This window comes from Clostridium carboxidivorans P7, from assembly GCF_001038625.1.
Taxonomy (GTDB): Bacteria; Bacillota; Clostridia; order Clostridiales; family Clostridiaceae; genus Clostridium_AM; species Clostridium_AM carboxidivorans.
Genome location: NZ_CP011803.1, coordinates 5,361,253 through 5,418,923 on the forward strand (window position 1 = coordinate 5,361,253; position 57,671 = coordinate 5,418,923).

General features: G+C 30.6%; 48 protein-coding genes and 2 pseudogenes (2 of these 50 only partly in view). 35 read left to right on the forward strand and 15 right to left on the reverse strand.

What is annotated here, in order from left to right; genetic code table 11:
- A protein-coding gene (locus Ccar_RS24090) for a choloylglycine hydrolase family protein (protein WP_007060955.1) crosses the window boundary here: on the reverse strand, positions 1–899 show its 5' portion. The gene continues 73 nt to the left of window position 1, outside the view; only the first 899 of its 972 coding nucleotides appear in the window; it begins with the start codon at positions 897–899; its stop codon lies beyond the left edge, outside the window.
- A 298-nt stretch (positions 900–1,197) separates the two neighbouring features.
- Positions 1,198–2,364: an SH3 domain-containing protein gene (locus Ccar_RS24095; protein WP_007060954.1), complete on the reverse strand. Its 1,167-nt coding sequence runs from the start codon at positions 2,362–2,364 to the stop codon at positions 1,198–1,200.
- A 467-nt stretch (positions 2,365–2,831) separates the two neighbouring features.
- On the opposite strand from Ccar_RS24095, the gene Ccar_RS24100 reads away from it, so the two are divergent.
- From Ccar_RS24100 to Ccar_RS24110, 3 genes are all read left to right on the forward strand, one after another.
- A complete protein-coding gene (locus Ccar_RS24100) occupies positions 2,832–3,389 on the forward strand; it encodes a PadR family transcriptional regulator (RefSeq protein ID WP_007060953.1) in 558 nt (185 codons plus the stop codon).
- A gap of 68 nt (positions 3,390–3,457) precedes the next feature.
- A complete protein-coding gene (locus tag Ccar_RS24105) occupies positions 3,458–4,075 on the forward strand; it encodes a VC0807 family protein (protein WP_007060952.1) in 618 nt (205 codons plus the stop codon).
- 11 nt (positions 4,076–4,086) lie between these two features.
- Positions 4,087–5,292, forward strand: coding sequence for an alpha/beta hydrolase family protein (locus tag Ccar_RS24110; protein WP_007060951.1), 1,206 nt, complete (start codon positions 4,087–4,089; stop codon positions 5,290–5,292).
- Positions 5,293–5,471: 179 nt separating this feature from the next.
- On the opposite strand, the gene Ccar_RS24115 is transcribed toward Ccar_RS24110, so the two are convergent.
- The gene (locus tag Ccar_RS24115; protein WP_007060950.1) at positions 5,472–6,515 is read right to left on the reverse strand and encodes a GlcG/HbpS family heme-binding protein; all 1,044 of its coding nucleotides are present in this window, start codon (positions 6,513–6,515) and stop codon (positions 5,472–5,474) included.
- A 482-nt stretch (positions 6,516–6,997) separates the two neighbouring features.
- Here Ccar_RS24115 and Ccar_RS27175 point away from each other — a divergent pair, with 482 nt between their 5' ends.
- From Ccar_RS27175 to mutM, 5 genes are all read left to right on the forward strand, one after another.
- A complete protein-coding gene (locus tag Ccar_RS27175) occupies positions 6,998–7,162 on the forward strand; it encodes a hypothetical protein (RefSeq protein ID WP_007060949.1) in 165 nt (54 codons plus the stop codon).
- Between the two features lies 1 nt (position 7,163).
- Complete coding sequence (locus Ccar_RS24120; protein ID WP_007060948.1) at positions 7,164–7,736, forward strand: ATPase; 573 nt, start codon at positions 7,164–7,166, stop codon at positions 7,734–7,736.
- 256 nt (positions 7,737–7,992) lie between these two features.
- A complete protein-coding gene (locus Ccar_RS24125) occupies positions 7,993–8,718 on the forward strand; it encodes a CPBP family intramembrane glutamic endopeptidase (RefSeq protein WP_007060947.1) in 726 nt (241 codons plus the stop codon).
- Between the two features lie 116 nt (positions 8,719–8,834).
- Positions 8,835–9,809, forward strand: coding sequence for a DUF1848 domain-containing protein (locus tag Ccar_RS24130; RefSeq protein WP_007060946.1), 975 nt, complete (start codon positions 8,835–8,837; stop codon positions 9,807–9,809).
- A gap of 25 nt (positions 9,810–9,834) precedes the next feature.
- Positions 9,835–10,668: a DNA-formamidopyrimidine glycosylase gene (gene mutM, locus Ccar_RS24135; RefSeq protein ID WP_007060945.1), complete on the forward strand. Its 834-nt coding sequence runs from the start codon at positions 9,835–9,837 to the stop codon at positions 10,666–10,668.
- Positions 10,669–10,802: 134 nt separating this feature from the next.
- Here the strand turns inward: mutM and Ccar_RS24140 are convergent, their stop codons facing one another.
- The 4 genes from Ccar_RS24140 to Ccar_RS24155 all read right to left on the reverse strand — a co-directional run bounded on the left by Ccar_RS24140 (position 10,803) and on the right by Ccar_RS24155 (position 15,180).
- The gene (locus tag Ccar_RS24140) at positions 10,803–11,351 is read right to left on the reverse strand and encodes a VanZ family protein (protein WP_007060944.1); all 549 of its coding nucleotides are present in this window, start codon (positions 11,349–11,351) and stop codon (positions 10,803–10,805) included.
- 499 nt (positions 11,352–11,850) lie between these two features.
- On the reverse strand, positions 11,851–13,689 hold the full coding sequence (locus Ccar_RS26190; RefSeq protein ID WP_007065073.1) for a cell wall-binding repeat-containing protein: 1,839 nt from the start codon (positions 13,687–13,689) through the stop codon (positions 11,851–11,853).
- A 326-nt stretch (positions 13,690–14,015) separates the two neighbouring features.
- Positions 14,016–14,783 (reverse strand): EFR1 family ferrodoxin, encoded by a 768-nt coding sequence (locus Ccar_RS24150; RefSeq protein WP_007060941.1) that lies wholly within the window; start codon positions 14,781–14,783, stop codon positions 14,016–14,018.
- 109 nt (positions 14,784–14,892) lie between these two features.
- The gene (locus Ccar_RS24155) at positions 14,893–15,180 is read right to left on the reverse strand and encodes an ArsR/SmtB family transcription factor (protein WP_007060940.1); all 288 of its coding nucleotides are present in this window, start codon (positions 15,178–15,180) and stop codon (positions 14,893–14,895) included.
- A gap of 498 nt (positions 15,181–15,678) precedes the next feature.
- Between Ccar_RS24155 and Ccar_RS24160 the strand changes: the two genes are divergently transcribed.
- From Ccar_RS24160 to Ccar_RS24175, 4 genes are all read left to right on the forward strand, one after another.
- Positions 15,679–16,422 (forward strand): LytR/AlgR family response regulator transcription factor, encoded by a 744-nt coding sequence (locus Ccar_RS24160; RefSeq protein ID WP_237737370.1) that lies wholly within the window; start codon positions 15,679–15,681, stop codon positions 16,420–16,422.
- On the forward strand, positions 16,407–17,705 hold the full coding sequence (locus tag Ccar_RS24165; RefSeq protein ID WP_007060938.1) for a GHKL domain-containing protein: 1,299 nt from the start codon (positions 16,407–16,409) through the stop codon (positions 17,703–17,705). The genes Ccar_RS24160 and Ccar_RS24165 overlap by 16 nt, the downstream gene beginning before the upstream one ends.
- A gap of 440 nt (positions 17,706–18,145) precedes the next feature.
- Entirely contained in the window at positions 18,146–19,546 is a 1,401-nt protein-coding gene (locus tag Ccar_RS24170) for an MFS transporter (RefSeq protein WP_007060937.1), read from the forward strand.
- Between the two features lie 81 nt (positions 19,547–19,627).
- Entirely contained in the window at positions 19,628–20,794 is a 1,167-nt protein-coding gene (locus Ccar_RS24175; RefSeq protein WP_007060936.1) for an amidohydrolase, read from the forward strand.
- A gap of 218 nt (positions 20,795–21,012) precedes the next feature.
- On the opposite strand, the gene Ccar_RS24180 is transcribed toward Ccar_RS24175, so the two are convergent.
- Positions 21,013–22,281: a PucR family transcriptional regulator gene (locus Ccar_RS24180; RefSeq protein WP_007060935.1), complete on the reverse strand. Its 1,269-nt coding sequence runs from the start codon at positions 22,279–22,281 to the stop codon at positions 21,013–21,015.
- Positions 22,282–22,507: 226 nt separating this feature from the next.
- On the opposite strand from Ccar_RS24180, the gene Ccar_RS24185 reads away from it, so the two are divergent.
- Together Ccar_RS24185 and Ccar_RS24190 are read left to right on the forward strand one after the other, a co-directional pair.
- Positions 22,508–23,458, forward strand: a complete 951-nt coding sequence (locus tag Ccar_RS24185; RefSeq protein ID WP_007060934.1) for a flavodoxin family protein — start codon at positions 22,508–22,510, stop codon at positions 23,456–23,458.
- Between the two features lie 228 nt (positions 23,459–23,686).
- A complete protein-coding gene (locus Ccar_RS24190) occupies positions 23,687–24,406 on the forward strand; it encodes a hypothetical protein (RefSeq protein ID WP_007060933.1) in 720 nt (239 codons plus the stop codon).
- 133 nt (positions 24,407–24,539) lie between these two features.
- Here the strand turns inward: Ccar_RS24190 and Ccar_RS24195 are convergent, their stop codons facing one another.
- Positions 24,540–25,277 carry a helix-turn-helix domain-containing protein gene (locus Ccar_RS24195; protein ID WP_048030462.1) on the reverse strand — a complete coding sequence of 246 codons (738 nt, stop codon included), beginning with the start codon at positions 25,275–25,277 and terminating at the stop codon, positions 24,540–24,542.
- A 535-nt stretch (positions 25,278–25,812) separates the two neighbouring features.
- Between Ccar_RS24195 and Ccar_RS24200 the strand changes: the two genes are divergently transcribed.
- The 8 genes and pseudogenes from Ccar_RS24200 to Ccar_RS26560 all read left to right on the forward strand — a co-directional run.
- Entirely contained in the window at positions 25,813–27,933 is a 2,121-nt protein-coding gene (locus Ccar_RS24200) for a cell wall-binding repeat-containing protein (protein WP_007063614.1), read from the forward strand.
- A 51-nt stretch (positions 27,934–27,984) separates the two neighbouring features.
- The gene (locus Ccar_RS24205) at positions 27,985–28,872 is read left to right on the forward strand and encodes a leucine-rich repeat domain-containing protein (protein ID WP_007063613.1); all 888 of its coding nucleotides are present in this window, start codon (positions 27,985–27,987) and stop codon (positions 28,870–28,872) included.
- 369 nt (positions 28,873–29,241) lie between these two features.
- Entirely contained in the window at positions 29,242–30,297 is a 1,056-nt protein-coding gene (locus tag Ccar_RS27515; protein ID WP_242852181.1) for a ScoMcrA-related endonuclease, read from the forward strand.
- Between the two features lie 248 nt (positions 30,298–30,545).
- Complete coding sequence (locus Ccar_RS24220) at positions 30,546–30,821, forward strand: hypothetical protein (RefSeq protein WP_007063610.1); 276 nt, start codon at positions 30,546–30,548, stop codon at positions 30,819–30,821.
- 414 nt (positions 30,822–31,235) lie between these two features.
- The gene (locus Ccar_RS24225; protein WP_007063609.1) at positions 31,236–32,159 is read left to right on the forward strand and encodes a hypothetical protein; all 924 of its coding nucleotides are present in this window, start codon (positions 31,236–31,238) and stop codon (positions 32,157–32,159) included.
- A 34-nt stretch (positions 32,160–32,193) separates the two neighbouring features.
- Entirely contained in the window at positions 32,194–32,922 is a 729-nt protein-coding gene (locus Ccar_RS24230; RefSeq protein WP_007063608.1) for a hypothetical protein, read from the forward strand.
- 35 nt (positions 32,923–32,957) lie between these two features.
- On the forward strand, positions 32,958–33,680 hold the full coding sequence (locus tag Ccar_RS24235; protein ID WP_007063607.1) for a hypothetical protein: 723 nt from the start codon (positions 32,958–32,960) through the stop codon (positions 33,678–33,680).
- 161 nt (positions 33,681–33,841) lie between these two features.
- Positions 33,842–34,024 (forward strand): annotated as a pseudogene (locus tag Ccar_RS26560) (IS3 family transposase); the annotation flags it as partial.
- Between the two features lie 214 nt (positions 34,025–34,238).
- Here the strand turns inward: Ccar_RS26560 and Ccar_RS24240 are convergent.
- The gene (locus tag Ccar_RS24240; RefSeq protein ID WP_007063605.1) at positions 34,239–36,410 is read right to left on the reverse strand and encodes a cell wall-binding repeat-containing protein; all 2,172 of its coding nucleotides are present in this window, start codon (positions 36,408–36,410) and stop codon (positions 34,239–34,241) included.
- 626 nt (positions 36,411–37,036) lie between these two features.
- On the opposite strand from Ccar_RS24240, the gene Ccar_RS24245 reads away from it, so the two are divergent.
- From Ccar_RS24245 to Ccar_RS27745, 3 genes are all read left to right on the forward strand, one after another.
- The gene (locus Ccar_RS24245) at positions 37,037–37,843 is read left to right on the forward strand and encodes an arylamine N-acetyltransferase family protein (RefSeq protein ID WP_007063604.1); all 807 of its coding nucleotides are present in this window, start codon (positions 37,037–37,039) and stop codon (positions 37,841–37,843) included.
- Between the two features lie 114 nt (positions 37,844–37,957).
- Positions 37,958–38,437: a transposase gene (locus tag Ccar_RS24250; protein WP_007063603.1), complete on the forward strand. Its 480-nt coding sequence runs from the start codon at positions 37,958–37,960 to the stop codon at positions 38,435–38,437.
- Between the two features lie 196 nt (positions 38,438–38,633).
- Positions 38,634–39,080: a transposase gene (locus Ccar_RS27745; protein ID WP_423230854.1), complete on the forward strand. Its 447-nt coding sequence runs from the start codon at positions 38,634–38,636 to the stop codon at positions 39,078–39,080.
- Between the two features lie 107 nt (positions 39,081–39,187).
- Here Ccar_RS27745 and Ccar_RS24255 read toward each other — a convergent pair whose 3' ends face one another.
- On the reverse strand, positions 39,188–39,925 hold the full coding sequence (locus Ccar_RS24255) for a helix-turn-helix domain-containing protein (RefSeq protein WP_048030464.1): 738 nt from the start codon (positions 39,923–39,925) through the stop codon (positions 39,188–39,190).
- 349 nt (positions 39,926–40,274) lie between these two features.
- A pseudogene (locus Ccar_RS26570) lies at positions 40,275–40,382 on the reverse strand (linear amide C-N hydrolase); the annotation flags it as partial.
- A gap of 151 nt (positions 40,383–40,533) precedes the next feature.
- Between Ccar_RS26570 and Ccar_RS24260 the strand changes: the two are divergent.
- Positions 40,534–42,552 (forward strand): Na+/H+ antiporter, encoded by a 2,019-nt coding sequence (locus Ccar_RS24260; protein WP_007063957.1) that lies wholly within the window; start codon positions 40,534–40,536, stop codon positions 42,550–42,552.
- A gap of 122 nt (positions 42,553–42,674) precedes the next feature.
- Here the strand turns inward: Ccar_RS24260 and Ccar_RS24265 are convergent, their stop codons facing one another.
- Positions 42,675–42,983: a helix-turn-helix domain-containing protein gene (locus Ccar_RS24265; protein WP_007063956.1), complete on the reverse strand. Its 309-nt coding sequence runs from the start codon at positions 42,981–42,983 to the stop codon at positions 42,675–42,677.
- 456 nt (positions 42,984–43,439) lie between these two features.
- On the opposite strand from Ccar_RS24265, the gene Ccar_RS27520 reads away from it, so the two are divergent.
- The 9 genes from Ccar_RS27520 to Ccar_RS24305 all read left to right on the forward strand — a co-directional run bounded on the left by Ccar_RS27520 (position 43,440) and on the right by Ccar_RS24305 (position 56,443).
- Complete coding sequence (locus Ccar_RS27520; protein ID WP_237737368.1) at positions 43,440–43,652, forward strand: hypothetical protein; 213 nt, start codon at positions 43,440–43,442, stop codon at positions 43,650–43,652.
- Between the two features lie 269 nt (positions 43,653–43,921).
- Positions 43,922–44,902, forward strand: a complete 981-nt coding sequence (locus tag Ccar_RS24275) for a hypothetical protein (RefSeq protein WP_007063954.1) — start codon at positions 43,922–43,924, stop codon at positions 44,900–44,902.
- On the forward strand, positions 44,889–46,889 hold the full coding sequence (locus Ccar_RS24280) for a RecQ family ATP-dependent DNA helicase (protein ID WP_007063953.1): 2,001 nt from the start codon (positions 44,889–44,891) through the stop codon (positions 46,887–46,889). The genes Ccar_RS24275 and Ccar_RS24280 overlap by 14 nt, the downstream gene beginning before the upstream one ends.
- 515 nt (positions 46,890–47,404) lie before the next feature.
- Positions 47,405–49,294, forward strand: coding sequence for a leucine-rich repeat domain-containing protein (locus tag Ccar_RS24285; RefSeq protein WP_048030466.1), 1,890 nt, complete (start codon positions 47,405–47,407; stop codon positions 49,292–49,294).
- Between the two features lie 277 nt (positions 49,295–49,571).
- Entirely contained in the window at positions 49,572–50,147 is a 576-nt protein-coding gene (locus Ccar_RS24290) for a restriction endonuclease subunit S (protein WP_007061580.1), read from the forward strand.
- Positions 50,144–53,353 carry a type I restriction endonuclease subunit R gene (locus Ccar_RS24295; protein WP_007061579.1) on the forward strand — a complete coding sequence of 1,070 codons (3,210 nt, stop codon included), beginning with the start codon at positions 50,144–50,146 and terminating at the stop codon, positions 53,351–53,353. The genes Ccar_RS24290 and Ccar_RS24295 overlap by 4 nt, the downstream gene beginning before the upstream one ends.
- Before the next feature lie 40 nt (positions 53,354–53,393).
- Positions 53,394–53,534: a hypothetical protein gene (locus tag Ccar_RS26940; RefSeq protein WP_007065068.1), complete on the forward strand. Its 141-nt coding sequence runs from the start codon at positions 53,394–53,396 to the stop codon at positions 53,532–53,534.
- A gap of 77 nt (positions 53,535–53,611) precedes the next feature.
- Positions 53,612–54,820: a restriction endonuclease subunit S gene (locus tag Ccar_RS24300; protein ID WP_007061578.1), complete on the forward strand. Its 1,209-nt coding sequence runs from the start codon at positions 53,612–53,614 to the stop codon at positions 54,818–54,820.
- Positions 54,821–54,853: 33 nt separating this feature from the next.
- Positions 54,854–56,443 (forward strand): type I restriction-modification system subunit M, encoded by a 1,590-nt coding sequence (locus tag Ccar_RS24305; RefSeq protein WP_007065067.1) that lies wholly within the window; start codon positions 54,854–54,856, stop codon positions 56,441–56,443.
- Between the two features lie 80 nt (positions 56,444–56,523).
- Here the strand turns inward: Ccar_RS24305 and Ccar_RS24310 are convergent, their stop codons facing one another.
- A complete protein-coding gene (locus tag Ccar_RS24310; protein ID WP_007065066.1) occupies positions 56,524–57,150 on the reverse strand; it encodes a hypothetical protein in 627 nt (208 codons plus the stop codon).
- 2 nt (positions 57,151–57,152) lie between these two features.
- Positions 57,153–57,671, reverse strand: the 3' portion of a protein-coding gene (locus Ccar_RS24315) for an ImmA/IrrE family metallo-endopeptidase (RefSeq protein ID WP_007061574.1). It continues 273 nt past the right edge of the window; the window shows 519 of its 792 coding nt (coding positions 274–792); the start codon falls outside the window, past its right edge; the stop codon is at positions 57,153–57,155.

The window sequence follows — 57,671 nt, forward strand, 5'->3', positions numbered from 1 at the left end:
CTTATGATTTGATCATTCTCATAAGTTTTAAAATAATATTCACATGTATTAGTGTTTATAAAAGCAATATATTTCGTATAATCAGCGGTTCCTTTAGCAGTTAAAACAATACCCTTAGGAATAAAAACGCTGTTCATAATATGAAAGCATGTCATAAGTGCTTCGGACCGGTTTTTCGGAACTGTTACATGTGTTTTTAGAAATGCTGTGCGAACGAAACGCTCAGGAGATGTGAACCCTCCTGGTAGATGTATGGTTCCTGCACCCTGACCAAAAGGGGTTAAGGATACATTTTCCCAATAAACTTTCTTTTGTTGATTAATTGATACATTCATATAATTTCTTAGATTGGTCATATGCCAGTTAAAATCAGGACTATTCGTCATGACACCTATGGGATTATCAATTATTTCAAGACCTGTCTTAGTTTGTTCAATAACAACACATTTGCCACTTTTATCAGTAGCAATCCAATGTAAAGGAGCAGCTGTTTTGGTAACTGGATCTTGTATACCTACGATACGGATATTTTCTAATAAAGACTTTAAATCATCCACGGAAGCACAACGTCCTAAAATATAATGTAGAAAATCTAGTGAAGCAATCTGCTCTTTATCTTTTATGGGTAAATCATAATAAGCATAACCTGCAAAGTATAAGACTGCAGCAGCAAATCCTCGTTCATTTACACCATCGAAAAAACCTAACATGCCATCGGTTTCTTGACCGATACAGATAAAGCTATAGTTATCAATGTATTTTTTCATTGTTATAAGGCTATGCCATTTGTAATTTTTGGGTATTACATAAACTCCAGGTTCAATAGGACGGGAAAAGTCCATAGTTCTTCCAAAAAAATTCTCACCTTGCATAGATTGTAATGTGATAGCGGTACACATACCATAACCTCCAATGTTATAAATGTCATAATTATAATGTATGCTTCCATAGTAAATACGGTGCAGTTTCCTCAATAGAGGTATAATCTCCACCTTGTCCAGCAGTATTTACTAGCACATCTAGCAGCCAGAAAATGACTTTTTATCGTCAACTATTTTCTGGTACTACCCCATGGGGCGTTACATAAACTAGAAGTTTATGTTTGCTAATATCTACTATATAGAAGTAATATGTAGAAGTTTATTGCTAAGAGAAATTATAAAAATGGTTTAGTCAAAATGACTAAACCATTTTATTTTAGTATATATAGCTTAAATAGCTTCTAGAAGCATAACCTTGAACTCCATTTATGCTTATTTTAATCCAATTTCCATCCTTTGAATAATCAAGTACCTCTGCATATTGATTTTGACCTAATATTCCAACTATTGATGCACTTGTTGAAGGATTACTTCTTATATTTAACTGATAAACATTTTTAATAGCAACATATTTACCACTTGGTATTGAAGTTAATAAATCTCCCCATACCCAGCCAGATTGTCCATTATATTTTACTAGATACCAACCATTAGAATAGTTATTTAAATATAGAACAGTTCCTTTTGGTATAGTACCAAGTAAAGCTGCACCATCTGAAGGATTTGCATTAAAATAAGCTGAATTAGTAACCTTTGTTACTTGAGCAAACATACCAGTAGTAACAGAAGGTTGTGTAGGCGTTGTAGATGGTACTGCAATATTATCTACAATATTAACGTATCTTCCAGGAACATATCCATTATTAATATCGTCTAATGTTACAAAGTATCTTTTAGTACCTTGAATTCCACCAAAGACTTGGTCCCATGTTGATTCAAAGGTGTAGGCACCATTAACACCATTTAGTGTACCCCACTTGTCAAATATAAGAACATGATCACCAGGTCTATCTAAAATATCCATATGCTTAATATCACTTAAGTTTATCTTAGTAAAGTATTTATCAAACATAGTTCTAGTTGAAAGTTTTCCATCATGTATATCAAAGACAGCTTGTACAAATCCTGAACAATCAATACCTGCAGTAGTAGGAACATAGCTATTTCCTGCTGTAGTATTAACATTTCCAGCAAAAGCACCTTGATTAATAGCGTCTAAAAAGTTGTTCCATGGAGTCCCAAGTGAATTTGAATTTAAACCGTCTTGTCCGCCCCAATCATAGGGGATACCACTAACCTGAGCTGTAGTAAGATTAGCAAATTGATTAGGCTGAGTAACACTACTTGTATAAGCTGAACCTATATTTCCGTTCTTATCTTTTGAATAGGTCCATGTTAAATTGATCATATTTAAAGCTCTTTGCTCAGCTTGACTTGTTGTAATTGGCGTCTGAACAGTATCAGCACTTACATTTAAAACAGGTGTAACAACAGCAGTTATTCCAAATAGAATACCAAATAATGCAGTACTAAATTTTTTCATATTTAATTTCTCCTTTTATATTTAATAATATTTTATATGTGATTATGAGAAAATTACTTGCTTTCTGCAGAGATTGAAAACACTTAGATATTATTAAAATTAATTTAATAGACATCATCCTATTAGCTGTATTTGTAAAACTAAAGTTAAGATGACTTCGAGTTGATATAAAGATTAATTAGCGACTTTGTAAGGATTATTATAAGGGGCAAAAGATACTCTATCAATAATCAATTTGTGGTAATACATATAAAAATAACAAGGTGAGTTTTTGGGTTCGCCTAGTACCCCCAAAAGTTAGCCTTTCTATAAAATATAAGCAAATTCCATCTGAGTCTAAGAATCACTCGATGTTAGTGATTTCTATGGATTCCTATATAAACTAAAAAAGTGTTGACATTATATATCAGTTTGATATATAATCAAATCATAACATATCAGAATGATATATAAGGAAGTGAATTAAATTGGCAAAAGTAAATAAAACAAAATATGCTCTTTTAGGAGTTCTTAGTTTTGAGGCTGGTTCAGGATATGATATTAAAAAATTTTGTGATTCATCTATAGGACATTTTTGGAATGAAAATTATGGACATATATATCCTATGCTTAAGAAGATGGAAGAAGAAGAACTAATAACAAAGGAAGTTGAGCAAACAGAAGGAAGACCAGCAAAGAATGTATATTCAATTACGGAAAAAGGAAAAAAAGAATTAAATGAATGGCTATTGCTCCCTGTAGAGCAAGAACCTATTAGATCTGAATTCTTACTTAAAATGTTTTGCTCAAAAGATTTACCTATGGAAAATGTAATTGAAAAACTTGAAAAGCTAAAAAAAGATTGTGAGAATGAGCTTGAAGAATATGTAAGAATTAAAAATATGTTAATGAATTCAAAGGAAATGGGCAAAAAAATATTAGCTTTGGTAATTAGTACTGTTACATTCGGAATATATAATACAGAATCCAAAATAAAATGGTGTGAAGATACAATAGAAAATTTAAAGAAAATAGAAGCTTTATAAAAATTTTATTAGTCCCGAAATTTATGCTAAAAATGCAAATATGAGTTGGTAGTAGAGGAGAACAAAACATGGAAAATAAGTCTTTAAGTAAGCCTTCAGTATTAAAGAATATACTTAATAGGGATTTTGTTATAAGTGCAATCATTCCAATTATAATATTTTCAGTCTTTGACAAACTTAACATGACAGTTAATGGAATAATAATTTCAGGTATGTGGAGCATAGGCGTAGTTATAGCTAATTATATTAAAGAACATGAGCTTAATGTGCTTGCAGCAATGTCAGGAGTTTTTTCTGCTATTGCATTAGTAGCAACCATTATTTCCAAAAATCCTACCTTTTATTTAATATCACCTATAATTCAGGATATTTTAATTGCCTTAATTATGTTTTGGTCATTATCTTGGAAAAGATCTTTTATTCAAATAATAGTGGAGCAAAGCTATTTAAAGAATGCTTCTGAAGAAATTAAGAAGAAACCTCATTATAAAGACACATTTAGAATCCTTACTATTTGCTGGATTGCTTTAAATATAAGCCAAGCAGCTTTGAGAACTGTACTTTTACACACAGTATCTATGAGTTCGTATTATGCCATAAGTACTCTTTATGTAAATATATCTAGTCCATTACTTATAATATTTTGTATTACATTTCCAAGATGGTACTGGAAAAATAGAAATTAGGGGGAACAGTCATGAAAGAATTTTTTAAAGACAGTCAATTTTCATTTCAAACCTTAAGACTTTTAGGAGAAACTGCCTGGGGAGCAGCTGACATAGGAGAAGTGTTAGAGACCATAGAAAGAATAAAGGATGGGGACCTTGAAAGCTGGTGCATAGAGTGGACAAAGACCGCAGAAAGAATGGATAAGTTTGCACAAGAGTGTTATTTAGATGGAAATTTAATTAGTGCAGCAGAAGGATATTTACGTGCATCTAATTACTATAGAACAGCAGAATTTTATTTGCATGAAAATTTAGAGGACAAGAGAATTCTAGAACTTTATGATAAGAGTCTAGAATGTTTCTCTTTTGTTATGAAGTTAAATAATCCTGTTATTGAAGGTATAAGAATACCCTATGAAGGAACTAGTATTCCAGCACATTTTTATAAAGTAGATGGAAACGTACCTAGACCAACAATAATTGCTATTACTGGATTTGATGGTACAAAGGAAGAAATGTATGGCTTAGGTATGGCTGCAGTAAAAAGAGGAATAAACTGTATTGCAATTGAAGGACCTGGACAAGGAGAAGTAGTACGTAAGCAAAATCTTTTTTTTAGACCAGATTATGAAAAAGTTATAACACCAGTTGTAGATTACCTTATTTCAAGAAAAGAAGTAGATTCAAAAAATATTATACTTTTAGGTGAAAGCTTTGGAGGGTATTTAGTAGAAAGAGCAGCAGCTTTTGAACACAGAATAGCTGCATGCATTGCGAATACTGGAGTTTTTGATTTTACAGCTTCAAAAACATCACCTGATTTACCAAAAGAAGAATTAATTAAAGAAATTACTAAAAATATAGATGAAGTTAACATGGAACTTAGAAAAAGCATGGAAATTAGTAATGAAATGAGATGGGCGTTTAGCCATGGAATGTATGTTTTTGGTGTGAAGACTCCTGCTGAATGGCTACTAAAAGCACAGGAATATTGTATAGATGGAGTATATGATAAAATTAAATGTCCTACTTTAATTATAGATTGTGAAAATGAGGATTTACTTAAAGGACAGCCAAAAAAAATCTATGATTTACTCACATGTCCAAAAGAGTTTATGATGTTTAAGGCAGAAGAAGGTGCAGGTGCACACTGTGAGGTTGGAGGAAAATTAATATCCAATCAACGTATTTTCAATTGGATTCAAAAGATTATAATAGCAAACACAAATTCCTAGTTTCTGTAACGACCCTAGGGGTGGTTGCGAAACCTGAAAGGTTGAGGTTGCTACTATATAAACACCCAAATCAGAAACTTGGCTTATACTAGGGATTGATATAACCATATCAATCCCGGGTATAAGTCAAGTTTTCAGTTGTGGGTACTTATAAGTGAAACAGCCTCATGATTTTTACTCTATTTCTTTAATTCTGCATTGTATACATCCATAGCAGCTTGAGCTACTGCCATATCTTGATCAACAGAACCACCACTTACACCAACACCACCTATAATTTTTCCGTTGTATGGAAGTGGATAGCCGCCTCCGAAAGTAATTGTTTTAGAAACACTTTGAATACCAAATAGAGGTGCTCCTGGTTGAGAAAGCTTTGCAACTTCATCTGTTGGAAGCTTAATAGCAGCTGCTGTATATGCCTTGTTCAATGAAATTTCTTTACTTATAAGTAAAGCTTCTTCCATTCTTTGTTCTAAAATTAGGTTACCACCTTTATCTACTGCAGAGAACCACATTGGAACGCCTATTTCTACAGCCTTTTTCTCAGATGCTATAGCCATTTTTCTTGCTAATTCAAGATTAATTCCATAATCATTTATTGAAGTACCAGTTATATTTTTTGCAGCATCTGATTGTGTTACTACAGCGCCACTTTTTAAACCTTCAGCAATTTCTTTATATTTGTTTAAACCAGCTTCAGCTACCTGCATATCCTGTTCAACAGAACCTCCGCTTACGCCAATTGAACCAATAGTTTCACCATTTAGTAATAGAGGGAAGCCTCCACCAAAAATAATTACTTTGCTATTATTCTGTATACCATATAATGATCCACCTGGTTGAGCGAGAGCTGTGAGTTTGCTAGTTGGCATTTTTAACGCAACAGCAGTGTATGCTTTGCTTTGTGATATATTTTCGCTAGCTAAGATTGCTCCTGCCATTCTATTAACAGAAAGCAAATTAGCATCAGCATCGTCAATGGTGATATACATAGGAACCTTTATTTCCTTTGCTTTTTTCTCAGCTGCGGCAGTAATTTCTTTTGCAATGGCTAGATTTACAATAGATCTTCCTACTTTAACGTTGGTGTTTTTTGCTTCAATTACTGGAGGTTCTGCAGCAGTTTTGTTTTCCTTCTTTTCAGAACCTTGGCAACCAGAAAAAGCTAATACGGATACAATTGATAACGCTAGTGTTACAAATAATTTTTTAGTTCTTATCATTAATAAAACCCCTTCCATATTATATGTAATTTATTTATTTGACCTGTGTTTTAATTTTTCCTAAAAGTAGAGAATAATGTATTTTGTAATTTAGTTCTAAAGGGTGTTTATGAATTAGTAAAATAGAAGAAGCAAATTTAAGGAATTCCTAATCTTATATTTAATAATTTAATAAATAGAAATGAATACGTTTTCGAAAACTTGAGTTTATTTTATCCTATACTAGCATTACATGTCAATATAAATTTTTGTAATTTTCTGAAAATTACAATTCAACCATTAATATTAATTTATTTATTTAAATTCCTTATAATACACTACTTGGTTATTAATGAAACTAAATAATAGGTCATTATAGGTATATAGGCAATCAAGTTTGCGGTTTTTTTGTTTTAAGAAGTTATTTTTGAAACTGCTTAAATAGGATATAATATAAACAAGGAAAAAGTGAAATATTTTTATTGATTTGGAGGTATGTTAAAGTGGAAAATTATAATGAAAAATTATATGATATATTTTTGAATTATTCTTATAGTGATTTAATGGATTTATTTAGGAAAGCTAAAACTAAAGAAGAACAGGATTTTTATGTTATGCTTTCTAATTTAGTACTTAAAAGAGAAGCACAAAAGGTTATAGGTAAGTAACATGGCAACATATACAATATTTGCAGGAGTTAATGGAGCAGGTAAAACATCAATTTATAAGACAACTTATTATGAGCAAAACAAAGATGAAAAAAGAATAAACACTGATGAAATGGTAGCTAGAATAGGTTCTTGGAAAGATAGTAATTTACAAATGAAATGTGCTAGAGAAGCAGTTAAACTTATAAAAACGTATATTTCTGAAGAAATATCTTTTAACCAAGAAACTACATTAAGTGGCAAGAGCATTATTAATAATATAAAAATAGCCAAACAAAAAGGGTTTTTTATTACTACCAACTATATAGGCGTTGAAAATGCTGAAATTGCAAAGAAAAGGGTAGATCTAAGAGTAAGTAAAGGTGGACATGGAATACCACATAGAGATATAGAAAGAAGATATACTGAATCATTAGATAATTTATATAAGATTATTCCACTATGTGATGAGATTAATATTTATGATAATACTAATATATTTAAGTTAATTGTGTGGATAAGAAATGGTAGAGTAATTTGGAATGATGAAAAGTTACCAGATTGGATAAAAAGGATAATAGAATTAAAATTATAATAGAAATCTATCTGACTCATACATTATTATGTTAAATGGATTTATACATTCATTTATGCTAATTGGTATCTTAGTATTTATTTTGAGACTAACGCAAATAAAAAATAAATTGTTAAGTTGAATCCCTTATAAATCAAGCTTTTTAAATAAGCCCACTGATAGCTTTTTATCGGTGGGCTTGTTAATTTACTCTGGGAATGTGGGCCGATAGGTGCTACTATATTATGGTAATGAAAAATTTAAGGAGTAATGACGTATGAATGTAGATAAAGAAATCAGAAGCACAAGGAAACTTATATTTCTTCATTTGTTTCCTGGAATTGCGTTAAGCATTATGTATATATTTTTTTCGAAGGTTGGAATTTTAGCAGGGTATCCCAGGGTAGTTATATTAGGCTTTTCTATGATTTTCTCAACAATTCCTATAGAACTTGGATATCTATTTTATATAGCAAAGAAGGAAGAAGGAACTTTTAATATATTTAAAATACTAGGTTTAAAGGGTAAGTTGAAGGTTAAAGCATGTATACTTTACTCTCTTTCATTGATTATAGTAGGAGTGATACTTTTAATTGCCTTAAAGCCACTTTCAAATTACTTATTAAAAACTGTATTTAGTTGGATTCCAAGTTGGTATAATTTTGTCCAAGATATGAATCTGTTTAGCAAAAATTATATCATCATAGCAATTTTAGTAAGCTTCTTCATTATGACACTTATAGCACCAATTATTGAGGAGCTTTACTTCAGAGGATTTTTACTAGCTCGAATGAAGTGGATGGGAAAATATAGTGTTCTATTTAATGTAATATTATTTTCGGTTTACCATTTTTATACGCCTTGGCTTATTATTACAAAGATTGCTACAATGTTACCATTATACTATTTTGTATATAAAAAAGACTCTCTAAAATTAGGAATATTAGTGCATTGCTTAGCTCAATTTGCAGATGTGGTGTCATATATGACACTATTAATATAATAGAAATCAGGTTTCGCAGGCATTGCAGTGGCTAACCTGAAGAAAAGGTAAGTATTGCTGATACTTTTTTCATGTGTTATACTCGCTGTAGAAAAATGCGTGAAAGGAGGAACTTCATGATTATTAATACTGGAGGACGAACAGATATTGTACAATACTATACAAAATGGTTACTAAAGCGTTTTGAAGAAGGATACGTATATTCCCGCAATCCGTTGTTTCCAAGCAAAGTAACGAGATATGAATTGACACCGGATAAAGTGGACTGTGTAGTGTTCTGCTCCAAAAATTATAAGCCTATTCTTTCTTATATTAGGCATATAAATGATCGGTTCCATACGTATTTTTATTATACTATTACAGCTTATGGTAAGGATGTGGAACCTGGAGTTCCGTCAATTGAAGAGAGTATGGATACGTTAATTGAACTGTCACAGCTTGTGGGAAAACAAAAGGTCGCTTGGCGATATGATCCGATACTGCTCACAGAGAAATATACCATTCAAACCCATCTTGAAACCTTTGAAAACATGGCAAAGAGATTGTCTCCATATGTTGAACGGTGCATTTTCAGCTTTGTGGAGATGTATAAAAAGCTGGAATACAATATGCCGGAGCTGGTTTCGCTGACCGATAAAGATAAGCAACAACTGGCGAAGGGGTTAGGAAAAATTGCAGCAAAGTATGGTTTGTATATTCAGACATGTGGTACAAATGGAGATTTTCAGCAATATGGTATCCATCCATCTGGCTGTATGACACTGAAGATTTTGGGAGAGGCTAGCAGCATTGTATTCCGGGAATTGAAGCATAAAGGAATGCGTCAAGGATGCCATTGTATCGAAAGTCGGGACATTGGTGCTTATGATACCTGTATGAATGGCTGCAAATATTGCTATGCTAATAAACGTCCGGAAAAGGCTTTTGAAAATTTCCAATATCATGACCCGGAGTCACCTTTATTGCTGGGGTATTTGAAAGATACTGATATGGTGAAAAGCGGATTGCAGAAAAGTTTTTTGGTGAAAGATGTTGTGTGTGGACAGCTGGAATTCGAGATGGAGGAAAAGAATGAAACCGATTATCAATAAAATAGAATAAGGAGGGAACTAAAAAATGCCTGAATTGCCAGAGGTGGAAACGGTAAAACGTGTGCTTGAACCACAAATTAAGGGACAAAAGATAAAGTATGTTGATATTAGTAATAAGCAAGTTATAGCTTATCCAGATGCAGAGGCTTTCTGTGATAATGTAATAGGTCAAACCATTGTAGGTATTGGACGTAGAGGAAAATTTTTGAACATTTTGTTTGAAAGCGGTGACCGAATGGTTTTGCATTTGAGGATGACAGGGTGTTTACTTATCACTCCTTCTGAATATGAAAAAGCGAAGCATACCCATGTTGTATTCTCTCTCAAAAACGGAAATGAACTCCGGTATATTGATACTAGGAGGTTTGGCCGTTTTTGGTTTTTGAAAAAGGATGAGGAGGATACCTTTACTGGCATTAATAAACTGGGGCTGGAGCCATTTGACAAGAATCTGACCGGGGAATACCTTCATAACTGTTTGTTGAAGAAGAAAAAGCCTATCAAAGAATGTTTGCTTGAACAGAGTATGGTGGCTGGAATCGGGAATATCTATGGAGACGAAATCCTATTTGCAGCAGGCTTATGTCCTAGCCGTCCTGCAAATAGCCTTACATGTGAGGAATACGACAGACTTGCAAAACAGATATCAGTAACATTAGCATATTTCATTGAAAAGAATGCCATATCTCCAGAGGACTATCTTGCTGGAAAAGGTTTGAAGTATAGAAATACGCCATATCTTAAAGTCTATGGGCATGAAAAAGAGAAATGCCCAGTATGTAGACATGATTTAAAAAAAATTATGCTTGCAGGCAGAAGCAGTGTGTTTTGTCCAAATTGTCAGAGAGAAACGCCATAATGACAGTACTTGGTGATATGCAATTTTTTAAGGGAACTTGCTAAAAGTTCCTTTAATGCACATTTTAAGAATATTGTGCTTTAAATTTACTGTAGATTATACTTAATTACTACATTCTTTTGTGTATGGCATCTTCATAATCTCAATCTCACCATGAATAATAAATATAATAAAACAGGTAATCCTATTGCAGATATTATTGTGATTACAACACGTACTTTTTTCTCACCTTTTAATAGCAACAATAAAAACTTATACCCTAAAATACCAACTAATCCACCTAAACAATTCAAAATTATGTCATCAATGTCCGCTGTTCCTAAAGCCAAAAGCCCCTGAATGACTTCAACAAATAAACTCACTATGAATATAAACAACAGATTGGGGATTATTCTTTTATCTTTTTTGAATAATGTCAAATATATACCAAGTGGAATAAAAATAATGATATTGCCAACCAGGTTACTAAAAGCAAATCTTCTTAAATTTATAGTGCTTCCAGATATATATTCCGATATACTATGAAAAGGAATGAGATTGATTGACCTATGTAAAGTCCTTTGACTATTAAACACCTCAAAAAGCGGAACTCTTGATAATAACAATAATTTAATTAAAAAAAGTATGTAAAAAATGAAAACTCCATATAAAAAGACCGTTCCAATTCTCTCTTGCTTATTCATCAAAATACCTCCATTTCACATTTCGATCACTGCTTATTATTTGATGTTAAGTTTGTAAATAATCGGTAGTCCATCTTTCTTTACAATTGTTCATTTATTTGATTATACAATATATAAGTAAATAATTTTAAATTTTTTCCATCCAATAATAGAAAATATCTATTTAGAGCAAAGGGAGGATTTAAATTATATTGCGCAAACCATAGATGCTTGTCTAAAAGATAGTTTTTCTAGAGAGCATCTAATATTTAAGTGGGTAACAGAAAAAAGAACAGAGGACAATAAAATAACTATTCATAATGAGCAAATAAAAATTATAAGAAAAACCTGTTTTATTTGGCGAGAAGAAGAAATATTTAGTAAGTCAACAAAAGAAATATTAGATGAGATATTTAGCTAATAACCTACAATTTTAGCAATAAAAACTGTTCCAGTTTTTGTAAGGGGGCTGACCCCTTACAAAGATTGGAAGTGAAGCGAGCAATCTTAATTGAAATTATTAATTGGATAATTTTTGATTATCAGTACCATCTATTCTTATTTTATATGGATACAAATATTCATGAGCATGTACAAGATAATATATCCATCCATTAGAAATTTTTAGATATCTTCCTTCAAATTGTGTTATTTCTGTATCTCCACTTCCGTCAATTTTAACTCTACGTAAAAAATTGCTGTCTTTGGTAATATAATAAATCCAATCATTAAATATATCAAATGCATTATAAGTAGTGTCTGCTATTTTAGTTTTCAAAGTTCCATCCATGTTCATTTTATTCAAATGAAATGTATTATGGTCATCAGTTGAAGTAGTATAGTATATATGATTTTTATATACTTTCAAGTCTACTGCAAACTCTGGTTCGTCAGAAGATATTTGAACAATATCAGTTCCATCATCTTTCATTTTATATATTTTCACTCCATCATTATTTAATATGTAATAGAAATAATGGTCAACCACATCACAACTAATTACTGCTCCCTTCACTGGAATATTAGCCTTATTATTGCCATCACTGTCTATAGTAGTAAAACCACTATCTGAATAACAGTAAATTTTGTTATCTATTACTTTAAACCACTTACAATTTTCATCATTTAATTTTTTTTCACCTGTACCATCATTTTTTATCTTGTACAAATTAGTCTCGTAAGTAACATCATCTTCACTTGCCATAAAATAAATCCAATCTCCTACTACAGTAATTTGAGATGCCCATTTATCACTTAGCTGCTGTATTGAATTCCCATCTACCTTACATTTAGAAAGTTTAGTACTTTTATACTTATCAGAAGAATAATAAACCCATTCACCCTGTCTTACACTTAAAACGTCCTTGGGCAAACCAATAATTTCGTTAACATTTGGATAAATGACTTTATTAACTAATTTATCAGAAACAGCACCTTGCCCTCCCAATATTTTAATATTATTTTCTGAAGGTAATTTATCAAATGCAAATTTTTTTGTCGCCTCCCCTATATAATCGCTTATAAGTAAAACACAAGTAGAATTTTTAGCTGCCAAAGCTGAGCCTGCTAAAGCATCTGGAAAATTTTCTCCACTAGATAAATAAATAGTATTAAAATTCAAGTCGCTTGCAAATCTCTTTGCTACAGCAGTATTTGTGTCATATCTGCTGTCACCATATAATCTTTCAGCCTTTGGTAACTTACTTAAAGTTTCATCACTTACTACATCATTTCCACCAACTACATAACTGTTAGTTATATTTTTATCTTTTATATAATTGGCAGCACTATCTGGTAATTTCCCTCCTGATGTAAGTATTATAGGCATAGACTTTTGTGCTGCAATTGGAGCTATAGACATTGCATCCGGAAAATTTTCACCAGATGCAACAGCTATTTCTTTAACATTATTACCTAATTGCTCTGCAATCTTAACTGATGTTTCATATCTATCTTGTCCATATAATCTAGTAGTTTTAATGTCTGCTCCATTTAATGTGTCTTCTGCGTTTTTTGATATTACTCCTTTTCCACCTATAATAAATACTTGCTTTACATTTAATCTCTTTAATTCAGTTTTTACTCGGTTATCCAAACCTTTTCCTGGGTTAAGCAGTATGGGTGCATTATATTTTTTTGCAAGAGGAGCTGCACTTAAGGCATCCGGGAAGTTTTCTCCATTAGCTAAAATTGCATATTCTGATCCATCATTCCAACCGCTTTTAGATACTTCTATGGCGGTATCACATCTGTCCTTACCCCATATACGTTGAGGTTCACCATCTGCCATAACTTTTGTTGTTATAGAAAATATTATACCTACAGTAATTACTATACTCAGTGCTCTCTTTACAAACATATTTTTATCTCCAATACACATATTTTTACAGTTATATTATCCCAACTAATCATAAAACAGTCAATAGAAACAAAAACTGTTCCAGTTTTTGTAAGGGGCCTGACCCCTTACAAAGATTGGAAGTGAAACGAGCAATCTTTGTTGCTAATTTATTTCAGATGAGCCAGAAATAGTTGGAGCAATAGGAGCTGCGTTATTTGGACTTGAGGAGCTAGGATAAATGTATTGAAAAGAAAAGGCAAGTATAAAACTTGTCTTTTCTGAGCGGTTCATTAGTGGGGCACGCCCTTTATTATTTTCTAAGGAATTATTAATAAGTATGGAAGTTAGCTATTAGAATCTATAATTTCTTTTAGAGTTACATTTTCATTTTTAAATCGAGCATTTGGATTTTTCTCTCTCTTAAGTTTTATAGCCTTCTTGGGACAGAGATTTATACAGGCAAGGCAAAACTCACAAGTATCGCCATAAACAGGTTTACTATTTTTTAGGTCTTTGTCTATAGAAAGATTATCTCGAGGACATACTTTGATACAGGTTCCACAGCCATTGCATTTATCATTGATAGAGAAGTTTTTTACTGAATTAAAGCTTGAAATTACCTTTGCTAGATGATCAATTCCGTTGGACATAAAGGAGTCTAGTAATGTACCTTTATCAATATATTTTTTACTTTTAGAAACATCTATCAATAATCTATTTAAGTTTTCTTCTATATTTTTTGATTTTAATTTCTGTTGTTCAATATCAAATATTGGTAAGTAATTATCAATCATAAGCAAGCTGTTTGCGTAGTGTATGGTTACATTATTCTTTTTCGCATAATCTGCAAACCAACCAGCACCGTTCGCTACTTTATTACCATATGTCAAAATAGCAAAGATATAAGGACTTTTTAGGGTTACCTTCTCAATAAATTCGCGTACAATACCTGGCGCAGTGAATCCATAACAAGGGAATATTATACCTATTTTTTCATCTTCATAACTAAGCTTATTGCTTTTCAGAACTTTTGGTATGGAGTAAAGTTCACCTTCAAATCTTTTAGCAACATACAAACTATTTCCAGTAGCGGTAAAATAAAAAATTTTCATAATAACCTCCTTGGTGATTAATTAGATTAAAAGTTTTATATTTAAAGTTTTACACTTTGAAAACTATCGAATTGTTAAACGCAAATTTAATACCTATATTCCATATTTATTATAATTTAAAGAATTCGCTGAGTTCTTTAGCTAATTCTTCATTTACTCTGCAAATTAAAAACTTGCCTTTTTTTTCAGTAGTTATCAATCCAGCATTTGCTAATTCTTTAATATGGTGAGAAATAGTAGGAGCACCTATATTTAAAGATTGAATAATATCCATAATAAAGCATTCGCTATCATTAGAATAACTAGATTCATATGCCTTGGCTATTTTTGAATATAATTCTAATCTGTTTGGATTAGATAGTGCTTTAAATATTTTTGACATTTTTTGTGTATCCATAAACAATCTCCAATCTCATCATATTCAAATTTCGATAACTATCGAATTAAGGTTAACAGATAAATTAGTCTCTGTCAACATATAAGATGTTTAACTTCAATAAGTAATATGAAAATATATAAAAATAAGTGATATAATATTTTGTTAAAAAATGATTTTAATGACTTTTGTAGAATTATCAATTGAGGAATGTGGTTGTTATTGGAATATTATTTTATTATATTTACATAGTCGATTTTATATATAATATTTAGTTGATTTTAAAGGTCACGCTTCGCCTCCACCATACATAAACTATAATATTGATACAATAGAAAGTCCTTGAATTGAAGGGCTTTTAATGTTTTTTGCAGGAAATTTGATAGGAAATCTTAGAGCTTAGACTTGTAGTTTTTTTTATCAATAATGAATTAATAGGCATATTTATGGTAGAATATAGATTAATAAAAATAACGTATAGGTCTATAGGCTAGGCTTATGTTGTAAAAATGTGTAGAGGTGATTTTTTTGAATATAATTATATGCGAAGATAGGCAAGAAAATATAAAAGAAATTTCACGAATAACAAAATCCTTTTTTGAAGATAAAGGCTTGGAGTGCAACATTAAAGCATTTAAAAATTATGAAGAAACAATAAGTTATATTAAATCTCTAAATTCATATGAAGATTGTCTCTATATTTTGGATATAGATTTAAAACAAGATAAAAATGGATTGTTGCTAGGTAGAGAGATAAGAAATATTGATGAATATAAAGGAGAAATGATATATGTTACTGCTCATGTTCATCAAATGCAAAGCGTATTTAAATATAAGCTTAAAATACTGGATTTTATAGATAAAGGGTATAATATGGAAAATTCCCTTAAGGAAGCGCTTGATGTATATGCTAAGATTTATAAGGAAAAGATCCAAAGCAAATCTTTAATATTTAAAGTTGGTGGAAATGTATTTATGATAAAGCCTTCCGATATTATCTGTTTAGAAACTGATAAGAGTAAAAAGAAAATTATTATTTATACAGTTAAAGAACAAGTATGTATAAATTTGACTTTAAAAGAAATTCAAGAAAAGCTTTCAAATGAATTTATACAAATTCATAGAAGTATAATTGTAAACAAAGGCCATATCAAAAAAATTGAAAGCATTGATGACAATTTATATGTAGTTCTAACTGGTGATATAAGAGAGTGTGTCTCCAAGAGAAGAGAAAAGGAGATAAGGGAATGCATTACACAATAGCAACTACACTAGTACAGACTTATCTCATATATACCTTTTATGATAAAAAAATAAAGATTAATTTTAAGGGAATTTGCGCAGTAATATTAGTTATGGCTATTAAGCCTATTGTTATGGTATTTTTAAGAGATAACTTTTTATCCTTTATATTTGTATGGTTTTGTAATTATATTATAACCTATTTTTTTGTTGGTAAAAATTTCAAACAGAATTTAGAACTTTCCTTTTTTGTTGAACTAATTACTCTAATGGCTTACTACATGAGTGGAGGCATAGTGCTTATTCTAGGCTATACCATAAATATAAAAGATATATTCAACTTTAACATATTGTTTTATAACGTCAATTTTTACTTTATATTAATTTATCTAACTATCATGATAGCTTTCGGATTATTTAGAAGATATATTCCTTTAAGTTTTTCTGAAGAGGATGTAAAGAACAGAAACTTTAACGGCATATATATAATCATGGCTATTAATATACTGATAAAAATAATAAATGACTTAAATGTGAACTATGGAATTAAATTAATCTCCTTTGTTTCCATAAACTTCTTTATTATAATTTTTTATATTATAAATGATGAATTAAACATTAAAAAAGTAAAAGATGAATTGGAATTGAATGAAAAGGAGAAGAGAATTAAAGAACTAACTCTCTACATAGGAACTATAGAAAAATTAGTGGAAAAGTATAGGGAATTTAAGCATGATTATAAAAACATAGTGTTAGGTATTGGAGCAGAGGGCTTAAATGAGAATAATTTATTAGACAGACTAAATAGAGAAGTTGTAGGAGATAAGAGCTATGATGCATTTTTAAATTTAAAGGATGTAAATTATATTCCTCTAAAGTCTATGCTCTCATACTATATTATGTTAAGTATTAAAAAAGACATAGATGTAAGCTTAATAGTTATAGGCGAGGTAAAAGAATCCCATATATCTGAACTGGAATTTTCTAGGATTATAGGAATTATACTAGAAAATGCTTTAGAGGAAGCTTCGGCAAATGATGACAAGAGAGTTGAGATTTATGTAGAGGTAATTAATTATGACTTAAATATCACAGTGGCAAATACTTTTAAGGGTGGAAAAGTAAACTTAATTGAAATTTATGAGAGAGGATATTCTAGTAAGGGAGAGGATAGAGGATTAGGCCTTTATATACTCAAGGGGATAGTTGATAAAAATCCTAATATGACCTTAAATACATTTATAAGGGAAGGAATGTTTGTTCAAGATTTATGCATTTTCTCTCCTAAGAAAAAGGTTAAATAAAAACAAAATAACATATAATTGAATAAGCTTGGGGTTAAATGATTAAATGACATTTAACCCCAAGCTTATTTTAGTTGAACAAATCAAGAATGTAGCTAGTCTTTGCTCCCGCTCTCACAGAGTCTGTATGGGAGTATTAGAACGAGTAGTTACCGAATAAGTTTTTATATTTAGAATAAAAAATAACCTCTAAACGTAACAAAAAACTGAACTCAAGGAACAAGCAGAAACGTTGGAGGAAATAGTATTTTAACTTTTTGCTAATGGGTATATTATGAAATTGTTCACAAGAATATAAATAAAGATTAATTAAAATGCTAGTACTAGTGAATGAATTTTTATGTGAGAACTATATTGAATTATCCGTTCAATGACTCTAAGTAATATGGATGCCTATGAAATTTAGCAAGTTAAAAAATAAGTTTTAGGAGGGAAAAAACATGACAAACTACAAAGGTAATGATCGTTTATTATTTGGAATGATTCTTGGTGTAGCAACCTATTGGTTATTCGGAAGTGCTATAACTGCAGGTGTACCACCACTTACCCATGATTTAGGGATTTCAAGTTCTGTCGTTAGTACTGCAGTCAGCATTACAGCATTAATTTGTGGTGTTAGCATTGTAACAGCAGGAGGAATTGCTGATAAAGTAGGAAGAGTTAAGATTACTCAAGTTGGATTTATATTAAGTATAATTGGTTCAATATTTTGTGCAGTAGCACAAGGGCAGGCACTTCTTATTATAGGTCGTGTTATTCAAGGCTTATCAGGTGCATTAATTATGCCAGCTACTTTAGCTCTAATAAATGCTTACTATCCAGGTGAAGCTCGTCCCCGTGCTCTAAGCTTTTGGTCTTTAGCTTCTTGGGGTGGAAGCAGTGTTGCTAACTTCTTTGGTGGAGCAGTAGTATCAGCCTTAAGCTGGCGTTGGTTATTCTGGCTTACTGTTCCAGTAGCATTGATGGGGATGTTTTTAATTAAAGGCACTCCAGAAAGTAAAATTAATAGCGGAGAAAAACAAAACATTGATTATTTTGGAATTACTACTTTAGTATTAGCATTACTTTCATTAAATTTGGTTGTTACTCGCGGTAGACAGTTTGGATGGACTAGTCCTATTATTCTTTCGTTGATAGCTGCCTTTGTAATTTTGTTTGCTGCCTTCCTATTTATAGAACGTAGACAAAAAGCTCCATTAGTTGATTTAACCCTATTTAGCAGCAGAGGTTATAATGCGGCTGTAATCTCAAACTTTTTACTTAATATGTGTGCTGGATGTTTATTTATCCTAATGCCTTATGTTCAAACAGGACGTGGATTGACTTCATTCCAAAGTGGGTTGTTAACAATTGGTTATTTAGTTGCAATAGTGTCAACAATTCGTGTAGGTGAAAAAGTGATGCTTAAGACAGGAGCACGTTTACCAATGGCCATAGGAACTTTTATAGCTGCATTTGGGATCTTACTAATGTCACTAACTTTCTTGCCAAATTCACTATACTTTGCATCTACTTTTGTTGGTCTTGCTATTATGGGAGTTGGCTTCGGATTTTATGCTACTCCATCCACGAACACTGCAGTTGGAAATGTTCCTCAGGAAAAAGCTGGTTCTGCATCAGGTATTTATAAAATGGCAAGTTCATTAGGTGGAAGTTTTGGGGTTGCAATTTCTGGAGCAGTATCAACTGCCATTCTTATGAATAATAAATCAGCTCAGCATTTAGCCGCTGGATGGGGATTAGGGGTTAGTGTAATTGCAGGAACTATATCACTAATTGCTGTATTAATGTTAGTACCTAACACAAAGAAAAAAGAGAATATGAAAAAGAAGATTGCTTAGTATTCTGTTTTAAGTATAGAACCATATTTTTTCTAGTTATTTAAATCTGCCAAAATATGAAATAGGAAGGAGTTTTTTTAAATGTCAAATATATTAGATAAGGCTAAGTCTATTGAAGAGTACGTAATAAATTTCAGAAGGGATTTACATGAAAATCCTGAGCTTAGTGGAGAAGAATTTAAAACTCAAGAAAAGATTATGAGGGAATTGGATAAATTGGGGATACCATACAAAAAGGCTGGAAATACATCTTTAATAGCTACATTAAAAGGTGGAAAGCCTGGAAAAACTGTAGCTTTAAGAGGAGACATAGATGCGATCCCTGTAAAAGAAGAATCAGGTGTTGAATTTACATCTAAAAACCCAGGGGTTATGCATGCTTGTGGTCACGATGCTCATGCCTCTATGCTTCTTGGTGCTGCTAAAATACTATCTGAGATGAAAGATGAGATACCTGGTGAAGTTAGATTCTTCTTCCAAGAAGGGGAGGAAACATTCTCTGGTGCCAAAAAGATAATAGAAGCAGGTGGAATGGATGGAGTTGATGCTTGTCTAGGAATGCATGGAATGCCAGGCTTAGAGACAGGATATGTAGATTTGACTCCAGGATATAGAATGGCAGGTTGTGATACTATTTATGTTAAGTTTGAAGGAGTATCAGGTCACGGGTCAGTTCCACATCTTGCAAAGGATACTATTCACCCTGCATGTATTTTTGTTACAGATCTTCAGGGAATAGTTACCAAGAATATTGATGCTCAGGAGCCAATAGTGATTTCTGTAGGAAAGTTCACTGGAGGTACAAAGGCAAACGTAGTTTCCAAGTATACAGAGCTTGACATTTCCATGAGATACTTTAATCCAAAGATTAGAGAAATAGCTCATGAAGCAATAAAGAGACATGCAAAGGCCATTGCAGATGCATATGAACTTAAGGTTGATGTAATCATAGAGGAAAGCGCACTTAGTCTTTATAATGATGATGAGTTATCAGTACTTGCTGATAAAAGTTGTACAAAAGTCTTTGGAGAAGGTAAAAATATAGCTTTGCCTAAATTAATGGGATCAGAGGATATGCCTTATTATTTTCAGCATGCTAAAGGAGTTTATGCAATGCTTGGCTATAGAAATGAAGAAAAGGAAACTATATACTTCCCGCACCATGAGAAATTTAAGATTGATGAAGATTACCTAAAGTATGGTACAGCATTACATGTACAATTTGCTTTGGATTTTTTAAATCAATAATGACCTATTAATCGTGGTTTAGAGTAAGCTGAATATGATGTTATAATGTTGATACAATAGAAAGTCCTTGATTTCAAGGGCTTTTAAACAAAAACTGTTCCAGTTTTTGTAAGGGGTCTGACCCCTTACAAAGATTGAAGGTGAAACGAGCAATCTTTGTTGCTACTTCGCCTCCACCATGAAATCCACGACAGTCTGTAGGTGATTTAAATATGCACTTACAGGCTGTTGTGGATTTTTGTTAATGTATTATAATTTAAAATTTTAAGTGAAAGTTCTAATTTGAATATATCATAATTGTTACCTAACGATGTATTAAGTACACTTTGGATTTTATTAAAACGGTAAAAGAATGTACTTCTATGTATATTTAGTTGGATAGATGTATCATTTGCATTTCTATTATTTTCTATATAGGTTTTTAGAGTTTTAAATAAATCTGTTTTATTTTGATCATCAAATTTAATGAGTTTTTTAATCCAAGGATGAACTAAAGTTAATAAATTTATTTTATAAAAATCATTGGTTGTACCCATAGACATATTAAATAAATAGTACTCTATATAATCTTCAAAATAATTTATAGTATTATCTATTTTCATACATGATGATAACTCTAAAGCGTATATAGATTGATAAAAAAAATCTTGTATATCTAATAAATTTTCGAAAACCATACTAATACCACAACGCAAATTGTTTAATTTCAAAAATTCTAAAAGAGTTTGTTTAAGAGAATCATTAATAACATCTTTATGTTCATTACTTATAAGGAAAATAATCCTATCTTTATAATATGTTGAAATACAATTTCCTAATATAGTTTTAATTTTCTTTATTAATTCCTTTAATCCGAAATTATGTCTATAATCCTTATATTTTTGTTTAAAGGGTATTGAAAGTATAATGAAGTTTTCATATAAATTAAAATTTATATATTGTAATCGTTCTGTTATGTATTCAACATTATCTATTCTATTTATTAATAAATCTGTTAAATAATATTCTTCATCCAATCCAGAATTACTAATAAACAAATTTTCTTTCTGAAGTTGAATGGAAAGTACCTTAGATAGTACATTTGTCAATTCTAAATCTTCTGCATTGAATTTCCTTTTGCTTTGTAAAACAGATATGTATCCAACGGTAATATTATTAATTCTGATAGAACAAAAAATTAAAATCTCATCAGAATTATGAAAAAATGCATTATCTGAATTATAGATGTTATCAATACATTTATTTTTTTGCATTAATTGAACAATATCTAGCAAAAGGTAACTTTCTCCGTTATGAGTTTCTATACTTGAATTATCAAGTTTGGCCAGGTTTGAACGGGCTATAATGCGATAACTGGTATCTAAAATAAAAATAGGATTACCTAAAAAATTTTCACCTATGTTAAGAATTCCGTCTATACTATTTTCAGTAAATAAACTATTGTATAGTTCGTATTTTTTTTTATATAAATCATTTTTTTTCTGCATAAGTTTCTCCTTATTTTATTACAATTAGAAAAATGTCTAACTAGTAAGCAATTTAAAGCATTATTTTAAGACTTATTTTGGATGAATTCCACTTCTTCACATGTTAATATTATAGCAAATGATTTGATTTTGTAAGTGGAAATTCATATCTTATAAAAAACAAAACATAAAATTATAAAACATTTTAAGAAAAATATTAAGATTGTTAAAAGGAGATTATTATATTATGGCTTTTACAGTATTAGGTATTACTGCAGGAAGAAAGGATTCAAATTCTGAAATTCTATTAAAGGAAGCATTATTAGCCTGTCAAGAACAAGGTGCAGAAGTTAAAATGATCAATTTAAGAGATTACAACATTATGGAATGTTCAGGATGTACAGCTTGTACACATGGTATGAGTAGTGGAAAAAATGTTGGGTGTACATTAAGCAAAAAAGATGATAAGCAGGCGATCATGGATGTTATGTTAAATGTAGATGCTATAATTGCATCAGCACCAACATATGATTTAATGCCAACAGCAACATTTTCAAAATTTATGCATAGAAATCTTGCATATGAATCAGCATTTTTAGAATCAATTGGAGCAATCGAACATAGAGATAGAGTTGCAGGGTTAATTGCAGTTGGAGGATCTACTCGTTCATGGCAATCAATGGCTTTAGAAAGTATGCAAGCTACATGTTTTACAAATGACTTTAAAGTAGTAGATATGTATTTAGCAACAAGAGTACCAGCACCAAAACAATGTTTATTACATGATGATATGATTGAACGTGCTCATAAGATGGGTGAAAATATCATGAAATCATTAAACACAAAAGTATCAGAAAGAGGCTGGCTTGGTGATGAAGGTATGGGATGGTGTCCAAATTGTCATTCAAACGCACTAATTTTAGGGGAACCACAATGGGATGGATTATATTTCCCAGTTGAATGTCAAGTTTGTGGTGCAGGTGGAAATTTAGAAAAGACAGAAGAAGGTAAGTGGAAGTTTGTAATTCAAGAAGATGGATTAAGTCGTGACCGTACAGATACTGAAGGAAGAAAAGAACATGTAAAGGAAATTATTCATACGCAAGGTGGTTTCTATACAGAAGAAAATCTAACAAGAGTTAAGGAAAAGTTTGCTAAATATAAGAATTTAAAATTCCCTACAATTGAAATAAATTAAGAATATATATGAACTTTTAATCTAAAATAATAAGTTTTTAAACCGAATCAAGTGATTCTTAGACTCAGGTGGATTTTAAAGGTCGCACCTCGCCTCCACCATTAAAACTCACGAAAATCATAAATTGGTTTTTGTGGGTTTGTTTTTATGTATAAATAATAAATTATATAATATTCATATATAGTACTTAAAATGTTATAATAATAAAATACATAAAAGGAGGAAATTATGCTTAAACATAAAAAAGAAGGTCTTGAAGTCATAAAATTTAGCCTACATATATTGGCATTTATATTATTTGCAATGGGAGCTGTTGCATTAATACTTGGAATGCTGCATTTACCAAATATTATACCAAAATTTTTCCCGGAAAGCAGACTAGGACATGCTTATTCAGTGTTATATCCTACATACTTGTGTTTAGAAATTTTAATAGTAGGAGGAATATTGATTTCCTTATTACTTGGAGTAGTTAACTTTATTTGGTGGAAGAAAGTGATCAAGTTGATACCAGGTTCTAAATTGATGTTTGCTAAGTTGGCTGTTGTGACCTTTATAGTTCCCAATATAATTATATTTCCTATGATACTTTCAAATGATGTACAGGAGCCCTTTAATAACATTAGAGCAGATATGAAAAATTATAAATCAGGTAATGTAAAGACATATTATGGACCATTAAAGCCAGCAATAAAAGAAATTATGCAGGGACCATATTATAGTGAAAAGCAGTATGATAACTACTTTACGCAAAGGTGGAAGATTAAAGAAGAAGATTCAAAAAGTCCTTCTTGGATTAGAAGTTCCTTGGGAATTGTAAATGAATTTAATCCTAAAGAAGGTGAAGAGTATAAGGTAACCTATTTACCAGAAACATTAATTATTTGTGATATACAACCTATTGATAAGGGGAATGCTAATAAGAAGTCTATGGATCTTCAAAAATAGCAAATTTGCTGCACTCATAAGTATCTCCGGGGGATGCAAACAAATTGTTAGCAACAAAAACTGTTCCAGTTTTTGTAACGACACCATGGGTGGTTGCGAAAACTGAAAGGTTGAGCTTGCTAAAAATATCGCATTATTTATACATATTTAAAATCTCCTCCAGCTTACATTCCATTTCTACCTTATACTGATTATCTTCATTACTCCAAGGTATATTTCTAGACTTTTGCAAATTTATCAAAGTCCTTAATAATTCTTTATTTATATTTTCTATTCTATCAAATTCTTTACTTATTTCTTTTTCTAAAAATCTTGAATCAACTTGGCCATTATCTACAGATCTAATAAGTTTATAAATATATTCTCTATTAGCCTTTATACTTACTTCTGGCTCAATTAATGATTTTTCAATTGATGATTCTTCAAGATTGTCTGTAACTTTTTCTGTATTATTAATATCTATCCCATATAAATTAGTAAGTTGATTCATTTTTTCTCTGTATTCAATTATACATTTTTTTACATGTTCCTGGCTCATTTTACCAAGACTTCTTATTGCATAAATATCTTCTTCACTTAATGCTAAAAGCTTATCTATACTTTTAATATTTTTATAAACTAAAGCCTTAATACTTCTAGTATCAAACTTTAATAGCTTACATAAATCATATAACTTCGTTTCTTCATTTATTTTATTTTTAGCTTTTAAAGTTTCCATCTCATTGCAGTAAGCCTCAATTTTTTTATGCTTTTTAATTATGCGACTAATTGTTGAATAATATATATTATATTCTTTAGCTAATTCTCTACATGTTTTACCTTCCTTAGCTTTATGTACAATTTCTAAATTTCGTGTATAAAGATTAGGCATATTAATCCTCCAGCTGCTTTAGTTAAATTTTTCATAGTTTTATCTATAACATCCCTATCAAAACATTTTTTTTGGTAATTTTTGATATATTCTCTATCTAAATTATATCTATGTAAAATTTACACCATTTTGCTTGTTCTTTGCAAGTCAATTTACAATTTCCATGTCTTATGCAATGTAAATCAGGATTCTTGATATATATGCCATAAATATTATGGATATGATTCCGATAATGTAAAAAAGTAGATATCATATCAGATATAGTTGAAGCTCCAAAGTAGCAAAACAAATTGTTAAAAATTTGTTAACACCCCCCAGGGGTCATTGTGAAGCCTTGGCTGAGCTTGCTATTAATTAAAAATATTTATCCTCTAAATGATGAGTTTATAGAACGTTTATTCTGCAATGTTGTTTTATTGGCAATTATGTAATTATTTAACGTTATTTGACGAATTTTGTTGTATTTTTCCTTGATTTTCTGTATCATAGAAATAACTATCAAAGGCAGTTATGATTTTAGGGGGGATTATTATTTATGAAAAAGACGCTAATGGTTTTAATGATTACAGCAGCAATTTCTATGAGTTCCACTGTTGCTTTTGCAGCAGACACATCAACTAAGGTTACACTTGATAGTAGAGCCAATTTTTCAGTAACTTTACAATCAAATTCTTTAGTGTTCAATAATGAACCGACAGACAGAGTATATGATAGTATTAGTCTTGATATATGTAATACTACAGGTACTGTGGTTCGTAGTATTACTTATAACAGAGGACAGGGTAATGGGGCTACTATGAAGATAGCAGGTATTCCCGATGGTTCTTACGCAGTTAGAATTGGTTATGTAAATAAATATTTCGGCATATATCCTGATAAGTATGCTTATACTCTTGAAGTAAAAAGTGGAGTTGGAACTTTTAAAGGAAATACTTGGTATGCTAACAACTTACTAAGGACAGCGAATGAAAGAACAGACGCTTACGCACTTTCCTCTTATATAGGTCATTCACAAGCAGCAGATGTTACACAAGCTAACCTTATAACAGCAGGTATTACCGATGATTATGCTAAGGTCAAGGCCATACATGACTGGGTTGCGAATAATATGTATTACGATTATTCTGACCGAACAACCGTTTTTGCTGATAAGGTTGCAGCTAGTGCAAAACTTTACCCCGGTGGACCTTTGAAAAGAGGTAATTGTGAAGTTTACGCAGGAGTAACTACTGAGCTTATGCGAGCTGCAGGTTTTCCATCTAAGACTGTTAGTGGAAACATAAGGGGAAATGATAATGGTCACGCATGGAATGAAACCTATGTTGATGGTAGATGGGTATTTGTGGATACTACCTTTGACAGCAATAATGTCGTAGTAGATGGAAAATTTTCAAAACAAATGAAATGTAGACAAACTTACTTTGATATACCTATGGCTGTGTGGTCCTTAACACACGAAATTGGAGGAAATGTTGTGAATACCCAAGACGCTGCAGCGTGGAATGGGAATATAAAATTTATAGACTCACACCACTATGGTAAAGTGCTTAAAGAAGTGCCGTGCACTGCTGTTAATGCTTTACTAACTGAAACCTACGGTTTTAAGGCTGAGGATTTGTATAGTGACCGTGCTTTGGCAAAACATTGGGACTTTGCCAAAGATACATTAGATGATACTAAGGGGTACGTTTATGTAAAGGTATCTGAAACAGGTGCTGCACCTGTTGATACTCCTACGCCTACTCCTGTTACTACTCCAATTAAGGCAAGCAACGCAGTGAGATTAGCAGGAGCAGATAGGTACAAGACAGCTGTGGCTATAAGCCAAAGTGGTTGGACTCAATCAGATAATGTAATACTGGTTGATGGAAACAATTATCCTGACGCATTAGTTGGAGGAAGCTATGCCTACTTAAAAAATGCACCTGTACTAATAACACAGTCAGATAAACTTAACAGTGACATTAGTGCTGAAATAGCAAGACTTGGAGCAAAGAATATTTATATACTAGGAAATACAACATCTGTATCCCAAAACATTCAAAATGAATTAAGTAAAAAATATAATGTATCAAGAATATGTGGAACAGATGTATTCGATACAGCCGTAAAAGTTGGTGAAGAACTTAGAAATACAAAGATATTTGATACAGTAGCAATATCTTCACAAAATGGATTTGCAGACGCATTAGCAATAGCACCATTCTCAGCAAGGAACACTATGCCGTTATTATTCTCAGGTAAGGATAGCCTAAGACCTGACACATTACAAGCTTTAAAAGATTGGAATATAAAGAACGTAGTAATTGTAGGCGGTACAGGAGTAGTGTCAAGTAAAGTTGAAGATAACATAAAGAGTATGGGAATTAATGTTACTCGTTTAGCTGGACAAGATAGGTATGCTACAGCTCTTGAAATAATAAAACACTTTGCACCAAGTGAAGGCTACAAGAGTATCTCAATATGTTCAGGAGAAAACTTCCCAGACGCTTTAACAGGAGCAATGTTGGCGGCTAAAAACAATACACCTTTAGTTCTTGTAAGTAAAGATAGTGTTAATGACGCTATGGCACAGTATATAAACAAGAATATATTGGAGAAGTCTTATATTTTTGGTGGGACAGGAGCTGTGTCAGATAAGATTATAGGTAAATAAAAATAAAGATGTTTAAATAATAAAACATAAAAAGTGAGGGATTACCAGAAGATGCAAAATAAATTTAAAAAGAACTATGTAAAAATTCTAGGTGTATTATTTACCTGTACGATTTTGTTATCTGCGTGTGGGAATAAGGGCGATAGCAGCGTAGAAAATTCAACCAAAGAAGTATCAAGCAGTAATCAAAAAGTCAATTCTGAGTCAACTAACTGGGATAAAATCCCTGATACAGACTTTGTTTATGAATATGACTCGAAATTACATGGTGTAGTTATTAAAGGGTATAAAGGAAGGTCTAGTAAAGTTCGTTTTCCAGATACAATTAATGGAGACCCTGTGGTGCAAATAGGTTATAATGATACGCTCAATTCAGGTGGATTAGAAGCTGTATATATTCCTAATAGTGTAACGAGCATAGGTAATGGTGCTTTCAAGGATGCCACTAAGTTGGGTAGTATAACTATACCTAAAAGTGTGACTAGAATAGGTATAGCTGCTTTCAAAGGTTGTACTGCTTTGACCAATGTGACCATTCCGGATAGCGTGACAAGCATAAACTCTCAGGCATTTGCTAATTGCGAAAAGCTGGCGAATATTAAATTTCCAGACAATATAGATAAAGTAGATATAGTTGCTGATGCTTTTGATTATACATACTGGTATAACCGTAAACCTGACGGATTTGTTTGTATCGGAAATACATTATTGGGATACAAAGGAGAAAATCCAACAAATATTACAATCCCTGACAGTGTGGCTAAAATAAGTGAGTATGCCTTTATGAGTAGTCGTAGTAGTTTGAGGAGCGTAACAATACCAAATAGCGTAACGAAAATAGATAAAAATGCGTTCCTAAATTGTAGTTTAGACGAAGCATCAAAAAATCGTATACGACAAATTAATCCTAAGGCACGATTTGATACATCAGATAACTAAGCTAGGAGTAACAGTTACACTCTTTATAAGCGATTAAAATATAGTTTGATACAGAAAGCCTCAGAGAGTTTAAAAACATCTCTGAGGGTTTTTTATGCGTTTTTAGGTGTATTTTATGCAGGATAGATTAAACCATGAAGAAACAATCCGTGAACGATTTTGTGTCGTTTAGCGAACTTTTTTATTACTTTCAGAGGATTTCTAAGAATTGATAAACAGGCCTTGGCTGATCTTGCTACTATGATATAAAAATTAAGTATGTATTTTGACTAATAAATTCATATTAATTGCTATTTCGAGTTATAAAGAAGGATTATTTGATGAGTTATAGAATATTTTATTTAATTAAAGTTAACGGAGGTGTTGAATATGATTCCGAAGAATATAAAAAAAGATGATATTATAAATGCCATTAAAGAGGTAGATTTAAATGGAGTTCCAAACAATAGGAAATCAACAAAATATAAACTTATGTATAATGATAGAGCATATCCACCTAAATATTTAATTTCTATAGCAAATAAGTACATTAATGGGCATGTCCTGAAATCTTGTGAATTTAGTGGCGGTAACGAAAGCAATGAATTTTTAAAAAATTTAGGATTTGAAATAAAAAAATATAATGATAATAGTATAGATAATAATCATATTGAATCTAATGTTTTAATAGGAACTTGCTGCATTGAATCATATAAAAGTATTAATAATACAAAACGAGAAAATTTACTTTTACAGTTAATTGAGTTATCAAATAATAAGTTAGACTTATTGCTTTTGCCAGCAGGTTTTTTTAAATTTGATTATAAACCAAATGATATTAATGATTTATTTGTAAATGAAGTTCAAGAATATCTAAGATTGCTGGATAGTAAAATGGTTATTTGCTATGGAATAGATGGTAGAGGTAATACAGATCAAATTGGAGTAGCAGTTAACAAAGATGGGTTACTTAGTGCTGGAAGGAAATTTTATCATACAGATAACTCAATACTACTTGCGGATAATTATAAATCAAAAGAAATTGGTAAACAAAGAATTTTCCCAATAGGAAATAAAAAATTTTATATTGCTATTTGCTATGATGGATTTGGAATCAGAAAGAAAAATCTTGAAAATCCAGGAGTCGATGTTATATTAAACCTAGTACATGGATTCAATCCAATTGGTGAAGGTGGTTCCGGAGATGTATATTTTGCAAAACACTCCTTTGCTGGAGCATCAAAGCAATGGGGATGTCCGACATTTGGAGCAGCTGTATTTGAAAGACGTGAAGTTTCTAAAAATTGGCCTACAGGAGTTTTATGGAACCAAGGAGAGAAAAGTACTCAAAATTGGAAGTATAATGAAAATCCAATGACTCCGATAAATGAAATAAGTTTTTCTGATAAATATGAAAAAGCCTTAATTAGAATATATTCAATATAATTATATTAATGGATATGTTCTCGCACACACCGTATGTTGAAACTGTGGTTAAATTAAGCAAGTAAAATCAACAGTTTTACGTTTTGATGTTGTATTAAAAACACATGTTTTCCGCCATGATTTTATACTTGGCGGAAGGATTATTTTTTTGCATGGTTCCTAAAAATTTAGGCTACGGAAATCTGACGGATTACAAAATTTTTGATATCAAGGTATCTTCAAAGAAGGTCGTATGGAGGTTGTAATAGATGAGAGCAGATAAATTTAAGTTTAAAGTTACAAATAAGAAGACTGGAGATAGTGCAATCATATCACTTGATGACATATATGCCTACGAGGGTGAGGTTTGTGGGGTATTAATTGGTTATGATGAATCTGAATTAGCTAAGGAATATGGTGATGATTATAAAGCGAGACCATATATTCCTAATAGTTTGGCTGGAATTGCAATAAATTATAATTCTGGATATGGGTTTAAGGGTATAAATGAAGATTTGGATTTCGAGTATGTTTTGGAGGAATAAATTAATATGGACTGGATGGATTCTGTAGCAAAACAAATTGTTAACAATTTGTTAACGACCCCCCGGGGGTCGTTGTGGGGTCTTGGCTGAACTTGCTAATAAAATATGGTATGGCTTTTTATAGAAAAGACTGTTTAATAAAAGTTAAAGGGGTATAGTTAATATTGGGGTTTTGAAGATTATATTTAAGCAAGAGCAGTAGTCAATTCTACTGCTTTTTTATATGTTTAATAGTAAAACAAATTGTTAACAATTTATTAACACCCCTCGGGGGTCGTTGTGAAGACTTAACTGAGCTTGCTATTCACTTTCTAAAATACAATGTAAAAATTGCAACTTTATGATAAAAACAAGTAGACAATAAATAAAAATTAGAATATAATGGGTATAGAAAAAGTTTGGTGGTGTTTATAATTGGAAAAAAATATTTATGAAGAAAAAGAATTTGTAAAGTCCGATATATTTAATAGATACTCTAATCATAATCAAGAGCAGATAAAATATTTAATTACCCTTTTTAAGCGAGAGGATGTTGATTTTATTATAAAGCTTAGGAAAGATAACGCTATTGCTTTTGCCATGACAAATAATGTTCAAAGAAATATATTGACTATTTGGATATATGAAAAACATTTAAGAGTTCAAGTTTTCAACATATTAGACAAAAAAATATATACAATCAATGACTTTGATGATAGTTTTGTTGAAGCAGTATTAGAAAAATTCAATTCATATTGTAAATCAAAAAAGCAAATCTCTCTATATATAAATGAAGATGTACTACAGAAAACAGAACAAATAGCCTTAAAAGAAGGTAAAAAGACAAACGATATAATTGCAGAGTTGTTAGAGAATAAAATAAAAGGAATTTATATTAACAGAAAACACAAGAGAGAATTTTTAATGTTGTTAAAACAATTAGGTATTTATAATGAAACAGCAGAAGAAATCACTATTAATGATAAATATAGAAGGTTAGTATCATTTATTTATCTTATTTCACAATATCAGGATATTTATAAAGAGCAGTACGGGCAGAAGTTTTATTTTGATAGGAACTTAAACACATTAAATGGACCAATCAATAATCAATTTAACAATGGAACAGATGCAGAGCTTATATTAAATTTAGCATTCATTATATTAAAAGATAAAGAGAGTTCAGCTGCTTTATTATTAGAATTACTACAGAATAGTATAAGCGATACAATAAAGCTTTTTATTATAATTAATGCCATAAAAATTTTAAGTGGGAGATATAAAATAGTAAAGGAGGAATTAGTAGAGTATGAAAAAATAAGGAATGACAGTATAAGCCTAGATGATTTATTAAAGTAAAATATAAATCAGTTTATTTAATGGAGGGATTGATATGGATAATCAAACTATTATTACTCAAATTATTGAGAAAGCTCAGGTGATTTTTTTAAAACCTACTTCTCAGTTTGAATATGAGCCTATAATTACAGGATGTAAAGTGAAAAATAGACAAGGAAGAACTAAAAAAATGTATGCTATAGCACCAAATACATGGAGGGCATTTGAAAGAATAGATAAAGCTTCATTGGGAGCAAGTGAGGATTTTAAAAACTATTTAGTGTTTAATAAAAAAATGATAATTTCAAAGTTGAAGGAAATTAAGAGTATAGAACAGCTCGATGATTTTGAAAATATATTATACAATGAAATAAAATCTATTTTATCAGGAAAAGTAGTACCTAAAAAGTTATCATCCTATAATAGAATTAGGAAACCTATTGACTTGTTTATTGAACATATAGTTTGCATGTGTAGTGATTTAGAAAGCTATAGATTAGAATTGATACCATTACTTTTCATACCATTGGATAGCCAGATTTTTTCATCCTCATATATTTTCAGCACCAAGCAATTGCAAGATTGCAATGTAAGAAGGAAATCTTCTTTTGGCGATTTACTAAATATTGATGATTATAGGAAGCTGCAAGATATTTTATATAATAAAGCTATAGATCATAGTAAAGTGAATAATAAGAATTTCTATAGGATTTATTATGATTTATTATGGAACAACAGATTTTGTAATAATGGGGAAAATTTATTTGAGACAAATTTAGGTTAATATTTTTAGATTTATATTGAGGGAGTGTTATAATAATGGAACTTATTGCAAAAATGTTTATGGCGAAGGCAAAGAAAGTTTTTTTCAATCCAAGTCCTTTATATAACTATGATTCAATTGCACAAGGTTGTGTTGTGAAAGATGAATATGGTGATGAATGGACAATGAGTGCAATTGATAGAAGCATTTGGAGAGGATTCCATAGAGTGAATAATAATGAAGATGGACCCAAAAAAGTTTACATTCAGTATTTTATAGAAAATAAAGTGAAAATTACTGACACGCTCAAAAAAATAAATAGCAAAGATGAACTTAATGAACTTTCTAATTATCTATATTACGAACTTAATGATTTACTAAAAGAAAATATTAAGGATGATAAGTTAGTATACAATAGAGTGAGAGTTCCTATAGATTTATTTTTAGAACATGTTGTATCGATGGCAATTGAATTGAATGATTGTAGAAAAAAACTTATACCTTTTTTATTTGTTCCCTTGGATGAACATACAATTAGAAATTGTTTCAATGAAAAACAACTAATTAAAGATAACCTTAATATTATATCAAGAATTGGAGATATTGATTTAGATAAAGAATATGATAGGATGCAGAAAATTTTATATAATAGAGCTGTAAGAATTAGCAAGGAATATGGACAAGAATATTATAGAATTTATTCAGAGTTGCTATGGCATAATAGATATAGGAATTTTGGAAGAAACTTATTTGAAACAAACTTATTAAAAAATATTTAGGAATTAAAAGTGGAATGCTCCAGTGGACAAATATTCTCGTATTTTAGGTGGACTTTAAGCAAACAAAAGCTTCCAGTTTTTGTAACGACCCCAGGGGTAGTTGCGAAACCTGAAAGGTTGAGCTTGCTAAGGGTAGTTGCGAAGCCTGAAAGGTTGAGCTTGCTACTCAGGAATCATTTTTTGGACATATGAAAGATGAGATAAATCTAAAATCCTGCACTACATTTGAATCTGTTAAGAAAATGATAGATAACTATATTACATATTATAATAATTATAGATACCAATGGAACTTAAAAAAGATGACTCCTGTACAATACAGAAATCATCTCTTAGCATCTTAATACTCTTTTTTACATTGTCCTTGACATGGGTACCAGTTTATCTTGGTGGGTACTTTTTTAAAATTTATATTTTTTCTACAGTCTAATTGATAGGGAGCAGTTAATTTTATGTTGGAACAAGCTCTTTCTAATTTATTTTTTTATATTAAATTCAAATACCTTAAACGTATCCATTGATATTGTTCTTTTAAACGTCTTTAATTTTGAATTAAACTTAACGTCCATTCAATATGGACTCGCTTCCATCTGGTACTTCTGAAGTACCCCCAATGTAATAAACTCCATTGATTGTTTTGTTTATACTTAATAAGTGGTCTTTGTATGATTTTGGTATACTTCCTCCTGAGAAGTATACTCCTATTCCATACTTAGCTGCTAATGCTGGAAGTGCTAAGTTGTTAGTTGTACTATCCTTACCACAGAATAATGCCGTTCTAACCTTGTATGACTCCCCATTGTATGCTAGCTGACCTTTAAGTGCGTAATTTATTTCTATATTAGTCCCAGATGCTCCTTTCTTAACTGTGCTAGGAATACTGAAAGTTGACAACCCAAAGTTATTTGTAAACTGAATTAATTTATGGTTTATTGCATCTACTTCAGCTTGTGTTGTATTACTACCTACAGTATCAATGGTACTTTTATACCTTAGCTCTGGACTCTCATCAAAAAATACTTGATAAAAGTCTTTTTGTTTTGAGTTCCAACTGCTCTCCAATGGCTTTAATACTGCTGATACATCCTTGAACTCCTCCACTGTAGATGTATTAGCCTTTAAAATGAATACTGGGTTAATGTATGTTTTGTCATCTCCACCAAAAGTACGTGGATTATGGAATTTAACACAAGATGCTACTGTTGCTCCTTGTGCCCAGTCATCCTCATTTACAACCATTGGTTTTGGTCCGAATAACTCTTTTGGTATTGCCTTTAACATCATTCTATTTGTCTCTATTGCATCATTACCGCTGTATCTTGTTACACTGTAGCCTGATGCTTTTAGCTGACTCTCTACTGAAGATGAAATCATTCCAGTTCCTCCTGCTAAATAAACATTCTTTATGTTTAATTTAGCTAGTTGAGTCGCTGTTTGGCTGTTTAGGCTGCCTTGTTCTGTAATTAATACAGGTGCATTTAAATATACACTTAGTGACAAACAACCTATTGCACTGGCTTTGTCATTTTCTGCAATGATGATTGCATTTTTAACAGTTGCATCTGCTGTAAATGAGTTTGTAACATCTATAGGCTTTATATGATAAGCCCCTACAGTGTTGTCTTTGTCACCAACTCTGTATGAACCAATGTTACCATTCTTAACAAACTCATCACTTAGCTTTACTGCCATATCAATTTGATTTGATGCCTCTATTCTTGTCTTATGATACTTAGCCTTTAGTGCATCTATCTTACCCTCTGGCATTACCCCTGTTCCACCTAAGACTGTTAGCTTACTTGCTTCAGTTGCGTCTAAGTATTCCTTTTGTCTTGCATTATCTCCACCAACTAAAACGATTGGTGCATTATTCTTAGCTGCTAATGAACTTCCTGCTAAGGCGTCTGGAAAATTCTCTCCTGATGCTATTACTGCATTAGGTGTAAACAAGTTGAAATACTTTGCTATTGCTAATGAAGTGTCGTATCTGTCTTGTCCATATAATCTTACTACCTTGTCTGATGAAACCCCTGCGGCAGCTATTGCTTTTTGCACTACGCCCTCTGGTACTACTGCTGGTCCACCTGCTACAAATATTTGACTTGGTTTTATAGCTTGAAGCTGGTCAATAGCTGCTTGTGGTAAAGCGCCTTGTGAACATAAGATTATAGGATAGCCTTTTATTGCTGCTATACCACTTGCTGATAGTGCATCAGGGAAATTGTCTGATGACGCAATAAACACTGGTGTGCCTGCTGCTACTCCTATTTCATTATTGATTGCCTTAAATGTTTCATCTTTATTAGCTCCTGCTAATCTCTTTATGTTGCTAAATCCCATACCTCTTATTGCATTCTCTACATTTGAAGAAACAGAAGAGGTTGTACCTAACACATAAACTGTGCCATTGGATGATAAGTGTGACTTAATATAATCTAATGCACTTTGACTATCTCTTGATGTTTGATTTACTAATAAGATTGGTGCTTTGCACTTTGATGCTAATGCACTACCAGTTAATGCCTCAGGGAAATCATTTGCTGTAGATACTACAACTGCATTTAACTGCCCACTATTGTAATCACTTGCTATTTTAACAGCTGTTTCAATTCTTGTTTGTCCGCCTAATCTGCTGGATGTGTAATTGTTTTCTTTAGCATATACATTAATACTGCCTGCCTCTAATAGAACTGCCATAGCTGTCAATATAATCAATTTCTTCTTTTGCATATAAGTGTCCCCCTCTTAATATGTGTTTGTTATAATCCTAATTATGTGCTGGTAGTAATTGTAGTACTCCCCAAAATCCTATTATCACAAATTTCTAGTGTTCATAGTAGTTAACTCCTTTCAGCTTGTTTATTTATAGTAACCTAGATAGCTAGGCTGCTGTACTTTTTAGTTTGATAATTCTGAATTTGAATCGTGAAATACACTGACACCATATTGAACTTACATATGACTTATATGGGCATTAGGTGCATATGAACTGGATGATTGTGCTTTTACACTTATCACCTTTTAATAGATTTATTTACTATATATTCCGTAATATAATAATATTTTAACTTATCTTGTTAATACCTGCAATATTTTTAGAGGACAATTGACAGAGGACAATGAAGGTAAGTTTTTTATGTGCGAAAGTTGAGTTATAACATTTGTATCAATTTTATATTAGAGTTTATTTACTTAAAACAATAGGATATAATTAAAAAGTATGAATAAAAACCATTTAAGAAACTATGTAAATAAGAATAGCAAAACAATTTGTTAACTACCCCCGAGGGTAGTTGCGAAGCCTGAAAGGTTGAGCTTGCTAATGGCTTCAACTTAATTAAATGGGGGGAATAATCGTGTCAAAGAAATTATTCAATATTAGTTCTTATTTTGAGAGAATAAAATATGAAGGTGGAAGAGATGTTTCCTATGAAACTCTTTGTAATTTACATATGGCCCACATGATGAACATACCTTTTGAAAATTTAAATGTTTATTACAAAAAGCCAGTTTTGCTCGATATGGAATCTTTATATAATAAAATTGTAGAAAATAAAAGAGGAGGATATTGTTTTGAAATGAATGGTTTTTTCTCCTTTATACTTAAGGAGCTGGGCTTTAAAGTAACAGACCTATTGGCAAGAGTGGCAGTGGATGGGAAATTTTATTCTGCAAAGACGCATCAAGTGTTAATGGTAGAAATTCATGACAAAAGATGGTTGGTGGATGTCGGTTTTGGAAGGGATGGTATCATTATACCTTTATTATTAGCAGAAGGAATAGAGCAGCAGCAGTTTGGACGTACATTTCGATTGCTTAAAGACCCTAAATTCGGCTATGTGTTGCAAAACAAGGTAGAGGATGAATATAATAATATATATGCTTTCACACTGGAGGAATGTTACCCTTTAGATTATGTTATGTCTAGCCATTTTACCTCTACTTTTCATGATTCATGGTTTACAAAAATGAGATTTTGTACAATGCCAACAAAGGAAGGAAGAATTACATTAACGGATGAGTGTTTTAAAGCAGTTGAAAATGGACAAGTTTCTGAAAGAAATATATCCAATGAGGCTGAGTTTAATGAACTGCTTAAAAAATACTTTGGGATTGATTTGGAAGTAATTAAAGAAGATGAAACTATAGATGATAGGAAATAACTGGCAATATTGGAGGTTCATCTCTCAAGTACCCCAGCAGGTTGTGCAAAAATCCAACCTTAATGTTATAATTTTGTATATCAGTACAAATTTTCCATAAAGGAGATTAATCTAATGAATTATATTTGCGGTGATGACAGAGAACAAATAAGAGTAGAGTCAATTGAAGATTATGTAGAAAAAGATAATGAAATAAGAGTAATTGATAAAATAGTTGACTATATGAATCTTAAAAGTATGGGGTTCATCACTGGAAATAACGAAGCTGTTGGAAGACCTAAATTTGATCCAAAAGATCTTTTAAAGTTATATATTTATGGTTATTTTAATGGTATAAGATCATCACGTAAATTGTCAAAGCAATGTGTTATTAATAAAGAAGTAATTTGGCTAACTAAAGGACTTCAACCTAAGTATAGAGTTATTGCTGATTTTAGAAAAAATCATGTTGAATATTTAGAAAAAGTTTTTAAGTGCTTTGTTAGCTATTGTATTGAATTAGGACTATATGGCAAGGAACTTATTGTCGTAGATGGAACAAAACTTGAAGCTTCGGCGTCAAAGAGAAAACACTACAGCAGAAACAAGTTGTGAAAAATGAAAGAAGTTGCAGAATGTTAAATCAATAGAAACACTAGCAGATAAAGGTTATTTTGATACAGAAGATTTTAAGGAATGTGAAGAAAAAGGTATTATAGTCTAGGTTTCTAGACCACGATATTCTAATAGTATTGGTGATTCAAGATATTTTAGTGATAAATTTAAATATTTAAAAGATGAAAACGCATATATCTGTTCAGATGGACAAAGACTATCATGTATATCAAAGAAGATAGATGTTAAACAGAAAAAATATTGTAATTTTGAGGTCTGTTCTAGCTGCAAAAATAAAAGTAAATGTACAACTTCATCTAAAGGTAGAACAATAACACGTACTAAAGCTGATGATATTGCTGAAATTGTTAATAGTAGAGTTAAAGAAAATCAAGCTAAATATATGCAGCGTCAAATGATAGTAGAACATCCCTTCGGAACAATAAAAAGGTCAATAAATTTTTACTACTTACTTCTGAGAGGTTTTAGAAAAGTAAGAGGTGAAGTTAGTATTGCTTTTTTTACATATAATTTAAAAAGAGTAATTAAGATTTTAGGAGTTAAAAAGTTCATAGAGAATCTTATAGCATGTATTTACTTTTTTATATTTAGAAAATATAAATTAATCACTATAGCATCTTAAAAATCAAAATTGCTATAGTGATTATATTTTTAAGAAATTGAATTTATGCACAACCTGCCAGGGGTGGTTGCGAAAACTGAAAGGTTGAGCTTGCTAAAAATAGCGCATTATTTATACATATTTAAAATCTCCTCCAGCTTACATTCCATTTCTACCTTATACTGATTATCTTCATTACTCCAAGGTATATTTCTAGACTTTTGCAAATTTATCAAAGTCCTCAATAATTCTTTATTTATATTTTCTATTCTATCAAATTCTTTACTTAATTCTTTTTCTAAAAATCTTGAATCAACTTGTCCATCATCTACAGCTCTAATAAGTTTATAAATATATTCTCTATTAGCCTTTATACTTACTTCTGGCTCAATTAATGATTTTTGAATTGATGATTCTTCAAGATTGTCTGTAACTTTTTCTATATTATTAATATCTATCCCATATAAATTAGTAAGTTGATTCATTTTTTCTCTGTATTCAATTATACATTTTTTTACATGTTCTTGGCTCATTTTACCAAGGCTTCTTATTGCATAAATATCTTCTTCACTTAATGCTAAAAGCTTATCTATACTTTTAATATTTTTATAAACTAAAGCCTTAATACTTCTAGTATCAAACTTTAATAGCTTACATAAATCATATAACTTTGTTTCTTCATTTATTTTATTTTTAGCTTTTAAAGTTTCCATCTCATTGCAGTAAGCCTCAAATTTTTTATGCTTTTTAATTATGCGACTAATTGTTGAATAATATATATTATATTCTTTAGCTAATTCTCGACATGTTTTACCTTCCTTAGCTTTATGTACAATTTCTAAATTTCGTGTATAAAGATTAGGCATATTAATCCTCCAGCTGCTTCAGTTAAATTTTCATAGTTTTATCTATAACATCCTTGTCGAAACATTTTTTAGTAATTTTTTATATATTATCTATCTAAATTACATCTATGTAAAATTTACACCATTTTGCTTGTTCTTTGCAAGTCAATTTGCAATTTCCACGTCTTATGCAATGTAAATCAGGATTCTTGATATATATGCCATAAATATTATGGGTATAATTCCAATAATGTAAAAAAATCACACATCATATCAGATATAGTTGAAATTCCAAAGTAGCAAAACAAATTATTAATAATTTGTTAACACCTCCCCAGGGGTCGCTGTGAAGCCTTGGCTGAGCTTGCTAATGTTTAGGTACAATATAAAGCTTTGGATCAATATTATAAGAAAAATCCATGGTTCTGCCAAAAAAAATTTCAAATTGTTTTGATTGTAGCGTTATTGCTGTGCACATGTTAATTCTTTGCCTCTTATAATTTATTAAATAACCAGCAAGTACATTTTTGATAAAATATACCAATTAAATAGGAAAATTAAATATTATGTTATAATTACAACATAATATTTAGATCTAATAATCAAGTTACATAAGAAGAGGGGGTAATATGTTTACATATATTTTAATACTATTAATATGTATTTTATGCTCAAATATAATAAGTAGGTTTATACCATTCTTATCAGTGCCCATCATACAAATTGCAATGGGAGCATTAATTTCAATAATATATTCTGAATTCAAAATTCAGCTTGATCCACATACATTCTTAGTAATGTTCATTGCTCCGCTTCTTTTCTGCGATGGGAAAAAAGCAGATAAAAGGTCATTATGGAAACAAAAGAAAAATATACTTTTGATGGCATTAGCTTTAGTTGCTGTAACAGTAATATTAGTTGGATTACTTATAAATCAGTTAATACCAGCTATTTCATTACCAGCAGCATTTGCACTTGCAGCAGCTTTATCACCAACGGATTATGTTGCCGTAAGTGGACTTTCAAAAAAGATTTCGCTTCCAAAGAGGATAATACATCTTATAGAAGGTGAAGGTCTTATGAATGATGCATCAGGACTTGTATGTTTTAAATTTGCATTAGCAGCAGCAGTAACTGGAACATTTTCATTGTTTAATGCAACTACTAATTTTTTAATGGTGTCTATTGGAGGAATTATTGCTGGACTAGTTTTAGAACACATTCTAATTAACTTTGAACGATGGATAAAAAATCTTGGAATGGAAGACTCTACAGTTGAAATTTTACTTCAAATTCTAACTCCATATATAATATATATTATATCGGAAGAAGTATTTAAAGTTTCAGGTATATTAGCTGTTGTTGTGGCTGGAATGGTATTTTCATTATCATCTAAAAGATTAAGAACCAAAAATGCAAAATTAAATGCAGTATCATCCAATACATGGTCTGTTATAGTATATATTCTAAATGGATTTATATTTATAATAGTTGGATTACAATTACCTAATATAATTAAAACTGCGTTTAAAGAAACTTCAATAAATAACATGATGGCTATTATAGATGTTTTATTAATAACATTGGCTTTACTTGTAATTAGATTTTTGTGGGTTATATTTATGTATAAATTTGGGGGAGAGAAATGTGATGTGAAAGAAGATAAGTTTAAGTTTCATGCTGCCCTTTTAACTTCACTTTCAGGAGTAAGAGGAGGAGTTACATTAGCTACAGTTCTTTCAATTCCTTTAATATTGGATAATGGAGAAGAGTTTCCACAAAGAACAATTATTTTATTTTTGGCTGTTGGAGTAATTTTAGCTACTCTTCTTATTGCAACTTTTATATTGCCTATATTTGCTAAAAAAGATAAAACTGAAGACATAAATTGGTCCGAAGCCTTGAATAAAGCACAAATAAAGGTTTGGATTGATACTATAAATAAATTAAAATTAGAAATTGATAACAAAAAATATATTCATTTTACCATAAATGAATATAGGTATCGTATTAATCAATTAAAACATGGAAATTCTTATTATAAGAACTGGAATAGAAGTAGCAAAGAATATAAGAAGTGGATGATCTTATGCTATAAAAAGGAAATTGAAAATACTAAAAAATTATTAAAGGAAGAAAAAATAGAGGAGTCAACTGCACATGCTTATGAAAAAGAAGTTAGAAATAAAATAAAATTAATATCATCTGTAGAAGGCTTTTCACTATTAGTAAAAGAAACATTGGAAAGAATCTCTCTATATATACTTAATATAAGGAGAATTAGGGATATATTAAGAGAAATGCAAAACAAAAAGAAAAGTAAGCAGCATTTAAGGGATATAGCACTCAAAGAACTTCATTCCACTAATGCTGAATACATAATAGAATATGCTAAATCTAATATTACATCTGAAAATGAAGAAACGCTTAAGGAAATAATTTTATATTATCAAGGGGTATATTTGATATCAAATAGGCTTAGATTAGCAAAAATAAATAAATATGAAAAGAAAAAAGCTGATATTAAGGCAATGCAATTAGAAAGGAATGTTATACAATCGTTATTTGAAAATGGAGAGATTAGTTGGAATATAGCATCTGTACTCAGAAAAAATTTAAATTATATTGAAAGTGATTTATTAAGATAAAGCTATTAAAGTAGTTACTTACTTTATAGTGATTTTATAAAATGATGTCAAAGATACTTTTATATGTGATTATAATCCTTGTACATACTAAATTAAGGTATTGCAATATAAGTTGTAATGCCTTAATCTTTTGTATAAAAGCAATTTAAGTAGTTTATACTTTTAATATTTTTATAAACTAAAGCATTAATACTTCTAGTATCAAACTTTAATAGCTTAGATAAATCATATAACTTCGTTTCTTCATTTATTTTATTTTTAGCTTTTAAAGTTTCCATCTCATTGCAATAAGCCTCAAATTCTTTATGCTTTTTAATTATGCGAGTAATTGTTGAATAATATATATTATATTCTTTAGCTAATTCTGCACATGTTTTACCTTCCTTAGCTTTATGTACAATTTCTAAATTTCGTGTATAAAGATTAGGCATATTAATCCTCCAGCTACTTCAGTTAAATTTTTCATAGTTTTATCTATAACATCCCTGTCAAAACATTTTTGGTAATTTTTAATACATTCTCTATCTAAATTATTATATCTATGTAAAATTTACACCATTTTGCTTCTTCTTTGCAAGTCAATTTACAATTTCCACGCCTTATGCAATATAAATTAGGATTCTTATATTTGCTTTTAAGATTAACTTTTAGCAAACAAAAAAACTTCCAGTTTTTGTAACGAATCTAGGGGGGGCTGCGAAAGTCCATCTGGAAGGAAAACATGGCATTCCACAAATGAAAATCTTAAAAGAAAAGTTTGGATGTGTAGCAATAGGTATAAAGTAAAAGGAGAGAAAGGCTTCCAAAATAAACATATTGATGATAGGGTTTTATACCAGACTTTTATAAATACCTTCAATGTTATTATTGAAAATAAGGATTATTTTATGGAGAAGTGGAAGGACGGACTAAAGAATGAGGATGTTTTAGTAAGGTATAAGTCAAATCAGTTTATAAAAATTATTGAAAAAGCAGAAGCAATAAAGAAATTTGATGTGAATTTATTTTTGAAGCTAATTGAGAAGCTGACTGTGTTTGAAGGAGAAAAGATTATTGTAAGCTTGCTTGATGGAACGGAGATAGAAGTTGTAATTGAATAAATTATTAATATGCCGGTTGGGGTGAAGTTCACTTTGATTTGTTCTTTTAAGTTGAATTGAATGATATGGCAGATAATGCTATAATTTGTTTCGAATAATATTAAAAATTAATACTTAGTTTTGATATTTAATTAGTAAGAATCATGGCAATGAATACGTGCCATATTGGAAGATGTTTATTAAGCTTATGAAGAAATATATAGATAAAAATATAAGTTAAAATGGAATGAAACTTATTTTACAAAATCTTTAAGAGTGGGGGAAGATATATGTATTATCCAAATAACATTGAGGATATATGCTACGATGAAAATCATATCCAACAAGTACTAGCTGAAATTAAAGCTAATTTTAATGATTACTTTGAAAAGTTTATTGAAACAGAAGCTGGTATTAAAATCACAGAGGATACTTTCAGTGAAATTACAAATGAATTAGGGGCTACTAATATTAGAATAACAAAAAGAAAAGTTGATAAATCGAAGGTTCTTAAAAGTATCATTAAAGCAAGTATTAATGCTTTTGAGAAAGATAGAGATAAGTATCTGGAGATTCTAGATGATGAATACCTAGAAGAATATGAAGATGATCCTTCAAATTTTAAAAATACTGTATTAAAGAATGAATGTCCAATTATCAGACTCACATTACAAAATAAAAAAGCAAAAGAGTTAGATAAATATAGGACTAATTTTAGATTATCTAATCCTAACGAATTGCTTGAAGTAATTAGTAATCTAACAACCTTTGCTAATGAATACTTAGATGATATATACGATGAAGAAGAATATGAGGAATTAACTTCATTAGAAGAATTAGGTTTATCGCCATTAGATGAAGAAGAATATATAGTATATGGGGTTATTGGTGGAGGAATAAAAAGTCACTTGCTCTACAAATTTAACCCATCAGTATTCCCTAATCGGGGAAGAGAGGCAATATGGGCATTTTGGTATTTAACTAATAAGAAGACATTTAACTGTGCTGAGGATTCAGAATTTCTAAATATAAACATAGATAAAAGTACAACTCAGCAGAACTTCTTTTATCCCTATGACTTATTTTCCTTTTATGCTTACAATATTTATTTACTTCTAAAAAAGGAAGCCAAAAGATGTGGTGTGTACATTGACACAAATTATCGCTATGTAATTGTTGATGATTTTTTATCATTTGTTGCACAAGAACATGGAGAAGAGATTGACTTTCTTAAAAGTCAAGTAAAGGAGGAAAGTCATGGGTATTATTAATGTAGATGGTTTATTCAATAAATATTTTCCTAATCTTGCAAATGAATTCTTATTAAAAGGGTGCTCATTAAAGGACTTTCAGAAATCTGTAGTTACTAATGTATTAGAAGGAAATAATACTTTATGCATCATGCCAACAGGTGGAGGTAAGTCATTGATATATTGGCTTTCTGGACTATCTTTACAAGGAATCACTATTGTAATCTCACCATTAATTGCCCTAATTGATGAACAAACTGAAAAGATTAGAGAACAAGGATATGAGGTTTTAACCATACATGGAGAAATAAGTGCTAATAAGCAAGTAAATATATTAAAGAAGTTCAGCAATGGGGAAGTGAATCCTGATTTTATTTTTGTTAGTCCAGAAAGAATTTCAACAGACGGATTTTTTGAGTATTGTATTAGATTAAGAAAAGATGAGATAAAATTAATAGCTATTGACGAAGTGCATTGTGTTAGTCAATGGGGATTTAGTTTTCGTCCTTTTTATAAGAGGATACCTGAGTTTTTAGATTCAGTATATAAACATTCGGAATCAGTTCCTATTACATTAGGATTAACTGCAACATTAAATTCTAAAGAAATAACAGATATATGTAATGACTTTAGAATAGACAAAGATAATGTAATAAAGGATGATGCATTGATTAGATCTGAAATAGCACTAAAGGTTTTGAAATTTGAAAATGAAAAAGAAAAAGAAGATAAGTTTTGGGAACTTTTAAATATACATAAAAATGAAAAAATCTTGGTTTATTTATATAGAAAATATCACCAAAGAGGAGTAGAAAATTTAACTAAAGATGCTCTTGAAAGAGGTTTTAAAGCAACTGGATTCCATGGCGATATGTCTTCAAAAGACAGACAAGAGATAATAAATAGGTATAAGAATAACGATATAGATGTTATTTTTGCAACTAATGCTTTTGGTATGGGAATAGATATACCAGATATAAAAGTTGTAATTCATTTTATGATACCTGAATCTGTAGAACAATATTATCAAGAAATTGGTAGAGGAGCACGTGATATACCTGCTGCCAATGCATATGTACTTTATACTAATAAAAATATTCAAGTAAAGAAGACCCACTTTATTGATAGGTCATTTCCCAATATAGAAGAGTTGAAAGAATGCTATAATAAAATTACAAGTAATAAAATTGGTTTAAAGACATTACAATATTTTGAAGATGAAACGATACAAAAATGTCTTCCATATTTCTTAGATAATGATTTATTATCTATCAGATGTAAGGGAGTTTCAAACCTAAAAATGCTCTCAGATATTAAATTACAAGAATTAGAAGATATATTTAATGCTACTAAAACCAAGGGGATTATAACTACTATAAAGAAAACTGGATTAGATCCTCAATATATTACTAATCTTATTTACTTAGCAGTATTACAAGAAAAAGTTACGTTACAGAAAGGTTTTCCTAAATGTTTAATAGTTGAAAGTAAATGTAAGAATATATCGGATGAAAAGGCTGAACAATTAAAGGAATATATAGAAGAGAAAAAGCAATATAAACATAAGTTGCTAGACTATTTTGTGTACCTACTAGATGAAGATAATTCATCAATACAGTTACATCAAGAAATTGGGAAATATCTAGGTGTACCAAAATTTAAATTAGGTCGTATATATTCTACATTAAAAGGTGATAAGGTAAGATCAAAATCAGAAGTTATTATTGCAAATTTATTATATGAGAATGGAATAGAATATGAATATGAAAAGAAACTTTTCTATCGAAGTGGTAAAATTGTACCTGATTTTACTATAACTTTATCAAACGGAAGAGAGAAGTACTGGGAACATTTAGGTATGATAGGCACAGAAAAGTACGATAAAAGATGGACCCAAAAGCTAAAAATATATCAAGAAAATTTTCCGGATCAATTGGAGGTTACTTATGAAGGAGCAACAATAAGTGATTCGGCGAAACGATTAATTGAACAACTTAAAAGAATATAATCAAACAACTCCTTGACAAATAGATTATTCAGAGTATTTAGTAAACAAAAAAACTTCCAATTTTTGTAACGACCCCAGGGGTGGTTGCGAAACCTAAAAGGTTGAGCTTGCTAATTAAAAAAGTCATCTAATTCAATTTGCAAGCTTTTTTTTACAAAATTTAGTATGAATAATATTATGTTAGTGAATTTCAATTTGCTTCCTCCCATTCGTGTGAAGTAAGTTTCTTTAAGCCTAAATTTATATAAAAACTTTATATCAGTTATAACATGATTTGATGTTTTAATTCCTTCTTTAAAATCATAGTTTCTAAATATTTATTATTTATTTTTCCATTTTATTCAAGCTTAGGTTTATGACATTGGCCCCATGGGTGGTTGTGAAACCTGAAAGGTTGAGCTTGCTTATAGATATTTATTAAGTATTTATTGAACTAATTAGTGAATCTAAGAATAAATTTAAGTAATTATATAAATTTTATGAGTATTATAGTAAAATATGCATGAGGTGCTAGTATGGAGATAACTATAGAATTTTTAGAAAGTTTATATAAATTAGATAAAAAATCTCAGAAATTGACTTTGAAAAAATACATAAATAATGAATATGAGCTAAATCGAAATGGGGCTAGATTACATCAGTTAGATGAGAAATGTAAAAATAGAAATCTGTGGAGTTTGTCATTAAGCAAGGATTTAAGATTAATATTATATAAAAATAATAATGAATATATTCCTGTATATGTAGGGTGTCATGAAGATGCATATGATTGGTCAAACAGAAAAGATGCTAACTGGATATCAGAAAAGAAAATTTTTATGAATAAAGAGAGCGCATTGATTCAAATAGAAGATAGTGAAAGAATTGCCATTGAAAAAGACAATTCAAAAAAATCCATACTGGAAAAACAAGGTATTACTATTAAGGATATAGAAAGACTAGGATTAAACCATGACCAAGAAGTCAAAATTTTAACTATTAAAGACGAAGAAGAGTTTTTAGATTATATTCTTAAATTTGATTCTTGCATTAGTGATGTATTGTTAAGTTTAGCAAATGGTAAGGAGTTCAACCATCTAAATGATATCGATATTAATCAACAAAAAATTAATGATTATAAAAAAAATAGTGAGATTTCTGATAATAACGATACAGAAATTAGTAAGTTATTAAAAGAGATTCTAGATCTTAAAAGTGAATTTAATCAATTTAAAGAAAGCCAATTAAAGAACAAGAAAAACACTAATAACAATATAATTGTAGAAGAAAATGAACGTAGAACTGAAATTATTCAATTTAAAGATAGAACATTAGAGAGAATTGTAAGAGAAGAGATAAAGAAGAAAGAAGGAAATATATATAGAGGTGATGTAGAAAACATTACAAAATTATGTCATTCTGGATATGGAGATAACATTATACATAATATAGAAGGCATTGAGTACCTTAATAATTTAAGATACTTATGCTTAGAATGTAATAAGATAAGTGAAATAGAACCGTTAACTAAATTAATAAAATTAGAAAAGTTGTTTTTAAGTGAAAATGAAATTGAAAACATTGATTGTCTAAGCGAGTTAGTAAAAATCAAAGATTTAGATTTAGGATTTAATAATATAGAAGATATAAGTTCATTGAGTTATTTGAATAATATAGAAGAATTAGGTCTTACAAGTAATAGGATAAAAGATATTAGTGCATTAGAAAAATTAATAAAAATAAAGGGTCTATATTTATCAGGAAATGAAATATGTGACATCAATGTTTTAAAACAAATGCCATTGATAGAGAGTCTAGGATTGGATGATAATAAAATAGATGATATTACAGTTATACGAAACTTAAAGAATTTAAAGGATATAGGTATATCAAACAATGATATTAAGAATTATTCGCCTATAGAAGAATTTAATGATAAATTAAAATTGCAATGTTTATATGATAAACTTATTATTTTTATTGATCCTCAATTAGATAAAGCTATTAGAAAAACCCTAGATGAAGAATTTGGAATAATTCCATTTGATAATTATAAAAAAGTTGAAATATTAGTTGCAGAAGGCGAAAATATTAATAACTTAGAAGGAATTCAATTTCTTACAAATCTAAAAGTATTAAAATTGCGAAACAACAATATTAAAAATATACATAGATTAAGGTATTTAGAAAAATTAGAAATATTAGATTTAACTGATAATAATATTTCTGATATTACTCCTCTAGAGAATCTAAAAAAATTGAGAAAGCTAGGGTTAAGAAAGAATAATATAAACAATTTTAGTACTTTAAATAAATTGATCAACTTAGAATTGCTATATTTATCAGAAAATTATAGTAAGAATTACGAGAGTCTAACAGATATTTTTGCAAATTTAATAAATAAGGACTTTAAAATTAAGAACTAATAATACATCAAAGTTAAAAAATAAACAAAGCATAAGTGAAAAAATAACAATAAGGGTAAGAAAAGTTAATATCAACAAAATAAACAGAGTCAAGTATATTAGCCACTTTCAACTTTTATAACATATTCATGAACATGGAGTATGTAGTAGATGTTTATTGCAACTATTAAAAGTGTAATTTTTTAAAATTACACTTTTTGATGCTTGCGATAAAATTCCTTTTATGATATGATTACATCGTGGTAAATAAAGTAATTTTAGAAAGGCACAATATTTTATGGAAAAGTTAAATGAATTAGTTGAATTAGTAAGTGGATCGCCCCAGTTTAGAATTACTGAAGTGTTTGATGAGAAAACACCACTTTTTACTTATTATAGTCAAACAGATTTAACAGATGATTTGGTGGGTATTATTTCAAAGAATGTGGACAATAAACAAGTCAGAACTAATGATAAAGTAAATACCTTATGCCATGGTGATGTGGTGTTTAGTTTAATCACAGGAATTGCAACCATAGTAAGAAAAGAGCACGAGGGATATCTTTATACACAAAACTATGTTAAGTTATTACCTAGCAATAACATTGATTCAAAGTTTTTGGTTTATATCATTAATGAAAACAAAACAATCAAGAAACAGTTTGTGCTTGGACTGCAAGGTTCGCAAGTTTTAAAATATACTCTAAAGCAACTTAAAGAGCTTGAAATACCGAAAATACCTTCCATAGATAAGCAAAAAATTATAGGACAAGTCTATTTTAATCAGTTAAGGCTGCAAGCCCTTAGAAATAGAGCAGCAGAACTTGAAACAAAAATCAGATTGTCCAAGTTAGAGGAGGCAAGTGAGAAATGAATGAAGAGCAATTTGAAACTGAGTTAATACAATATATTACCAGTGGAACCATAACTAAACCTGAACACCTAGAAGGAATCAGCGACTTTATGGTTAGTGAAAAATCTGCTGATTATGTTGTAAAAACAAAGTTGTGGAAGTATGAACCAAAAATTAAAACTACAGAAAAGCTTTGGGATAACTTTAAAGAGATTCTTGAGAGGCACAATCAAAATACACTTGATCATCCACTAAGTACTGTGGAATTTAATCAAGTTAAAAAGATTATATCTGATATTCAAACCCCATATGAAGCTGGACAATTTTTATATGGACTTAATGGAGTATCCCAAATCGAAATTGATTTAGATGATGGTCGTCACGTGTTTTTAACGGTTTTTGATCAAAAACAAATTGGTGCTGGAGATACAGTATATCAAGTAGTTAATCAAATTGAACGCCCTGCAGTTATAACAGGGAAACAAAATCGTCGTTTTGATACAACACTTCTTATTAATGGTTTACCTATCATACAAATTGAAGAAAAACGTGATACACATGATGTCAATGAAGCACTAAATCAAATGCATCAATATTCCGAAGAAAACCAATATCGTGATATTTTTTCCACTCTACAAATATTGGTGGCAATTACACCAAATAACGTGAAGTATATGGCGAATACTACGCCGGATAAGTTCAATAAAGATTTTGCTTTTAACTGGCAGCGTAAAAGTGATAATACCATTGTGCGTAATTGGAAAGAGTTTGCTGATTCAATGTTAAGTATTCCAATGGCACATCAGATGGCTACTAATTATATGATTTTGGATGGCACAAAAAATAATCAAATGTTAAAGGTAATGCGTCCATATCAAGTATATGCTACTCAGAATGTAATTGAAAGTTTAAAACGAGTTGATTTTGAACTGGGCACAAATAAAGTAGGTTATATTTGGCATACCACTGGTTCTGGTAAAACTATAACTAGTTTCAAAACAGCTTGGCTTGCAAGCCGTATGCCGAAAATTGATAAAGTTGTCTTCGTTGTAGATAGAATTGCTTTAACAAAGCAAACAAATGAAAAATATAATGCATATGATCCAGATGCAAGTGAAGATGTGATTGGTAGTGTTGAAAATACTAATAATACTACTGACTTGAGTCGGAAACTAAAAAGTAAGGATAATAATATCATTGTTACTTCTGTTCAAAAGCTTGATACCTTAGTGAAACGCAAATCTTTTAAAGCACCTGATAAAAATATTGTATTTATCGTGGATGAGGCACACCGTTCAACTGGTAGTGAAAATTTTGAAAAGATACAAAAAGCTTTTAAGAATTCTGCTTGGGTTGGTTATACAGGAACACCAATGTTTGATGAAACAACTAATGGCTTACGGACTGAAGATATTTTTGGACCATTGTTACACGCTTATACCATTCGTGAAGCAATAGCAGATAGAAATGTTTTAGGCTTTAAAGTTGATTTTGAAACAACAATTGATGAAGAGCAAATGAAATCAAAATATCTACCAAATTTCTATAGAGAACGTTATCCAAAGTGGTCTGAAGAGAAAATTATAGAAAAGATCAATAATTTGAGTCGAGAGGATATGGATGATGCAGTTGAACCAAGTTTTTATGATGAAAATCTAGATCATATCAAGTTGGTAGTTGAAGATATTTTCAAGAACTGGCGAAATCGTTCAAACGAAGGTAAGTATAATGCACTTTTTACCACTCATGTTGGTGGTGGAAAAGCTAGTACTCCAATGGCAATGATGTATTTTAATGAATTTAGGCGGGTAAATGATGAAAATAAGAAGAATGGTGGACAAACATTAAAAGTGGCAGTTACGTTTAGCCAAAACTCATCTAATAATGATAGTATGCTTGACACTAATCAAGGCTTACATGATGCCATTAAAGCATATAACAAAGAATTTGGTACAAGCTTTGGCATGGATGATGTAGCTGGATATACACAAGATGTTACTAGTCGTTTGGACAAAACTGCTAAAGACAAGAAGTTCTTAGATATTGTGATTGTAATAGATCAACTTTTGACTGGATTTGATGCACCAGAACTTAATACCCTTTATGTAGATAGAACACTTAAAGGGGCTGGACTTATTCAAGCCTATTCAAGGACAAATCGTATTGCTGATATGCAAGAAAAACCTTGGGGGCGTATTGTAAATTATCGTTGGCCTGCTCAAAATGAGAAGCTGATGAATCAAGCCCTTGCAATTTATGCTAATAAGGATTCCGCAATTTTATCAGAAGATGAGCAACGTAATTCTAACCAAAAGGATGGTATTATAGCTAAACCTTTTGAAGATATATTTAATGAAGTTAAGGAAGTTGTTGAGAAATTAGGTAGCTTAACTAATGAGTTTCAACAATTACCACCTTCTGAGAAGCAAAAAGAATATATGCTTGATTTGCTGCGTGATTATAATGTTGGTATGGCTAAATTAAAACAATATTCACCTGAAGAAGTTGATGGAAATGCAATAGGTTTCAATTACGAAAATCCTGATGAGTTAGTTGAAAAATTAGGGATGACAAGTGAAGAGGAAATCAGGCTTACTACAGTTTTAACCAATGAGCTTAAACAACATATATCAAAAGAAAAGAAAATTCCTTTTTATCAAATTGAGTTAAGAATGACTCATGTTAAGGATGTGAAAATAGATTATGATTATTTAACTGAATTGGTGGAACAATTATTAAACCAGGTGCATGAGGGAAAGAGTAAGGAAGCTCAAGTTACGAAAGAGAAAATTAATCAATTTGCCAATGGGTTGGAAGACAGAAATTATGCTGCGAAGATTATGAATGCAGCAATTGCCATTATCAAAGGACATTTTCCGCCAGAAGGTTCTAATCTTAAATATCCAGTAAAATTGAGAAATAGTGAACAAATTATTCAAGCGGCTAACAATGTCAGCCTTGATAGAATGTTCTTAGATTTTCGAGTGAAGTGGGGAATTACAGATATTATCACAAGTGTAGAGATGCGTGAATTATTTAGTCGTCATAAATATGGCCTACAAGATTTAGATGATACTGGTCAAATTCGAGATATAATTGCAAAAGCAAGCGTGGATTATAAGACGTTAGCACATGACGAAGAGATACAAGCTTTGTCTAAAATCAAGTATCGTAATGGTTTGCGTGAAGCCATTTATGAATTGGCTGATGGGTTAGTAGAAAGCTAAGAATGGTGAATTAAATGCACAGAAAGTGGTTGTTTCCATTTTGAAAAATACCACTAATCACGGCTCTATAGGAGGTTTAGCGGTAAGTATTGACGAATTTTTGAAATTCAATCGTTATGAAATCTTAAAAGGTCAGGAATGTATTACTAATAACACTGCTAAAGAAAAGGCAATAGAATGATATAAAGAGTTTAATAAAAATCAAAAAATAATTTCTGATTTTTATAATGAAATCGGAAAAGATTAAAGGAGATAGAAATGGAAAAAAACAAAAATAAACCAAAGCTAAGATTTCCAGGATTTACTGGCCCTTGGGAACAGCGTAAGCTTGGTGATGTGGTTCCAATTACTATGGGACAATCGCCTGACGGTAGCACATATTCAGATACTCCGAGTGACTATATCCTCGTTCAAGGAAATGCAGATTTGAAAAACGGTTGGGTTACTCCAAGAGTTTGGACGTCCCAGGTTACAAAAAAAGCTGAGGCAGGAGATTTGATAATGAGTGTACGTGCTCCAGCTGGTGAAATAGGAAAAACGGCTTATAATGCGGTTATCGGACGTGGCGTTGCGGCAATAAAAGGTAACGAATTTATATTTCAGAGTCTCGTCAAAATGAATGGGGAAGGATATTGGAAAAAACTCTCTTGTGGTTCGACCTTTGAATCCTTAAACTCAGACAATATTAAAAATGCTAAAATAATGATTCCAAATCTAGATGAGCAGGCTCAAATAGGAGTCTTTTTCAAGAACCTAGACAACCTTATCACCCTTCATCAGCGTAAGTTAATTGACTTGCAAGATAAGAAGAAAAGTTTGTTGCAAAAAATGTTCCCGAAAAATGGTGAAGATTTTCCAGAACTTCGTTTTCCAGGATTTACTGACCCTTGGGAACAGCGTAAGTTGGAAGATATTGCAGATGTCATTGATCCGCATCCAAGTCACCGAGCACCTGAAGTAAAAACTGTAGGAATCCCATTTATAGGTATTGGAGATGTAGATGAAGTTGGAAATATTAATTATGGTACAGCAAGAATAGTTGATGAAAAAATCTATGATGAGCATCATAAAAGATATGATTTAGCAAACACCTCTATTGGAATTGGAAGAGTTGCATCTCTTGGAAAAGTTATAAGATTACGTAATGATATTGGAAAATATGCTGTTTCGCCAACTATGTCAATAATTCAGTTTCATAGTGATATTGAAATAAATTATGTATATTCATGTATGAACACCCCTTTATTTCAACAACAATTTACATCTCAAAGTAATGGCTCTACAAGACAATCTGTAGGAATTCAAGATTTAAGAAAATTAATTTTAAATATACCACTAGATATAGGTGAACAAAAACTAATTGGTGATTTATTTTGGCAGATAGACCACCTTATCACCCTTCATCAGCGTAAGTTAAATCACTTACAAGAACAAAAGAAAGCATTACTACAACAGATGTTTGTGTAAAATAATTTAAAAAGAGAAAGGAAATAAAAAACAATGAGTAATAATCTGCAAACAATTACAAGTAAACTTTGGGCCATGGCAAATGAACTGCGTGGCACAATGGATGCGTCAGAGTATAAAAATTATATATTGGCATTTATGTTTTATCGATATCTTTCAGAACATCAAGAAAAGTATTTGGTGGGAAACAATGTTATTGATGTTGAAAAGGGAGAATCTATCAATGATGCTTACCTAAAACAAGCGGTAGGTGCAGATTTAGATGACTATTTACAAGATATTTCATTAAGTTTAGGGTATGCAATTGCGCCAAATGATACATGGGAGTCTTTGATTAATAAAATTAATGATGCACAAGTTATTCCTAGTGACTATCAAACTATTTTTGATAACTTTAATAAAAATGCGGAATTAAATAAAGAAGCAGTGAAAGATTTTCGCGGTATATTCAACGATATTAACTTGGGAGATTCACGCCTTGGAAGTTCTACAAATGAACGTGCAAAATCACTTAACAATATAGTTAAGTTAGTTGATGGAATTGAATACAAGGGAGATGATGGAAAAGATATTCTAGGTGAAATCTATGAATATTTAATCGGTCAATTTGCTGCAAGTGCTGGTAAAAAAGGTGGAGAATTCTATACACCCCATCAAGTAAGTAAGATTTTAGCTAAAGTAGTTACGAGCGGTGTAGAAAAATCAGATGAATTTTTCAACTTATATGACCCCACAATGGGCTCAGGCTCCTTGCTACTTACTGTTGGACAAGAATTGCCTAAGGGTACTCCTATGAAGTATTTTGGTCAAGAGTTGAATACAACAACTTATAACTTGGCTCGTATGAACTTAATGATGCATGATGTATCTTATAACAATATGGTATTAAATAACGCTGATACTTTGGAAAGCGATTGGCCAGATGGACCAGATGGGAAAGGGATTGACCATCCACGAAGCTTTGATGCAGTAGTTGCAAATCCACCATATTCTGCAAAATGGGATAATGATGAAACAAAATTAAAGGATCCACGTTTTAGCGATTATGGAAAATTAGCACCAGCTTCAAAAGCGGATTATGCTTTTATATTGCACAGTATATATCATTTAAACAACACTGGCACAATGGCTATTGTTTTGCCTCACGGTGTGTTATTTCGTGGTGCAGCAGAAGGTAAAATTCGTCAAACTCTCATTGAAAAAAATTATCTTGACACGGTGATTGGTTTGCCAGCTAACTTATTCTATGGAACAAGTATTCCAACAACAATTTTAGTATTTAAGAAGAATCGTAAAACCAAAGATATATTATTCATTGATGCAAGTAATGATTTTGAAAAGGGTAAGAATCAAAATAACTTAAATGATGAAAATATAGATAAAATCATCAATACATTTAAAGAACGTAAAGATGTTGATAAATATGCTCATGTGGCATCAATCGAGGAAATCAAGGAAAATGAGTTTAACTTGAATATTCCACGTTATGTTGATACTTTTGAAGAAGAAGCTCCAATTGATTTGGAAGAAGTAAATAAGCAGTTAGAACAAGATAATAAGGAAATTGCAGAACTTGAAGCAGAGATTAATGAACAATTGAAGATTTTAGGTGTAAAAATTTAGATTTTTGGTAGTGGGAAAGTGAGAAATTCACTTTCCCGCATTTGCTTGGGAACAGTAGCAACAAATAAAATTTAGCCCTGTTAAGACTGCTTGTCCGTATTATGCCAAATATTGTTTATTTCTTCAAGCTTTTCTGGTATTTTTTCAAATGCAAATTTAGCAGTTGCCTTTATCTCTGACCATGATAGGTATTTAACCTGTTTTTCTCCAATATTTTTTAGAGTGTCATAAACATTGTATACTGATATTTTATGTTTTCTACTACTTAATTGGTTTACTACATATTTTTTAGCTCCACCATCATCAGACATAAAGATACCAATTCCCATATGAAAAGCCATTAGAGATGAACGAATTTCACCAAGACTCTCCTTATCATGTCTGTATGTAAATACATCCCCTGCAAAGTCTTGATAATTAAAAGCTTTATATGCCTTTTTAAAATTTTCTTTGTAGCGTTCTTCATTACTCTGATTTAAAAAATCAGAATGATTATACACTTTAATACTACCACTTTCCACTAGTTGTTTAGCAGTCGAGTTTCCCATTAATTCTTCTGTATATACATAATGATGCATTACAGGAGTAACGTTCATTTCATTCATAATTTTAATAAATAATTTACCAGTTGAATCTTTTTCTGTAAATTTAATGAAAAAGTCAGTATCTATAACAACTTCTCTTTTATCCTCTGCCAGGTCACACATCGTCAAAACAGAACTTCATCTCCACATGTTTTTTCAACTGGTTTAATTTCAAACTCTTTTCTTATATTATTTATTTGAGTTTCATTAATTACTTTGCTCTCTTCTGCCGCTAGGAGGTGATCTTGTAAGTTATCCATGCTTTTTAATTTTGTAATAATGTTTAATCTTGTATACTGCTCTGCATTTATTATTTCTTTCAAGTAATCGCTGTCCTTGTATGTAAAGATTTTTTTGTTAAATTTCTCATCCAACCTACCTATTTCATTAAGTCTTCTAACCACCGATTTAAAAGGTACAAAGAAATAATTCATCAAATAAGCAATTAATTTTACTAAATCCAAAGCTTTTATTGTTGGTCCAGTATAATGCATTTCTTTTAATTTAAACTCCATAGCCTCTTTAAATAACTCTCTAGGCATTAGTAGCTCAGCTGCAAACCTATTTATTACAACTTCACATTTAAATTCCTCCTCAGGAAATTTTTCTCTTAATCTTTTATCTACTTTCAATATATGTCCTAA

Excerpts from the sequence above, each read along its gene's own strand:
- Ccar_RS24095 (WP_007060954.1), bottom strand. The coding sequence starts at position 2,364 with ATGAAAAAATTTAGTACTGCATTATTTGGTATTCTATTTGGAATAACT.
- Ccar_RS24105 (WP_007060952.1), top strand. The coding sequence starts at position 3,458 with ATGGAAAATAAGTCTTTAAGTAAGCCTTCAGTATTAAAGAATATACTT.
- Ccar_RS24110 (WP_007060951.1), top strand. The coding sequence starts at position 4,087 with ATGAAAGAATTTTTTAAAGACAGTCAATTTTCATTTCAAACCTTAAGA.
- Ccar_RS24115 (WP_007060950.1), bottom strand. The coding sequence starts at position 6,515 with ATGATAAGAACTAAAAAATTATTTGTAACACTAGCGTTATCAATTGTA.
- Ccar_RS24120 (WP_007060948.1), top strand. The coding sequence starts at position 7,164 with ATGGCAACATATACAATATTTGCAGGAGTTAATGGAGCAGGTAAAACA.
- Ccar_RS24125 (WP_007060947.1), top strand. The coding sequence starts at position 7,993 with ATGAATGTAGATAAAGAAATCAGAAGCACAAGGAAACTTATATTTCTT.
- Ccar_RS24130 (WP_007060946.1), top strand. The coding sequence starts at position 8,835 with ATGATTATTAATACTGGAGGACGAACAGATATTGTACAATACTATACA.
- mutM (WP_007060945.1), top strand. The coding sequence starts at position 9,835 with ATGCCTGAATTGCCAGAGGTGGAAACGGTAAAACGTGTGCTTGAACCA.
- Ccar_RS24140 (WP_007060944.1), bottom strand. The coding sequence starts at position 11,351 with ATGAATAAGCAAGAGAGAATTGGAACGGTCTTTTTATATGGAGTTTTC.
- Ccar_RS26190 (WP_007065073.1), bottom strand. The coding sequence starts at position 13,689 with ATGTTTGTAAAGAGAGCACTGAGTATAGTAATTACTGTAGGTATAATA.
- Ccar_RS24150 (WP_007060941.1), bottom strand. The coding sequence starts at position 14,783 with ATGAAAATTTTTTATTTTACCGCTACTGGAAATAGTTTGTATGTTGCT.
- Ccar_RS24155 (WP_007060940.1), bottom strand. The coding sequence starts at position 15,180 with ATGGATACACAAAAAATGTCAAAAATATTTAAAGCACTATCTAATCCA.
- Ccar_RS24165 (WP_007060938.1), top strand. The coding sequence starts at position 16,407 with ATGCATTACACAATAGCAACTACACTAGTACAGACTTATCTCATATAT.
- Ccar_RS24170 (WP_007060937.1), top strand. The coding sequence starts at position 18,146 with ATGACAAACTACAAAGGTAATGATCGTTTATTATTTGGAATGATTCTT.
- Ccar_RS24175 (WP_007060936.1), top strand. The coding sequence starts at position 19,628 with ATGTCAAATATATTAGATAAGGCTAAGTCTATTGAAGAGTACGTAATA.
- Ccar_RS24180 (WP_007060935.1), bottom strand. The coding sequence starts at position 22,281 with ATGCAGAAAAAAAATGATTTATATAAAAAAAAATACGAACTATACAAT.
- Ccar_RS24185 (WP_007060934.1), top strand. The coding sequence starts at position 22,508 with ATGGCTTTTACAGTATTAGGTATTACTGCAGGAAGAAAGGATTCAAAT.
- Ccar_RS24190 (WP_007060933.1), top strand. The coding sequence starts at position 23,687 with ATGCTTAAACATAAAAAAGAAGGTCTTGAAGTCATAAAATTTAGCCTA.
- Ccar_RS24195 (WP_048030462.1), bottom strand. The coding sequence starts at position 25,277 with ATGCCTAATCTTTATACACGAAATTTAGAAATTGTACATAAAGCTAAG.
- Ccar_RS24200 (WP_007063614.1), top strand. The coding sequence starts at position 25,813 with ATGAAAAAGACGCTAATGGTTTTAATGATTACAGCAGCAATTTCTATG.
- Ccar_RS24205 (WP_007063613.1), top strand. The coding sequence starts at position 27,985 with ATGCAAAATAAATTTAAAAAGAACTATGTAAAAATTCTAGGTGTATTA.
- Ccar_RS27515 (WP_242852181.1), top strand. The coding sequence starts at position 29,242 with ATGATTCCGAAGAATATAAAAAAAGATGATATTATAAATGCCATTAAA.
- Ccar_RS24220 (WP_007063610.1), top strand. The coding sequence starts at position 30,546 with ATGAGAGCAGATAAATTTAAGTTTAAAGTTACAAATAAGAAGACTGGA.
- Ccar_RS24230 (WP_007063608.1), top strand. The coding sequence starts at position 32,194 with ATGGATAATCAAACTATTATTACTCAAATTATTGAGAAAGCTCAGGTG.
- Ccar_RS24235 (WP_007063607.1), top strand. The coding sequence starts at position 32,958 with ATGGAACTTATTGCAAAAATGTTTATGGCGAAGGCAAAGAAAGTTTTT.
- Ccar_RS24240 (WP_007063605.1), bottom strand. The coding sequence starts at position 36,410 with ATGCAAAAGAAGAAATTGATTATATTGACAGCTATGGCAGTTCTATTA.
- Ccar_RS24250 (WP_007063603.1), top strand. The coding sequence starts at position 37,958 with ATGAATTATATTTGCGGTGATGACAGAGAACAAATAAGAGTAGAGTCA.
- Ccar_RS24255 (WP_048030464.1), bottom strand. The coding sequence starts at position 39,925 with ATGCCTAATCTTTATACACGAAATTTAGAAATTGTACATAAAGCTAAG.
- Ccar_RS24260 (WP_007063957.1), top strand. The coding sequence starts at position 40,534 with ATGTTTACATATATTTTAATACTATTAATATGTATTTTATGCTCAAAT.
- Ccar_RS24265 (WP_007063956.1), bottom strand. The coding sequence starts at position 42,983 with ATGCCTAATCTTTATACACGAAATTTAGAAATTGTACATAAAGCTAAG.
- Ccar_RS27520 (WP_237737368.1), top strand. The coding sequence starts at position 43,440 with ATGGAGAAGTGGAAGGACGGACTAAAGAATGAGGATGTTTTAGTAAGG.
- Ccar_RS24275 (WP_007063954.1), top strand. The coding sequence starts at position 43,922 with ATGTATTATCCAAATAACATTGAGGATATATGCTACGATGAAAATCAT.
- Ccar_RS24280 (WP_007063953.1), top strand. The coding sequence starts at position 44,889 with ATGGGTATTATTAATGTAGATGGTTTATTCAATAAATATTTTCCTAAT.
- Ccar_RS24285 (WP_048030466.1), top strand. The coding sequence starts at position 47,405 with ATGGAGATAACTATAGAATTTTTAGAAAGTTTATATAAATTAGATAAA.
- Ccar_RS24290 (WP_007061580.1), top strand. The coding sequence starts at position 49,572 with ATGGAAAAGTTAAATGAATTAGTTGAATTAGTAAGTGGATCGCCCCAG.
- Ccar_RS24295 (WP_007061579.1), top strand. The coding sequence starts at position 50,144 with ATGAATGAAGAGCAATTTGAAACTGAGTTAATACAATATATTACCAGT.
- Ccar_RS24300 (WP_007061578.1), top strand. The coding sequence starts at position 53,612 with ATGGAAAAAAACAAAAATAAACCAAAGCTAAGATTTCCAGGATTTACT.
- Ccar_RS24305 (WP_007065067.1), top strand. The coding sequence starts at position 54,854 with ATGAGTAATAATCTGCAAACAATTACAAGTAAACTTTGGGCCATGGCA.
- Ccar_RS24310 (WP_007065066.1), bottom strand. The coding sequence starts at position 57,150 with ATGTGTGACCTGGCAGAGGATAAAAGAGAAGTTGTTATAGATACTGAC.